Origin of the sequence: Vibrio amylolyticus (assembly GCF_023145695.1) — a bacterium.
Lineage (GTDB): Bacteria > Pseudomonadota > Gammaproteobacteria > Enterobacterales > Vibrionaceae > Vibrio > Vibrio amylolyticus.
Genome location: NZ_JAJHVV010000003.1, coordinates 57672 through 115342, shown reverse-complemented (window position 1 = coordinate 115342; position 57671 = coordinate 57672). Strand labels below are relative to the sequence as shown.

The window sequence follows — 57671 nt, the reverse complement described above, 5'->3', positions numbered from 1 at the left end:
CAGCTGTGGTCACGACGTGGGTCAACTTGCATGTAGGTCGTTTCAGGCATATGACAGGTGGTACATTGCGATGCTTCTGTGTCCGCCTGATGAAAGGTGTGTTTTTCTGGCGTATATTCCGAAGCAATATGGCATTGACTGCATACCGCCTTTTCATCAATTTTCAACTTAGCACTATGTGGATCATGACAATTGGTACACGTCACCCCTTTTTCAGCCATCTTAGATTGTAAAAATGAACCGTACACATAGTCTTCATCATAGATTTGGCCGTCATGATAATAAAGCTCTGGAGTAATGAGACTTAATCGGTACCTATCAAAGAAGGAACCTTTAATATGATCACCGGTTTCATTAAGTTGAGTACGTCGGCTATGACACTGAGCACAAGTCTGAATCTGATTCGTTCGATTCATCTCTTTCGGCTGTAATGTGGTTTGGTTCTCTTGATAAATCCACTCTGTCACCGCCGTTGAAAGATCGCGACTGAAACCATAATGAGTGGCGGCATTAAACGGCTTATCTGAGCGAGCATTAGCAGCGTTTAGTTTCGCTAAATCAATATGCTCACTTGCTGGACCATGGCAGGCCTCGCAGCCCACATTAATGTCAGACCACGTTGTGTTGTATGTATTACTTTCACTGTCGTAGTTCTTTTTCAGATTCGTGGAATGGCAATCAGCACACATGAAGTTCCAATTTTGCCCTGTATTCGTCCAGTAGAACTCATCAGTGACTGTCGTTTCAGGATAAAGATGAAACCACCTTTGCCCTCCTTCATCTTTGGTTCTTGAATCCCACGCAAATGGAATCAGTTGTACCCTGCCGTCGTCAAATTCCACCATATACTGTTGCAGAGGCTCAAAAGCGAACGTATAGCTAATTTTATAATCTTGGAATTGACCGTCTGGCCCTTGAATGTTGACCCAAAACTCATCTCCTTTTTGGAAAAATCGGTTGGGTTTTCCTTGGTGCTTGAAGGTATGATCATCAAAATCAGCCAACACAGAATCTTCGGTGGCGTGTTTCATCGCCATATCGTGATGCGAACCTTTCCAGGCGGTTACTTGATCTTGATGACAGTCGATACATGAATCACTGCCCACATAATTCGCTAGCGTTGTCACCCCCTTTGAAACAGAATGTTCACTGCCGTGCACATATGTTGCAAATAAAAAGAGTACTACAAGCGCTAATAACGCCTTAAAAGATTGAACCATCATTCGCTGAACCACACCCTTTCTTATGCTAAGACTCACCAATTCCTCATTCAAAGGTAGTTCCATTTTTTCTTACTAGACAGGTAATTAGGGGTATTAACGGTATTTTTGATACTCATATCAAACAAAGGGCTCAATCAAGCCCTTTGTCGATATAGCGTCCCGTTACTTATTGGGGTTTTCTTGAAGCTTTTCCATGACTTGATCTAGAGAAAAACTCGCCGCTTTTTGTCTGGGAGGGTACTCTTTAAATGTCATGAGGAACTCTCCCACATAAGCCTGAGCGGGAACAAACATATAGGCATGGTCAAGAAGCCAATCATAATAAGTGTTCGATGTGATATCTGCCGACTCATACGGGTCCATTCGTAGATTAAACAACTTAGGAAGACGCAATGTAACAAATGGTTCAGACCAAATTTCCATGGTTCCCGTTGCACGCTGCTCCATAAATACGGCTTTCCAATTGTTATAACGAAGCGCTGCTAAATCACCATCATCAGTAAAATAGAAGATCTCAGCACGACGGCTTGTTTGCTCTTCACCTGTCAGGTATGGCAAGAAGTTATAACCATCCAAATGCACTTTGAAAGTCTTATCTCCCGCTTTATGTCCCTTCAGTAACTTCTCTTTTATTTGGTCATCCCCAGCAGCTGCTAGGAAGGTTGGCATCCAATCCATATGGTGCATGATTTCATTAGAAACCACGCCCGCTTCAATTTTCCCAGGCCAGCGAACCATGGCAGGAACACGATATGCGCCCTCCCAGTTGGTATTTTTCTCACCTCGGAATGGCGTTGTCCCTGCGTCTGGCCATGAGTTCATGTGCGGACCATTATCGGTAGAGTAGAAAACAATGGTGTTGTCTTTAATGCCTAAATCATCCACTTTTTTCAGTAGCTCTCCAACATGATTGTCATGTTCGACCATTGCGTCTGCATAATAACTTATACCCGTTTTACCTAGGTTATCGTCTTTAACGTGGGTTCTAAAGTGCATGCGGGTGGCGTTCCACCAAACAAAGAAGGGTTTGTCCGCTTTGACTGCTCGGTCCATAAAATCCAAAGCAACTTCTAGGGTTTCTTCATCTACCGTTTCCATTCGTTTGCGTGTTAATGGGCCAGTATCTTCAATTTTTCCATCGGCAAAGGATTTAATGACTCCACGAGGGCCAAACTTCTTACGAAACTCAGGATCTTTAGGGTAATTCTCGTTCTCTGGCTCTTCTTCTGCGTTCAAGTGGTAAAGGTTACCGAAGAACTCATCGAACCCATGCGCCGTAGGTAAAAATTCATCTTTATCGCCAAGATGGTTTTTACCAAACTGTCCTGTCATATAGCCCATTGGTTTGAGTAGTTCAGCAATCGTCGCGTCTTCAGCCTGTAGCCCAATATCAGCCCCTGGAAGCCCCACTTTACTAAGCCCTGTTCTCAATACACTCTGCCCAGTAATAAAGGTTGAACGGCCTGCGGTACAAGACTGCTCGGCGTAATAATCGGTAAACATCATGCCTTCTTTTGCAATACTATCGATGTTTGGTGTTTTATAACCCATTAAACCAAACGTATAAGCACTAACATTAGACTGACCAATATCGTCTCCCCAAATCACCAATATATTGGGCTTGTCTGCGGCAAAGCTACTTCCCGCTACACCCAATAGAGCGGTAGCCAAAATAGCGAGCCGACGTTTTACGCCCTGTTTTGCTGTCATAAAAACCTCTTTATAAGTTATTCGCATCCTGCACTAAAACATATAGTTCAATTTTTAATCAGAATCGAAATTCTCTAAGGTATTAATGTTTTTATCTATTTAAATCTCATTATTGAATCCGTGCTCGTTTCTCACATTGCAGATTACTATGATCTAACTCACATTCCATTTAATACCCACCCAACAAAACACCCAATTAAAATGATAAAAATCAGTAATTTAAAACCCATCCATAACAAATGGTTATAGACACTATAAAAAGACAGCGTGCTAATTAGGGTCTAACATTTTACTAACGATGCGTGGTTGTAGCGCATTAATCACTAACAACAATTGGAGTCCTTATGACTACCCAAATCAATAAGCTCGCATTAGGCGCAACTTTGCTTGCCGCTTCTACTGCAGTTACCGCAGCTGACAAACCCAATATTCTTGCCATCTGGGGTGATGACATTGGCATTTTCAACATTGGCGCATACAACCACGGCATGATGGGTTACGAAACACCTAACATCGATCGTATTGCTAATGAAGGGGCAATCTTTACCGATCACTACGGTCAGCAATCGTGTACTGCGGGTCGTGCTGCATTCTTAACAGGCCAAGAACCTTTCCGTACTGGTCTACTAACGATCGGTATGCCAGGCTCTGACCACGGTATTCCAGACTGGGCTCCAACGATTGCTGACTTACTAAAAGAGCAAGGTTACATGACGGCTCAGTTTGGTAAGAACCACATGGGCGACCAAGATAAGCACCTTCCAACGGCGCACGGCTTTGATGAGTTCTTCGGTAACCTTTACCACTTGAACGCAGAAGAAGAGCCAGAAACATACTACTACCCTAAAGACCCAGAATTCCGCGCTAAATACGCTCCACGAGGTGTTATTAAGTCAACGGCAGATGGAAAAGTAGAAGATACTGGACCAATGACGCGTAAGCGTATGGAAACGGCAGATGAAGAGTTCCTAGAAGCCTCTCTAGATTTTATGGAGCGCGCTGTTAAAGCGGACAAACCATTCTTTGTTTGGCACAACACAACACGTATGCACGTTTGGACTCGTCTACAAGAGAAATACCAAGGCGTTTCAGGCGTTTCTATCTACGCTGATGGCATGATGGAGCACGATGACCATGTTGGTATTCTTCTTGATAAGCTTGACGATTTAGGTGTTGCTGACAACACGATTGTTATCTACTCAACGGATAACGGCGCAGAAACAGCAACATGGCCTGATGGCGGTGCAACATTCTTCCACGGTGAGAAAGGTACAACTTGGGAAGGCGGTTTCCGTGTACCTCAACTTGTTCGCTGGCCAGGTACGATTGACCCAGGCACTAAGATCAACGACATGATGAGCCACAAAGACTGGATCCCAACCCTACTTGCAGCAGCAGGCGATGACAAAGTTGTTGAGAAACTTAAGTCTGATAAAGGCGCACGTTACAACGGTAAAGACTGGCGTGTTCACCTAGATGGTTACAACTTCCTACCATTCTTCGAAGGCAAAGTTGAAGAAGGGCCTCGTAACGGTCTACTGTACTTCTCTGCAAACGCTGAGCTAGATGCTGTACGTACTGGTGATTTCAAAGTTCAGTTCGCACACATGGAAGGTAACATCGCTGATGGTGTTCGTTTCCAAACTAACTGGCCGTCAATCGTACACCTACGTGCTGACCCATTCGAAAAAGCACCACACGAATCTGGTATGTACATTCGTTGGATGGCAGACAACATGTGGCTATTCGTACCAGTAAGTAATGAAGTTCAGTCGTTCTTGACAACACTACCAGGCTACCCAATGCAACAAAGCCAAGTATTGAACCCAGGTAACTTCAACCAGAACGTATTAATGCTTCAAGGCAAGCTTCAACAGCTAGAGCAAGTACATCAAAAAGTAATGCAGTAATCCTTATTGAATTTATTTAATAAGTAACGCAAAAAAGCCGAGAGTAGCGATACTCTCGGCTTTCGTATTTTTGGTATAAGTTCTTTCTCAAATAGAAGCAAAAACTTAAGTCGAGAGACATTTAGCCAAAGACAGAGTAGTCAGTGTTTTACTAACTTGAACGCCCTTCCGAATGAGCAGGTAATTCTGGCTGCAGTTCACACCAGTTCGCCTTATAACCAGTGTAAATCTGAGCATCAACTTTCACGGGAATATCGGTATCAAATGTGGATATGGATAGCTCAATGTTTTCTAAAGGCTCGCCTTTTACCCTGAACCCTAAGCTAGAACCACAGTGAGAGCAGAACGTCCGCGTTGTACCATTTTCTGCCACATACTCTTTGAGTTGGCTCTTACCTGAAAGCCAAGTTAAATTGTTTACCCCTACAAGCGTGCCAAACGCCGCGCCATGGAACTTGCGGCACATAGAGCAATGACAGTTGGCGACTTTGTCACTAAACCCATCAACAGAAAAGCGGACTTCCCCGCACAAACATGAACCGTTGAATTTTGTACTCATCCTGAGTTTCCTTTTTCTTATGGCACTAAGTTTAGAAACGGCAATACACTTACCGTACTGAGAACGAAACCGCTAAGCGGTTGAAAAACCACACTGGAGTGGTTTGTTACGTGGCTCTAGGTGCGAACATTATGATTACCATACCCAACATAGCGACGGACACACCAACAACATCCCATAAACTTGGGCGAATACCGTCTACAACCCACAGCCACAAAATCGCCACAAAGATATAAACACCTCCATAAGCGGCATAAACCCGACCAGCTGCTGTAGGATGTAATGACAATAACCAAGCAAATAGAGCAAGACAGATAGCAGCAGGGACAAGAAGCCAAACAGATTTATCTTCTTTTAACCAAAGGTATGGCAAGTAACAACCTAATATTTCAAATACAGCGGTTACAAAGAACAGCCCGATTGTTTTTATTTCTAGCAACTGAATTTCCTATTTTGATTACAACCAAGTAGTCCTGCTAACGAGTGAAGAATAATGTGGCATACGGCTGTTCGATGTGAAACTGGCACACGTTTGCGAAGTAGAGTTAAGCGATTTATTAAGCAATACCTCGATAGTTTCTCGTCCCTCTCTCACTAGCTAAAACTCATTTTACATCAGTAATGTTATGTAACTAACTATGTGAACAAGGAGAATAGGCTTTGGGAAAACGCTTTAAAGCACTACTGCGCGCAAGCGCACGTCACCGCGGGTACGTATTCCAACGAATTTTGTTTGAACTGAGAGAGACCCAGTTTGATGGCGGCAACCACTTCACTCTCACTAGAAGTGTATTCATGCTCAAAAATCCAACCGCCACAGCCGTAACCCACCAGCGGTAAGTCTTCGGGTTCTATCTCTGGGTCTTCGGCTATTTCTAAAACCAGTGCGATCGATGTGGATGACAAATACCAACTCTGAATGCCCACTTTGCCTCGACCCACTATTTTTTCTCCAAACTCAATCTTTCCCTGTATCTCTTTCTCATCAATCTTGAGCATTCTTTTCATCCTTAATTCACTTTCGCCTTGATTCGCATCAACCATACGACTTTCGCATGAGTTGTCCAAAAGTATCCAACATTTTACGTCTACTTTTTAAAAAAATTTCATTTATTTTGATTGTCTTTTTATGCTTAATCTTTCGTGCTCTACACAAATCACTTCATTGAATGATTCTTAAATTCAACCTACAAATCAGATCAAGAGATACATTTGCCATTCTATTGTTTTGAACTCTAAATGCTCCCTATGTTTCCCTGACACCTATGACTATTGCTGAGACCCAAATTTAGTGATTTACTTGCGCCTCCTAAGTAATAGAGGTACAAAAATTAATGGACGACCCCTTTAGTCGACTGAACACTTCACCATGCTTTCACTCTTTGGAGGCATCAATATGTTAGAACTCTTTCTACAACCAGAAACCTGGGCTATTTTTGCAACACTATTCGCGCTCGAAGTCATTCTTGGCGTCGATAACGTCGTCTTTATTTCGATTCTTTGTGAACGTTTACCCGCATACCAACGAAAGTTAGCTCGAAACTTGGGTATCGGCCTTGCTGTGATGGCTCGAATTGTCTTGGTCTTTTCGATCTCTTGGTTAATGTCGCTTACTCAACCCTTGCTCACCATTGCATCCCTTTCATTTACAGGCCGAGATCTGATTATGATCCTAGGTGGTGCTTTCTTGTTAGGTAAAAGCTTGAAAGAGTTGTGGGGCTGGTTAATGCATACTGACGTCGGACATTCGACGCATGTCAGGTCAGGGCTAGCGGTGATTTTGCTTCAAATCGTCGCAGTTGATGCCGTGTTTTCGATGGACTCAGTGATCACAGCGGTAGGGTTAACAAACGATATTCCAATCATGGTCGCAGCTATTATCGCATCGGCTTTGGTCATGGTATTGACCGCTGAGAAAATCAACCATTTGGTCACAAAATTTCCAGGCTTTAAAACATTAGCGTTGCTGTTCTTGGTCTTGCTCGGTGGACTATTGATGGCAGAAGGCTTCGCTATACATGTGAATAAAGGCTACATCTACTTCGCTATGGCTTTTGGCTTAGCGTTAGAGCTTTGTCATGTGCAGCTAAAGAAAAAACAACGAATCAATATTGTTAAGATTCGTCCATTACAGGTTATTTAACACTCACCTAATACTCTTGTTCAAAGAGAGGAGTAAAAGCTCCTCTCTTTGATTACAACAACTGAAAACCAACGATATGAGACTCGCTTCAATCATCAGAATAAGACTAATTCATCTTGGTAAATTTGTGCGACATTAAATAACCTACAGTCAAATTAGGTATATAAAACTGCGTAGCACCGCCTGGGAGTTTATTTACACTAGACCTTGCTTCTAACTCTGTATTTCTTTTTGATTGAGCCCCTGAGTCTAATCGGTTCATCCCTTTGAACCCCCCAAACCACGCATAAACCGGAAATTTAAGTCTCACTTCCAATAAAAAATCAAGGGTGCTCCAATTTTCCTTGATAACCGATGTTAGTCTGCCCCATTCTCTTAGCGATACCCCATTTAATTGAGCAATTTTCATTTTCTGCTCTAGACCGGCATCGTGTTTAAATGACTCCACCGGCGACCACCAAGGAGAAAGGCCCGTGTCATCTGTGATCACCCCTGCTCCTAACGTTGGATAGGCATTAAATTTATAGATAGCCATGCCAGCAGGTAATAGCTCTCTTGTTGGATCACCAAATTTCAACTGAAACGCATCTCTAACGTAACCCGACCCCGTTGAAATAGACCCAACTTTGCTCCAATCCAAATCGTGATTTAAAATCATGAATTTACTCCATTAGTCATTACTTAGGGAGTAATACACTATCGCCCTAAATGAACCCAATAAATGAAATGATAGGTTTCAGGCTACTTTTTGTCTAAAAAAACCACGACATTCTGTTTGATTTTCAATCAATTTATTCAACTATCTATCATGTTCTTTCCGGTACCCAAGTAATAAAGAGCTTGCACAGATTTCAGCCGCTCGAAGATAAACAAACCTGAGTGAGTTATTCCATCCTATATCGAGATAAGCACATCAATACATTCCCTACCCTGAAAGTACTCATTTTTACAACAAGGCACGATTAAAAAAGACAATAAGGTATATACCTAATAAAGGCGCTGTCCAAAATGAAGACAAACTCATGACACTTAGAGAAATATTGAAAATAGATAATATCCGCTACTTCTTAATGTTCCGAAGCAGTTACTTTGCGCGTTTTTATTACCCTGTATTCACCCTACTCTACTTAGATTACGGCTTAACCCTATCTCAATTTGCCATGCTTAACGTCATTTGGGCTGCCACCATTGTTGTTGCTGAAGTGCCGTCCGGCGCATTTGCCGACACCCTAGGACGTAAAAAGCTCGTCATATTATCTTCCATCGTCATGTTTGTTGAAATTGGCATGATTGCGGTTGTTCCAACGGATGACCCCAACTTAATCTTCTTCGTATTTTTGATAAACCGAATATTAAGTGGTCTCGCAATGGCGTTGGCAAGCGGTGCCGATGAGGCACTCGCTTACGACACCTTAAAAGAGCGAGGTGAAGAAGAGCTTTGGCCGCGTGTCTTGCAGATCCAACTGCGTGTGACTTCAAGTGTGGGTATATTTGTCACTCTTGTAGGGGCCGCCATGTACGATGTTAACTTTATGGCTGGCATTTTTCATACTCTCGGATTATCAGCACCAGAAAGCACGAAAGATCTGATGCGCATTCCCGTTTATGCCACTCTATTTGTGGCGATGATCGCCATCTATTCCGCAATGAGTATGAAGGAAAAGAAAAAAGCATTACCGGATAATCAGACTACGTTGGCAACAACCATAGAAAGCCTTAAATTAACAACCAATACGGCAAAATGGGTGCTCGCTACACCTTATGTACTTTTCATATTGCTCTACTACAGCCTATTCGAACACACCTCGCGAATGTTCCTAACGATGAACAGCCAATACTATCTCGCCATTAATATTCCTATACTCTATTTCGGCTTTATTGGTGCAGGGATCAGTCTGCTTAAAATAATATTGGCGGGACAAAGCCGTAGATTAGCGGAAAGTATGGCCCCAAAAACATTCATAGCAGTCATGGGGATAGCAACGATAGCAACGTATTATTGGATCAGCTTGGGATGGTCTATCTACGGGGTAATACCTGCACTACTGCTAATTTTCATCATCATGACAATGAACATTTTCATTAGTTATCACCTTAATAAAAAGACCAAGTCACACAATAGAGCCACCGTTCTCAGCTTTAAGGGGCTGCTGTTTAATCTAGGGTACGGCTCAATTGGTATTTTATATGCTTACTACTATAAGTTGGTGTCTCAGAACTACACCACACAAGAAATAGAACAAAACATCGATTTCTTAGCCTCACTGTCTTCTTTTTTTTATTACTTCACATTGTTGTTCATTTCAATCAGCGCGCTGTTCTACTTCAAAAATAGAAAGGCGGTTGTTTGGGACGACACTTAGTCGAATCGAACAACAAGTAAAGCGAAGTGACCTTTATCAATCAAACCAACTGGTCTATGCTGAAATGACGTAAAAGTAATAGTTTATTTACAGCAAGTCAGATTTAAAGGAGTGCACTTTTGTCTAATTTCTGTATATTAGAGTTATTGCTCTAATATTGGTAATCAGGATGAAACGATACCCTATTCGACCACTCTTTGTGCTCTGCCTTAGCTTGGTTTCTGCCACCTCATATGGTGCAGCTATCACTTTCGATCAGGCATGGACAATTCTACAAGAGAACAACCACTCTCTTGCTGCGCAGCGATCTAATGTCGAAAGTTATCAGCATATGGAAAATGCAAAAGGAAACTTAAACCTTCCCTCAGTCACGCTTGGGGCAAATTACACTCGGCTTGATAACGATGTCACGGTGACAGGATCACAACTGGCAGAAGCAACTACCTTTCCCGCCCTTGGTGGTGCATCTGGAGCCTGGATGTCGGGTCTACTGCCTATTCTTGGCGGTGTTGAAACCACCATAACGGAAAAAGAAATTTTCACCTCTTCTATTCGAGCGGTTTGGCCCATTTTTACTGGCGGCCGAATCAGTGCAGCACAGCAAGCCGCTCAAGGGCAAACCGAACAAGCGAAAAGCCAATATGAAATGGAAACTCAAGCGCGCTATGAAGACTTGAGCAAATATTACTTTTCCGTCGTTCTGGCAACCGAGGTTCTGAATACACGAACGGCTGTAGAGAGAGGGTTAGCACAGCACCTCGATTTTGCTATCAAGCTTGAAGAACAGGGGCAAATTGCGAGAGTTGAACGCCTACAAGCAGAAGCGTCGTTTGATAAAGCGAAAGTCGATACCCGTAAAGCGCAAAGCAACTTGGATATCGCTCAATCGGCACTGAGCAAAATTCTGGCGCAAAATAGTGTGGTGACACCATCAGAAACGTTATTCATTAATAACACGCTTCCCCCTATGCAGGTGTTCATCGACCAAACCCTAGCGACCTACCCCGGTCTTGCGCTTCTTGATGCAAAAGAGAAGCAAGCGAGCAGCTTAATCAAAGCGGAAAAAGGGAAGTACTACCCTGAGGTATACTTATACGGTGACTACAGTCTGCATGAAGATGACACGCTCGCTAGCCAAATGAAGCCCGATTGGATGGTCGGTGTAGGTGTCAGCATTCCGCTGATTGAGTCATCAGGCCGCAGTGATACGGTTAAAGCCGCCAACAGCAAAGTACAGCAAGTTCGGTCACTAAAAGCACAAGCGCGCGAAGATCTATCGGTATTGGTACAAAAAACGTACCTAGAAGCACATCAATCTATTGACGAAGTGCTTGGGCTTGAATCGAGCATCAAGCTGGCCAAAGAGAATCTTAATCTTCGTGAAAAGGCCTTTAAGCAAGGGCTATCTACGTCACTTGAAGTGGTGGATGCGCAGCTCTATTTAGCCAGCATTCAAACTCAGCAATCGGCCGCTCGTTTTCACTACCTTGTCTCGTTAACCAAATTACTCGCGCTCACGAGCGAAATGAACAGCTACCCCCATTATCAATCCAATTCGTATGTCGTGGCTCACTCGGCTAAGACACAAGGATCACTATGAAGACTATTAAATCCATCAACACTCTCAAAACAATTATTGTCGCACTCATCGCTGTTGGATTTATCTCTTGGGTGGGGTTGAGCTTCTACAAAGCCTATCAGCCGCAACCTATCCGCTTACAAGGAATGATTGAAGCGCAGCAATACAGTATTTCGTCTAAAGTTCCTGGTCGCGTGGACGACGTACTGGTTCGTAAGGGTGACAGCGTGAAACCAGGTGATCTTATTTTCACTCTGCATAGCCCAGAAATCGAAGCGAAACTGGCTCAAGCCGTAGCAGGGGAAAAAGCGGCGGACGCACTGGCGACTGAAGCGAATAAAGGAGCGAGAGCACAACAGATTCAAGCATCTAAAGATCAATGGCTAAAAGCAAAAGCGGCGGCGGATCTTCTTGAGAAAACCTATCAACGAATCAATAACCTGTTTGACGACGGCGTGGTCGCCGAGCAACAGCGTGATGAAGTGAATACACAATGGCAAGCCGCTAAATACACCGAAAGCGCGGCTTATCAAATGTATCAAATGACCAAAGAAGGCGTGCGCGATGAAACCAAACTCGCTGCGACTGAAAAAGCGGTCATGGCAGCAGGCGCGGTGGCAGAAGTAGAAGCATACGCAGCCGATACTCAAATTAAGAGCTGGTTTGAAGGTGAAGTATCACAAGTATTGCTGCAAAGCGGTGAACTGGCTCCGCAAGGCTTCCCAGTAGTCACCGTGATCGATACTCAAGACGCTTGGGCCGTGCTCAATGTACGTGAGGATTATTTAAAGCAATTTGATAAGGGCACTCACTTTGACGCTTACCTACCTTCGCTCGACAAAACCATTACCTTTGCGGTAACGCACATTGCAGTGATGGGGGATTTTGCAACGTGGCGCTCAACCGATGCATCGCAAGGGTTCGATCTTCGTACCTTTGAAGTTGAAGCACGACCTGTTGATTCCGATATTCAACTTCGCATGGGCATGAGCCTTGTTGTTGAGATTTCAACGGATAACTAGGTAACCGGTCATGAGCGTTATACACAAGCAGTTACAGGGTCAGTTTCAGCATCAGCTCGATATCGTGAATCAAGATAAGTGGCTACTCTCATGCTTAACTTGGATTCCACTCGTATTAGCGCTGTCGATCTGGGGGATATTCTCAGCAGGCATTGCGCGTGACCTACCAATTGGCGTGGTCGACCTTTCTCATAGCTCATTATCTCAGAAGCTGATTCGTCAGTTTGATGCCTCATCAACACTCAGTGTTGATGAGACGTTTACTGATGTTTACCAAGCTAAACAGGCGTTAATTGAAAGCCGAGTCTACGCGTATGTCATCATTCCTCATGATTTTGATAAGGGGATCATGCAGCGCTCCCTTCCTCAAGTTTCCACCTTTTATAACAGCCAATATATCTTGGTTGGACGGTTAATTAGCTCTGCAGTGATGCAAACAATGGGCTATTTCAACGCCTCTATTGAAACGCTTCAGCAGCTTTCATCTGGCGATATGACCACCGTAGCGGCGATGGGAAAAGCCGTGCCAATTTCAACTCAAATAACCGCCCTATTTAATCGCAATACCAATTATGCGCAGTTTTTAGTCTCAGCCATTGTTCCTGCACTTTGGCAAGTGGTGATTGTGGTCAGTACAATTTTAATTCTTTCGGCTAACTATCGACGATATTCTCGATTAAGCGACTGGCTAGGGGCAAACCCTTTCACCACGTTGGTCAATACTCTTAAGGGGTATGTCGCTGTTTTTGCAGTGCAAGGTGCGATGTTTCTGGCATGGTTTTATTACTGGCTAAACTGGCCGCTTCAAGGTTCACTCATTCCAGTTCTTGTAGCTCAATTAGCCATGATTCTCGCCTGTATCTCTGTCGGGTGTCTGTTCTTTCTACTCACTTTAGATGCGACACGGGCAATGAGTTTTGCTGGTGCGTTTACAGCGCCAAGCTTTGCCTTTATGGGCGTCACCTTCCCAGCCACCGACATGAACGTTCTTGCTCAGTGGTGGCGTTCGCTTCTTCCTGTCAGCCACTATATCGAGGTTCAGATTTCGCAAGTAAGTTACGCACTGCCTGCGCTTGATTCATACCGATACTTAATACCCATGCTAGGGTATCTGGTGGTCGTGGTCGTATGCTTAGCTCTGATCAAAAAGCGTTGCCAACAAGAGGAATCCCTATGAGTTTTCTATCACTATTAAAACGTGAAATTCGCGATTTCTTTGCCAATAAAGCCGTGATACTGACAGTGTTTGGTGGTGTGATATTTTACTCTTTTCTCTACCCACTTCCCTATGCTCAGCAATCGCCACTTGAACAGAAAATTTCTGTGGTTAATTTGGACAACAGCGCCACCAGCTTAAAACTTGAAAGGATGGTAGATGCGACCGCGCAAGTCCGTATTGTCCAACGAGATCATACGATTGAGGCGGCGAAACAAGCTTTCATTGATGGCAAGGTGAGCGGAATATTAGTTATCCCTGAGTATTTTTATAAAGACTTGATGATGGGAAAAAGCCCAACGTTGGCCTTTGCAGGCGATGCCTCTTACTTTCTAGTGTATGGCACCATCGTTGAAGGGCTCGCTCAAACTGGGGCAACGCTGGGCGCGGAAGTCAAAGTTGCGCAATTACTCGCTCAAGGCGAGCCGATTCTTTCTGCCGAAAACCAGTACGCCAGTGTTAAGTCAAACGCCAAACCGACCTTTAACCCTCGTATGGGTTATGTAGACTACGTGGTGCCTGCGGTATTTGTGTTGATCCTACAACAAACACTCATCATGGCGGCAGGTTTATTGGTTGCTACCCAAAAAAGCATTTCTCGAAGCTGGACATTGACTTCACAGCTGATCACCTTATCAGTGCGCACCCTTATGTTAGTCACTATTTATGTGGTGATGAGCGCTTATTACTTTGGGGCCAGTTTTTCTTGGCACGGTATTAATACGGTGGCATCACCGATTGAGCTTTTTTCTCTACTTGTTCCCTTTCTCTTGTCCTCTTGCTTCATTGGCTTTGCCTTGAGGCTATGGGTTCCCCGACGTGAGTTGGTTGCGGTTACCGTTCTTATTAGCTCAATGCCGCTTATTTTCTTAGCTGGATTTATTTGGCCTCCTGAGATGATTCCACAGCCACTTCTTTGGCTAGCCTCTTTAGCACCTAGTACCTCAGCCATTGGTGGTTTTTTATCTCTCAACCAAATGGGGGCAAGCTGGCAACAAGTGTCTAGCCACTTTACTCAGCTCTGGCTACTGGTACTTGGCTGGGGAGCGGTTGTTGCGGTCACTCTTTTTTGCAGGTCATCCTTATTTAGAACAGTAAGTAAAGCACTCCCAAAGGGCTCTACTACATCCTCTTAAACCCCAGTTACTAATGAATTGACAACGTAATCACTGATTAAAATAAAAACCGAACCCATGGAAGGTTCGGTTTTATCGGGTAGTCATTTATCTAAACTTTAATGCTTGTCTATTTACGTTCTGGTTACTCTTCTGGGTAATCTTTCTTCGCCCCTTTTGGCGTAGCACTGACTGTCCAGTGCTCACTTGGATCAAACCCTTCATCGCAAAGATCTATGGTAAACCCCATTTCAGCCACTTCTTTGAGAGTGAGGTTATCAGCCATACGTGCGACTTCACCCATTCGATTATGCAACTCCATCACTTCCCCCTGAGCTAACTCTTCATTGCTGTAGACCTTATTAAGTATAGTGAAGAATCACTACCTCACCGATAATTTGCCTCAGTTTTTATCCTCCACTGAGTTATCCATTATTACAGCCAGATCACTCCCTATAGTGAATTAACAGACTCCTTACTTTGTCATTGCTTCGAAATAGCAATCCAAAACCGAGGAATCGGTAACCTACGCGCAAATTCCACATCGCTTGCCGTAATGAGTAAGCGACACATTAAGCAGGAAAACAACATGTACATGAAACTTACACCCTTGGTGTTAGCAGCGATTTTAGTGGGCTGTGGTTCAGACAGTGGTGACGATAATACGACGTCTCCAACAAACGCGACGCTAAACTTTTCCGTCATCAATCAACTTGATAACGAGCTCAACTCTTTTGACGTTAATTCTTACGCGCTTGATAACCACGCTAACCACGCTAACCACGATAAAGACCTATCCGATCTCGATAAGGTAAACATCGCGTTTAATTACGTTTTTCTAAAAAAAGTAGCATCACTACCAGGTGAAGTAGAAACTTGCGACCAAACAGGTCAATGCGAGCAGTACCATAATTACTTTGATGATCAGCAAAACGAGCTGCGCATGATTGAAGTTAAAGCGGCAAACGGTAGCGATGCTAGCCCTCTGTTTGACGGTATGATGGTGAAACCAGGCTATTACCAAATGTGCTTGTACATTAATGGCGAGAGCAAAAGCGGTGGGCAAGTTGAAACTGACGTGGATTCCCATGTCATCGAACACAACGGCAATGCCGATTTTCTTAGCAGCCCTTCACAAGGTTCATGCGCCGGTGCGAAGCCGCCAAAAGATGCTCGCCCATCAGGCCGCCTAGTCAGCCAAACTTTCCAAGTTCAACGCGGTGAAAATAACCTCGCATTCAAATTTGATTTAGAGAGTACCCTTAAATACAACAATAAGCATGGCTGGCGCTTCTTAGGCCAGAAAGATTTCGAGATCGTTCAGATTGACAGCAACTTCGGTCAGATTATCGGTTCAGTTGATATCGAATCAATCCAACAAGAGTGTAAGATGCAAGACGATTCGGCGCTTGAAGCGGTGTACCTCTACCCATATAACACACAACAACAGCAGATGTTAGGTTACCATAGCCACAGCGTTGGTGTTGAGGGTGAACAGCGTCCGCTTAACCATTCTATGGTTTCTACAACGTTCGCTGAAGGTATTGACGATCAAGTCGCCTACTTTGGCTTTAACAATGTAAAAGCCGGCACCTATGCTCTTGGCTATAGCTGCAGCGCTCAAAATGACAATGAAGATAACCAAGGTGCTTATTTTAACATTTACAGCACATTAGACTCTGTTCTAGTGAAGAAAGGGCAAGTTACCTACCCTGAGTTCGTTGCTAACTAGTCTCGCAACAACGTCGACATAAATACAGGTTTTCATTATCAAATCCCTTGACCAGATCAAGGGATTTTTTATTTGAACAATAAAGCAGTTATTGGGTATTTATGTCACACTGCAACACTGTCGCAATTGAAGTGAACACTTACGCTCAACCCACAATTATCGTTGACCAAAGAGATCGGATTTATGAATAAAGCTCTATTACTCATTCTTGCCTTCACCATAACCGGTTGTGCGACAAGTAACGATTACCCCAATCTTAATACGTTGTCTGAGTATGAAATTCCAATTCAAGTGGATGACCAAAAACAGGTCGAGAACTCAAAGACACTTGGCATTGCCTTTGGAGGCGGTGGCGTACGCGGTTTTGTTCATTTAGGTGTCATTAAGGCGCTTGAGGAAAGTGGGATTAAAGCCGATTTAGTCACAGGCTCATCTGCTGGCTCTATTGCGGCGAGCTTGTATGCTTCAGGACTGCCTTACAGCGAGATTGAAGCTATTGTTCATGATGTGAGTGAATATCAATTGGCTGATATCGTGATTTCACGTAAAGGTGTCGTTAATGGGCAAAAGTTAGCAAAATGGATAAATGAATCGGTACCACAAGAGAACTTAAATCAGATGCCGATTCCAATAGGCATTACCGCCACCGATCTCACCCATAAAGAGTCTGTGCTCATTCTCGATGGTAACCCGGGCGAAGCAGTACAAACATCCTCTTCCGTCCCCGCCGCTTTTGTTCCCGTAAAAAACAAAGGACGTTTATTAGTTGATGGCGCTCTACTTACCGTCGTCCCCGTCAATTATGCCCGAACGATGGGAGCAGATATTGTCATTGGTGTAGACATCCACTGTGATGCCGAACCCGACGTTAAGAACTCAAGACGACACGTTGCAATCAACACGCTTCGTATGCTGACCTGTAAATTGTCAGAGCCTGAAATGCAAAGTGCCGATGTGCTAATTCGTCCAGATTTTGAGCCTGAAAGCGAAATCAGCTTCGGTGATAAAGACGAAGCAATAGAAGCTGGTTATCAAGCAACGATAGAGAAACTCCCAGAAATATTGGCGCTGATAGGTTCAACCAATGACCATTATATCGAGTAATCACCTCGATAAAGCCGAAATCATAAAATCGAAAAAACGCAGTTAATTCCATTTAATTATTGTTTTAACTGCACTTTTATCAAAGAAGCAAAATCGTTACATTCTTAGAGACCGTTATTTTATATCGAGAAGTATTTCAACGGTTACACTTTTAATGTACCTCGCCCCTACGAATTCCTTTACGATCGCGCCCTAAATTTTCTAGCACGTCAACGTTGATTTATAAACGTTGTTGCTTATACCGTTTTAGCTGGTGTTTTAATGGAAAACCTCTCTTATTTGGTTGCTTTCAACCATCTCTCTTTTTCTATGGTGGCAGTGGTCATCATGGTATTACTTTCTCGTGCAATCGTCGCAAATACCAAGTACTCCGCCGTTCTAGTGATCGTTGTTCTTGGATTGCTAATGGGTACGCTATTTGTGAAAACAGGGTTAGCGCAGCCGGGACTTCAAGAATTCCCAGCGATCGTCTTGCTGAGCCAAACTACCGTTATCGCCTTAATCGCTACCTTCTTCGTTGGGGGCCAAGAGATCCGTAAATTGCTCTCAAAGCAGTTCGATAAAGCTGAAAGCTTAGTGGTCGGCGCAAAGCATGAAGCGTTTGTCGGAACGACGAGTACTCAACTTGTTTATATCATTCGTGCCTTCGTTCTATTGATGGGTATCGAAATGGCATCTGCTCTGCTAACAGGTCGCAGTTCAGGTCACCCTCTTGGTGAGTCATACCTAGCACTCTCTTACCTAAGCTTAGGTATTGCGCTGATTTTTATTGATAGCAAAGCCAAAATTTCTGATAAGCGTGCTTACCTATTTAAAGGCTTAGTTGAGATCTTAGTGATCATCGGTATTTTGATGATTTCGCTAAGGCTGTCGCACCTTGTTGCTAGCGTGATTGGTTTACCACAAATCTTCTTTGCAATGGTGGTCTCGTCTGGCCTAGGTATGGTAATGCCAAAGTGGAAAGCCGGCCCTACACTGAGCGCGCTACTGTTCGCGGGTATTCCTGTACTACTAACGGGCACTTTCTTGGTTGGCGGCTCTCACATGCTAGAGGCCTTTTCTATTCCTGGTTTACAAAGCGTGATCGTATATGGCTTTGCAGGACAAATGTTCTGGATGTTTGGTGGCTTGACCATTCTTATCTTCCTAGCAAAAGCGAACCACGTTCGTAATCTAGCACCGGGAATGGCTGGCGGTTTATCACACTCAGGGCTCACAGGCGCATGTACGGCAGGTGATTTTGGTGGGACAGCTTCAGCGCGTGCGCCGATTATGATTAACATTCCGTTTATCGGCCATATTTTCGTATTTACCATACTTGCCGCCAGTGCCGAGCGTGGCGTTCTATTGGTTGAATGGACATTACCACTGGTTTTACTCGGTTTAGGGTTTGTTTACCTCGCAAGCAAAAACCTTCGCCAAGCAAACGGTGAGGATGCAAAAGAAGTGAAAGGACTCATGCAGTTCTCGTTTGGCTGGCAAATCGTTGCGGTATTCGGCAGCTTCACTATATTGCATTTTTCAGGTATGCCAATTGAGCATGCTTCGATGGCAGCGGCGTCTGGCTTATCTCACTTTGGCCTGTTTGCAGCGACTCAAGGTGGTATGTTCGGGGAATCGGCAGCGAGTATGATTACCTTCATTTTCGCCACGCCATTCTTAGTTCATCCACTTGTATTTGGGCTATTTGGTAAAGCAACCGAAAACGGAGGTGAAATGTCAACCAAGGCTGTGATGTTCATCTTCGCTCTAGGTACACTAGGCGTCCTTTACTCTGCGTTATCAATCTAGTTTTTGATAACGTCATACCCAAATAGCCTCGGCGTGCATTCGCTAGACGCTATTTGGGTATATCAAACCGAATTCATTCGCGGTACCTCATTTTTGACAAGTACCTTTCATTTATCAACCCAACATTGATCTACCTACATTTAAGCAAGTTCTAAATCTATTAGTTTGAGTTATGTATTTATCTCATACGTATTCCTGTGGCTTTGAAAATGAGTAAGGGGTTAGATGTTTATAACGTTACACTTTGTAGTTACCACGCTTTTGGCCATTGTCTGTGCTCAATCAATGGGCCTCAATCAAAATGAATTCTCGGCGCTAGCGCTTTTGATACCCGCCCTTTGGGTGTTACCACAGAAAGGCATTAAAGGCCTATTTCTCGTCGCCGGCATGCTAGCCTATGGATTAACACTGCCACATCAATCAATCGCACTGTCCGTCACCCAATGGATTCTATTTCCCTTGCTGATGGTGATATTTTCTAGACGAAGCAGTAAAAGAGTTCGCTATATCACCGCATCAATCGTGTTAACCCTGCAAGCAGGCGTCATGGTCAGTCAGGCAATAGGGTCACTAGACGGGATGCCAATGATCACCGCGATCCAAATGTTGTCAGTTTGTCTGACGTGGTGGGCAGCAAAACACAAAAGCACATCGACCAAACAGAGCTGGTGGGCGCTTGGATTAATCGTTCCGCTTTGGTTTGCTGGGTTTTTTCACGCAATATTAGTCGCAATATCGATTACTGGTATTATTTCTTCATTGGAAAGCTTATCTCGCCTGAAAAAGTTCAATTGGAGTAAACTTATCTGCTGGACGGTGCCAACGGTCGGCTTTGCTGCCATCGTCGTTTCTCCAAATATTGAGGTTCCACACTCTGTGATTGTGGTTTGGATGTGCTTACTAGGCACAGCTTGGATGACCGATTATATTCTTCGCAGTATCGAGAAAGAACAAGACACTATTGGCTCTAAATAGACAACGGTTAACCTCTCTTACAGGCAGTGCAATACATAAACTTAGCTCTGCCCGCATAGAGAGTTAACCAACACTCTCGATTAACTACTACTGTTACGCAGTTTTGGGTCGTCACTTAGGTATTCAACAAATTCAACTTCAAACCCCGCTGGGTCGACAAAATAGATGTTTTTCCGATAAGGCTCTTCCGCCCCTTGCTTAGCTATTTCAAAACCCGCTTGAATAAGACGCTCGATCACCGCATCAATGTTATGAGTGACATAAGCAAAATGAGCTAAGCCAACTTGGTGTCCAGCCAAATCTCTATTCTCGCCTTCGCCGTGATCACTCAACGCGATGTATTGATACTCATCACCAAAATGCAGCCAATTACGTGGTTTTCCAGACCACTCTCCTTTCCCTTCATCACGAATAGACCAGTGAGGAAACGCAGCTTGGTAAAATTCCAACATTTTCGGAATATCGCTTACCACTAAATTTACATGTTCCAGTTGTATCATTTGTCTCTCCTTAACGTGTATTTATAATCAACGTTAATTATGCTAATACCTCAACATTAGTTGAGGTAAAGCATTTTGTTTAACTAATCTGAAATAATCTAAACGCGAAGTTCAAGATCAAAATCTCTCTGTCACATTTCATTAGTCTTTGATGTAGAGATCTTTAGAGTAGATACGCCCTTCCACGTTGTTCTTAGCAAATCCGCCCACACTCGGTCGAACTAAACGAGCCTGCATATAGTAGTAAATCGGGGCAATCGGCATGTCTTCCGCCAATAATTGTTCCGCTTGATCGTAGAACGCTTGGCGTTTTTTCTCATCGGTCGCCGAGAGTGCGTTGTCCATGGCTTGATCGTATTTTGAGTTGTTGTAGCGCGCAAAGTTCCCCGAAGAGTCTGAGCGAACAAGGCTTAAGAAAGTCGAGGCTTCATTGTAATCACCGCACCATGAGGCGCGCATCACATCAAAATCACCTTGTCTGCGCGACACGAGGTACGACTTCCATTCTTGATTTTCTAACTCAACTTTTGCATTCAAATTCGTCTTCAGCATCGAGGCGATCGCTACCGCAATCGACTTGTTTGATTCACTTGTGTTATAGAGCAATTTGAAATCTAACGGGTTATTTTCGTCGTATCCTGCTTCTTTAAGCAATTGCTCAGCCTTATTATCGCGCTGCTTTTGAGTCCATTGACTGTATTCAGGTTGCGTCGCCTCAAAACCAGCAGTGTATTGGTGAGCAAATGTATACGCCGGTAAATTACCCACCTGAGTCACACCATTGGTGATCACATCGCGCATGATGGAGTAAGAGACCGCTTGGCGAACTCGTACATCATCAAAAGGAGGCCGAGTGGTATTAAAGGCATAATAATAGGTGCACAGCAATGGAACCGCGGTATAAGCCGATTCATAATCTTGCTTCAGCTTTTGCGCCATATGGGTTGGCACATCAGAGGTAATATCCACTTCACCGGCCACATAGCGATTGATTGAAGCGTTTTGATTTTCAAATGGAATATAAGTGACCTGAGTAAGTTGAGTCTCGTCACTATTCCAGTAGTTTGAGCTCTTCTTTAGTTCAGTTCGTTCGTTAATGACCCATTTGTCGAGCAAAAATGCACCATTACCGACAAACTGCGTTGGATCACTCCATGGTTTATCGCTGTTTTCTACAGTTTCTTTGTGCACTGGCATCATCGAGGTGTGCCCTGTCATCGCGACAAAGTAAGGCACCTTGCTTTCTAGCTCAAAACGTAGCGTGTATTTGTCTAAAGCGGTAATGCCCAACGCGTCGAGAGGCTTTTTCCCTTCGGCAACATCGGCAATGTTTTTTATCTTACTGAGTTTCAGGTACCAAACATTCGGGGAGCCCAGTTTTGGGTCAACAGCGCGTCTTATCGCATAGACAAAATCATCCGCTGTGACGGGATCACCATTTGACCACTTAGCATTTTCACGCAGATGAAAATCAAACGTTTGGTTATCTTCGGTTTCCCATGACTTAGCCACACCGGGAATAATATTGCCATCAAGGTCTTGAATCACTAAACCTTCAAACAGATCACGTAAGATATGCATTTCAGGCAGACCTTCCGCTTTCGCTGGGTCTAGTGTTGCCGCCTCTGCATCGTTGGCTCTCACTAAGTGTTGCTCTGCTGCTAGTGAAGCCGTATCAAGTGCTTGGGCAGCAACAGACATTGATATAAACGGGGTAAGTAGAGTGGAAATAATTAATGCTGTCGAGTGTTTCTTAAATTCCATTTTTTTGTTCTCCTAGCCTATCTTTGTTAGTAAACCCATAAAAATGGGCCACCACTATTGACGGTTTTTAACCGTTCGGTTTATCTAATCAATATATGATACTACTTGATTAATCAGGAGATTAGGGTGAGTTTAATTCCAAGATCGGAAAGAGCTTCATTTTCAGTCGAGCCGTTACCATACGGACGCTCAGTACTGGGCGCACCACTGCTGTATTTTCCAGCTCAAGTGGAGAGCCAATCTCATGGTTTAATTTTGGCAGGAACCCATGGCGACGAAACGGCCTCTATTGCCGGGTTGTCTTGTGCATTAAGAAGTTTGCCCGCAAAAAACTTATGCCATGATGTGATCTTGTCAATCAACCCAGATGGCAATCAACTTGGTACAAGAGCCAATGCCAATCAAGTCGATCTCAATCGTGCCTTTCCCGCTCGTAATTGGTCTCAGAATGACACCGTCTATCGCTGGAGCTCACAAACCACCAATAGAGACGTAAGAGTTCGCACAGGTGACGTAGATAAGTTGGAGCCAGAAGTCGATGCATTGATCGCGTTAATCGAACTGCGCCAGCCTCAGTTTGTAGTCTCTTTTCATGAACCTCTGGGGTTAGTTGACGACCCTAGCCGCTCAAAACTTGCAACATGGCTTGGAGAACAGTTCAATTTAAGTGTGGTCGATGATGTGGGCTATAAAACACCCGGGTCGTTTGGTACTTGGTGCAGCGAAAAGCCGTTACCTTGTGTGACCGTCGAACTGCCAGCGGTATCGGTTGATTTAACGATTGAACAATACCTCTCCGCCTTTATTTCCGTATTAACGATGCAGGCTGATACCGTCAGTTAGTTTTCAACGACTCTAAATCGAATAAAGTACAAACTATTTTCTGTTGGATAGATCTTACGTAAGATCCATTTAAGCATAAACACAAATGGGAGATTCTCCGCTTTTGCATGAACTCGACTGAGTTGCTCAAATTCGACACTCTCGATACCAAGAATTTCAAGCTGACAAATCTTTCGACTATCTTCCAGAGTGAATGCTTCAACAATTTGGCCAGCAAAATAATGGCTTTCTGATTTATTGCGAATGGTTGCCGTCTTTTTTCCCGATAGAATCTGACGCTCCATCCTTGTGAAAAATGTGATTTTATCCATTGGACAGCACCTAATTAACGGTCTAAAAGGCGTTTAATACGTCAGAATGGTAACGAGTGATATCCAGTGTAACATTGTAGTCCTTCACCCACCCATCTAGCCTAGATTGTGCATCATTCAAACTCGTCATGGTGATAGTGTTGTCATCCAATTGCCAAAGCTGTCGGGATCCCTCATAGCTAAAATGAAGCGCTAACATGGCATCTTCATTCCCTTGCTCTGCCGCTGCTAATAGTTTTCTACTTTTACGGTAGATGAGATTGAGTGATTGTTTAAGATCCCAAACATAAGCGACTTCAACCATTTTAGGATGGGTTTTCAATCTAGTTAGCACAATAACCAAAGTGATTGCGCTCACCACCACGCCCAGAAGATTCCAATGAAAATGAGAGCCAGTTTCTGAAGGGAAGAAATGAATTAAGGTCTGAGATACGGCGAGACTCGACACTGCCAAGCTAGCAATGCAAGCCACAATGACGATGTTTAAACGGGAGCGATAAACTTTTTTATCGATAATCTGCAATTGCATGGTGAATCCGGAGTAGCTGTCAATATTTGTACTCGATAATACACTAAGACGTCCTTATATAATGAATGACTTTGTTACCAATTCTACCTAATTACAAAGAGGCCGTTACTTCGAAGCCACCATACTCCCAATCATTTTTTCACAATCTGCTAACGGCATATAACGAGGGACTGGGTAGTTCCACTGAGCTTCATGCAGTGACTGTTTTGCGAGTTCAGTAATGTCCTCTTCTAGTAATGCCTCAAAGTGATCGGGTAGGCCCAGTTTGGTTTGCAAAGATTTGATGTAATCGATGAAAGCCTGCGCTCTCACAGATTCACTCGCTCTAACGTCTGCCAATGTTATAGCATCAGATAACTGAGCCAATCGGTACTTAGCTTCTGACTTGGAATACTCCAGCACATGCGGAAGTGCAACCGCGTTCGCCAACCCATGGGGCGTTCCATATTTAGCACCAACGGCGTGTGCAATAGCATGGGCGTAGCCTAAACTCGCTTTGGTGAAGGCAAGCCCAGCATAATAAGAAGCCAGAGCCATTTTTTGTCTTGCCGTCGCATTTTGACCAAACTTCACCGCTTTCTCTAGATTCTCATCAATAAGCTTAATCGCAGCTAGAGAATAACGGTCAGTCTCTTTTGTCGCATTACACGATATGTAAGCTTCAACGGCATGAGTTAGCGCATCCATTCCAGTTTGAGCAGTAATATGGGCGGGCAGTGCCAGCATAAGAGTTGGATCTAATGCTGCAGCAATTGGCACTAATTTAGGATCCATTAAAGGTGTTTTTTGATGGGTTCTAGGGTCAGAAACAACCGCGGCGACGGTAACTTCTGATCCCGTTCCCGCCGTGGTGGGTAATACAAACAGCGGCGCAGGTGCTTTCCATACTCTAAGAAGCCCAACGAGTCGTTTAATGGGTTTATTGTTGGTCGCACTCGCGGCAATCACTTTGGCGCAATCAATAGGCGACCCACCACCGATGGCCACTACACCATCACACTTTTTAGTCTGGTATTGTGCTAATCCTTTCTCAACCTGAGTATAGGTAGGATCAGGTAACACTTCTGAGTAAACCTCACAGTGCACTCCGACTCGCTCAAATTCAAACATCAACCGCTTAACAAACCCAAGTTTTACAATACCCTCATCGGTCACAATCAACACTCGCGTGATCCCCATGATGGACACACTATGACAAAGTTGGTTTAACGCATCCTTACCAATAAACAGAGTTGGCTTTGATATAGGCAAGACTTTCGCCGCTATTTTCAGCCCTTTCATGTAGATCTTATGAAGTAGATAGTAGAGCCTTTGTTCCATTGTAAGTCTCTGTTTGATTATGTGATAACACTAGCCTAGGCAATACAACAACTTATCTCTACTCTAAACTGCATATTTTTCAATCTTAACTGAATTAAATGTTACTCTTCGACAAATGGCGAACAATGCATTGAACAATTAAAGAGCAGAGAAAAGGATAATATCCTGCTTAGATTTTCTATTTCAGTAAAAAAGCCTGCATATAAATTCATCAAAATAATAATAATTAGTCACAAATATTCCCATCAAACCACGCTTTAACGCCTATTAATCAATTTATCAACTCAAATCAATTCATTTTTTCTCCAAAATAACAAAACAAACGCTAGCTCAAATAAACAGACAAAAGTGTTGCGAGCATGTTTCAAAACGGAATAATGCTCAATGTTACCTAGATGTAACAAATAACACTCTTATAAATATAAAAACTATATACATACACTCGGTTATAACCTGAAGAGTTATAACCAACGATATTCAGACAGGAAAAATGATGCACAAAAAACTAATGCTGGCCCTAGCAGGCATGACAGCAACCGGAAGTGCTACCGCCTCCGGACTCGATGAAAAAATTAACGAAGTCGTCGCACCAATCGTCAACCCATTTGTAGGAATGATCTTCTCAACTATTCCTTTCCCTTTTACAGACGTGCAGGTGCCTTGGATTGTATTGTGGTTAGTCGTAGCCGCGATCTTCTTTACCGTTTATCTCGGTTTCATCAACGTTCGTGGTTTTAAACACGCACTAGAACTGGTTTCAGGTAAATTTAGCAACCCAAAAGCGAAAGAAGATGGTGAGGTCTCTCACTTTCAAGCTCTCACAACAGCCCTTTCTGGTACAGTTGGTCTTGGTAACATTGCGGGGGTAGCGGTCGCTGTCTCTATTGGTGGCGCCGGTGCGACATTTTGGATGATCTTGGCGGGCCTGTTAGGTATGTCGAGCAAATTCGTAGAATGTGCACTTGGTGTGAAATACCGTAACACTAACCCAGACGGCACCGTTTCTGGCGGTCCAATGTACTATCTAAGTAAAGGTTTAGCTAACCGTGGTAACGCTGCTCTTGGTCGTACTCTGGCGGTACTGTTCTCAGTATTTGCTATTGGTGGTGCGTTAGGTGGCGGTAACATGTTCCAAGCAAACCAAGCGTTTAAGCAAGTGGTTGGTGTAACCGGTGGTGATGCTTCTTTCCTAGCGGATAAGGGTTGGCTATTTGGTATCATCCTTGCCGTTATCGTTGGTATCGTTATTATTGGTGGTATTAAGTCAATCGCAAAAGTAACCGAGAAAGTAGTTCCATTCATGGCGGCTATTTACGTTGGTGCAGCGCTTGTGATTCTAGCAATGAACTACGATCGTATTGATGATGCATTCGGTGCTATTTTCCATGGCGCGTTTACTGGTGAAGGTATTGCTGGTGGTGTGATTGGTGTCCTTATTCAAGGTTTCAAACGTGCCGCGTTTTCGAACGAAGCGGGTGTTGGTTCAGCCGCGATTGCTCACGCAGCCGTTAAAACAAAAGAACCGATGTCAGAGGGCTTTGTTTCTCTACTAGAACCGTTCATTGATACGGTTGTGATCTGTACCATGACAGCGCTTGTTATCATTATTACAGGTTACCTCGATAACGATTCAGGTCTAGCGGGTGTTGAATTAACATCAGCAGCGTTCGGTAGCTCTATCAGCTGGTTCCCGTACATTCTTGCCATCGCTGTTGTGTTATTTGCTTTCTCTACCATGATCTCTTGGTCTTACTATGGTCTAAAAGCGTGGACATACTTATTTGGTGAGAGTAAAACAGCTGAAATCATCTTCAAAGTTAAGTTCTGTGTGTTCGTTGTAATCGGTTCTGCGATGAACCTTGGCCCTGTCATCGACTTCTCGGATGCGATGATCTTCTCAATGGCATTGGTGAACATTGTCGGTCTTTACATTCTTGTGCCTGAAGTGAAACGAGACTTAGCGGATTACCTAGCACGTCATAAAGCAGGTAAGGTTTACAATGTAACTGAAACTGCTAAACAGTCTTCTTAATACATAAAACGAGACACAATTGAAAACAGCAGGCTAAACACCTGCTGTTTTTTTATTGTCAGCCTACACTGAACGTAGATGAATAGCTGATTAAGGTTCGTTGATGGGATACGAAGAAGACTATTTTAAAGCACCCAATGGCTTACCAGAACGAGAAATCCGCGCTCTTTTTTCCGAGCTGAGTAATCTTGTTTTGTGGGAAGAAGAAAACGAAAATACCCAAGCTGACGCCATAAACGTATTACGTCATATCTCTCAATATGAACGCTACCAATCTCAAGCAGAAAAATGGCACACTCTGTTCGCTCACGACTACAAAGCAACCTGTTTTTGGTGGGAGGAAGATTGGCGCTATAGCCAAGGTTGGCCTCTTATTGAACCATTATTAGCTCAATTTCAATAGCCATAACCTCTACTTTTACTGCTAATGATGTGATGAAAGAGCCACAGTTTGAGAAGCGTAAAGCCGACTATCCTACTCATTTACGTAATGAGTTTAGCGTGAAACAAAGCGGATTTTGACTGTGTAGAAAAGACAAAATAGTGGCTCGCTTATAAAGAACCACTATTTAATATAGGGCGTTCTAGGGTTATACCTAAAATTATCCGACTGATTCTAGTTGAAACCGCATTGCGGATTGCTTCAGTTTCAAATACTTTGCTTTAAGCACTCCTTGCTCAAGGTTTTCATCACCAAAAAAGAGACCATCCGCGTCTTTCAACAATGCGTAATCCTGCTCTAGCACTTGAATAATAAAATCCGCTTTTTTAAGCGTATAGGGTGTACATGACTGCCCATGAACATCATCCAGTAAATCTAAAATGTTTGAGCGAAATGACTCTATTAGCTGTAATTTTTGTAACTCTTCGTCACTATTAAGCGCTTTTTTCCAAACATTAATAATATCGACATGCCTATTTATAACAACGGGCATCGCCCCTAACTCTGTTAGCTTCAACAACTTCCGTTGATACGCCTCTACCGCACAGGTTTTTTCCAGTCGATATAATTCGAACTGCTGCTCTTCGCTCATCCCCTGTTTATTCTTAAGCAGATAGTCAAAAAAGAAGCGAGTTTCAAATCGCTCAATACCATGAAACAAAGGGGTCTCAAGGCCATTACTATTAAAGTGTGTCAACGGATCAAATTGATACATGTACCCGAAATCAAATAAGCGCACTTCATCATCGGTATTACACAAAATGTTACCAGGACAGAAGTCCCACTCAAACAAACCACTAAGCTCCAGATTTATGATCGCCTCAAAAACTTGCTCGAATACATCTCGATTCAAATGCTCAATGGGGTCCCCATTTATCCATGGAGAGAGGATAATACCATCTCGGTACGAAGCGAATTGAGTATCGACGATATAGCGAAACGCTCGCGGCTTGCTAACCTTCAATATCGATAGATCACGTCGTCTTTGAACCTCATTTAAAAACGAAGTTTGCCCATCGACATTCTTAACAAGACTCTCTGCTCGGCGGCATTTTAACGTCCAATCTCGGTCCTCAATACGAATATGATAAACCACCGCAGTTAAACCCGATTCATAAGCCCTTATGACATAAAGGGAGTTCGACGTTGTCGCTTTTAACTGCTCCAAAGTTAGTGGGATTAGCTCTAGGTTACCAACGACAATATTATCATTAGATTTTTCAAATGCTAACTGACTAGCACGACGCTGCTGTTCCAAATTCACAAATATGGTCCACTTCCATTATTGATCTTGTCAATATATCGAGACCCAGCAACTACATACCGTGACGACCTTTAAGCTTTAAGTGAACAAAGCTCATATCTACTTTGTAAAATCATCTCGATGATTATCTAACCAACGCATCAATTTTTCCGTATGCTCTTGCATTTGATTCAACTCTTCATCTTGCCAATTCGAGAATAGGTGTGAGATGTCAGGCATTAACGAGGCCATTGTCTCCTCACATAACCTAAGCCCTTGACTTGTGATCTTCAAATAACGACGTCGTTTATCCTCAATATCTGAAATCGATTCCAATAGATTTTTTTCAAGCAATACCGAGATTATTTTAGTAATCCCAGGCTGGTTCATCTCCATGACTCGCGCAAGATCCGTCACTGTCCAGCTTCGATCAGGCTTATGGGTAAAGTGATTCAACACGCCAAACTGCGAGGGATTCAGCGGCAAAGATGAAAACAGTGCGGCTTCTCTGGTCGCCATTAACTGCCGAACAATTCCAAGCTGAACAATCAACTTCGCTTCTGTCTGTTTTCTTATATTCACGACCTATTTCTCCTAAAGAGTCATTCGCTAGGCAAATGAACACTTGCCAAATCATTCCTTGGAATATAATATACATTCCAAGGAATCTAAATGGTTTTTTCATTTTTCTAAGGAGAGCATCATGAATCGTCGTAATTTCATAAAAATAGTCGGGCTTGGAGCAGGAGCCGCGGCACTCAGTAGCGCTGTGATCATTAATAATGGTCGTTCAAACTCAAGCGACAACTTTGGCTGGAATGGACCGGACTCAAGCGAAACCGATATTCGAATGCAGGTACTCTCTTACGCGATTCTTTGCCCAAACGCACACAATATTCAGCCTTGGGTTGTCAAAATGACGGGAGCAAACCGCTTCGATTTATTGGTTGATCCTGATCGTTTACTTCCCGAAACCGACCCTATTCATCGTCAGATACACATAAGCCAAGGAACATTTTTGGAAACCCTAGCGATTGCCGCATCGGGGTTAGGTTATGAAGCCAAAATTGACTATTTTCCGCAAGGTATGTACAGCAACACAGAATTAGTCGACAAACCAGTGGCATCGATTGAGCTAATTAAAAGTGACAAAATCACCCCAGACCCACTGTTTGCTTTTTTACTAACTCGACACTCTAATAAGCGTGAATATGGCAATTATTCACTCAGCCCTGCAGAAATGGCTAACTTACAAACATTTGCGGTTGAACAATGTAGTTACCCACTCACAATAACAAGCTCGAGTGAAGACAAGTTAAAATTTGAAAAAATACTCACCGAAGCGATGCAAATAGAAGTAAATGACCGTGGGCGAAGTCACGAAACCATTGCTTTATTTCGCTTTGACCAAGACGAAGTGAACAAATATCGAGATGGATTTGGCGTTTCACAAGCGGGGCTTACTGGAATTAAAAAACTCATGGTTGAAAACTTCGTCCTTTCAAGAGAAAAAACAGAGCAAGACTCAACCGAATTCGATCAACAAGCCGTTATCATGGCTCAAAAAACGGTTTCCACCACAGAAACCTTTGGTTGGATAAGCAGCAAGGGCAATAGCCGCCTTGATCAAGTAATTGTCGGAAGAGACTATTGTAGGCTCAACCTCAAAACCACAGCAATGGGGCTGGCACAGCACCCTATGAGCCAGGTGTTACAAGAGTATTCAGACATGCTTCCGCTACAGGCTGAATTTAAGCAAGCTTTCGGTATCGATGAGAGCAAAACGGTTCAGATGCTATTTCGGTTAGGTAAAGCGGAAAAAACGCCGCACGGACCAAGACGATTGGTTTCAGAACTAGTGAAGAGCTAGAACCAACGGATGAGCTAATAGACAAAAACGGCCACGAACTTTCCGTGGCCGTTTTACTTATACTTTCTAATGAAGGTTTCCAATTAGTGGCGCGTGAACGTCAATGTTTCTTCACTGCCTGATTCAACAATTCTTAATGACAACACATCGCCAGATACCGTAGCAAAAACTTGGTTGTTGGCATTCCCGACAAAATCCGAGAGCCCTGTATCGCCATTTAAATCCGTACCAGAATCAGGGAACGATATGGTCATCTCATTAGTTTGAGCGTTCACCACATAACTGCCCCATTCAACCCCATTGTCTTCATCAGGGTTTTGAGCCGTGCTTAAATCCCTATCCACTTCTGCGTGTACATATGTGCCATCAGATAAGAAAGTAAACATCAACAGCTCATTTTCATTGGTTCCCGAAATGAGCCAAGTACCGACTATTCCATTGTCTACAAGCTTAGCGAACGTAATGGTATCCGTAGCAACAACTGATCCATTTTCATAGTCAGTCACATTAAACGTTAGTGTTTGGTCATTATTACTAAAGGTGAACTTAATGGTTCCACCATCTTGTGAGTTTGCGGTTGCCGAAGTAATGACATCGGTTAATCCAATATCACCATTCTCATCAAAATAAGTGGTTTCACTAAAGAACTCATCAAGTGAGTTAACCTCATACGTCCCCCACTCCATTCCGTTAAGCTCATTAGGGTTTTCAGCGTTTTGTAGATCGGTATCTATTTCTGCATGCGCATACGTACCATCAGCAAAGAATGTGAACATTAATAATTCATTTTCATTCGCACTTGAAACTAGCCAAGTGCCAACAAATTTACCAAATGTGATACCTGCCCCCTGAAGAGTCGACTCAAAATGAGCCAAAGCAGCCGCCTCACTAATCAAGGAGATGGTTGTTGTGTCTTGTCCACCTTGAGCGATCACAGAGAGTACCGTTGTATCACTTTCAAAAACGGAACTGGACACGTCAAAGTCAATGTCTGTCGTTGCAGCATCTTTTACGTCATCAGATATCGTAATTCCGTTGCTCGGGTCGCCATCGGTATCTAATGTTTGAAGGAAACGAATAATATTAACAACCTGATCATCTTCTGGGTCATTGCTGTTTGCAATATCCAAAGGGGTGACAACACCTGAGGCTAGAACGGGAGGGAAAGTAATTGAGCCAATCGAAAAGGTAACAGTCTCCCCTTCTTCATACAGGTAGTTACCATTTGAGTCTGTCACACCAGAAAGCGTTTCTGTCGCATAGTTAATGTTCGCAACAGCTGCATCGATAAACTGGCCAGTTTGTGCGGTTGCTGAGGTACTAGATGAGCTGCCATTACAGCCAACTAGTAGCAACGAACTCCCTAAACCTAATATTAAACCTAAAAGAACTTTATTCATTTTTCTATCCTTAAGCTAACTAACTTGACTATCAAAATAAGAATAGAAGCAGGTTGCATTTACACAAATTCTTAGAAGGAGTCCAACAAACTGATACTTTCTCCAGTTGATTTTTGTAAAATACATGCAATCAATGAGATAAGATCAAAATCACCTGATTTTTTCATTGATATGGTTTCCTCGCCGTGAACCCTATAATTAGACTAGAATATTTATTGATAGATTAAACAATGAGATATCCAGTGTTGAGTTATGGATAGAACAGTTGATAGTTTCTTGCTATTTTTGCAATGGCACTCACAGATTCAAAATCCAGATACGCTCCAAAGTACATTTTCTAACGCCTAATTCGTTGTATTACATTTTATTAAGTAACGTAATTACAATTAGATAGGTAGGCTATCCCCTAATTTTTATTTATTTTTCTTTAATACCTCGCGACTCCCCGCTGTCAATACGAATCATTACACTGTCAGGTCGCCAATACTCCAGTTCACAATCCATCACTTGATCGTCTTGTTTGTAGTTCACTCGGCAGATTTTCAGCACAGGTTGGCCTTCGGAAAGGTTGAGCGCTTTAGCCACATGCAGCGGCGCAGAGGTAGGGATCACATCAAATCGCGAGCGAAGCGTCTCATACCCATACTTTGATTGATAAAGACCCGTCAATGATTGAGTCAGGTTCTCTTCAAGAATATTAGGGAACAATTCGCTAATCAGGCAGTTTTCAACGTACAACACCACCCGCCCATCAATAAAGCGCAGGCGTTCAAACACATAAACAGACGTTATTTTGTCGATAGACAGCGCATCGGAATATTCTCCACTGGCTAACTCGCTTCGAACGTTTAACAGTTGTGTTTCAGCAATTCGGTTTTGATCTTGAATCATGCGATGAAAGTGACAGCGAGACAGCGGGTTGTATCGTATTCGTTCAGACGAAACAAACCACCCTCGGCGCTCTTCTCGATAAATAAGTCCCTCGGTTTCTAAAGAAGTCAGGGCGTCTTTAATGGTAATGCGCGTTGTGGAAAACAGTTCACTCATCTCTCGTTCTGACGGTAACTTTTGCCCCGAGTTAAGGACTTTACTTTGTATCTGCTGCCGAATACTGGTTTTGATCTTGGAGAGCTGGGTTTTTACTTTTAAGGCATGAGTTTGAGTCGTCAAATAAGGCATTACTGACCTAGTCCATTAGTTTTCGGTTCATTAGTTATAGATTGCTGTAGCTATCGAGTTCTTAATTATCAAGAGATACGTTAGAACAAGGAGGTAACAGTTTAATGACACCGATTGGTCCACTTACATGAAACCAAACTGTCATAGAAGCTCAATAAAAACGTCTTTTTAACTGACATAATCTGTAACATTTGCTCCCTAGTATACAAAGCGAACTTACTGACCTAGTCCAGAGGGATAGCGACAATGAACAAAACGTTGACCACTGCTACATTAGCAGCCGCTCTTACTACATCCGTACTTTGTACACCTGCCTTTGCAAAAAAGATGGATGTGGAACAACTCATCGAAGCCGCGAAGAAAGAAGGGGCGGTATACAGCGTGGGTATGCCTGATAGTTGGGCAAACTGGAAAGATACTTGGAAAGACATAAAAACCAATTACGGATTAACACACCAAGATACCGATATGAGTTCAGCGCAAGAGATCGCTAAGTTTGATGCTGAACGCAAGAACGCTACAGCTGATATCGGTGATGTGGGCTTTGCATTTGCTCGTGTCGCAGTTCAAAAAGGGGTAACACAGCCTTATAAACCAACAACATGGAACGACATTCCTGATTGGGCGAAAGACAAAGATGGCCACTGGGCACTCGCTTACACGGGCACTATCTCTTTTATCTCTAACAATAACCTTGTTAAGAATGCCCCAACCTCTTGGGATGACATCTTAAAGGGCGATTATAAAGTAACCGTTGGTAATGTAGGTGTCGCAGCACAAGCAAACAACGCGGTTCTGGCGGCCGCATTTGCTAATGGCGGAAGTGAAGCCGACTTAGACCCAGCAATAGAGTTCTTTGCGAAACTGGCAAAGCAAGGTCGTTTATCATTCACAAACCCAAGTATTGCTAACTTAGAAAAAGGTGAAGTGGAAGTGGCTATCTTGTGGGACTTCAACGCACTTAACTATCGTGACCAAATCAACCGTGACCGCTTTACGGTTAACATTCCACAAGATGGCTCTGTAATTTCAGGCTACACCACCATCATCAATAAGTTCGCTAAAAACCCGAACGCGGCAAAACTCGCGCGTGAGCACATCTTTAGTGACAAAGGGCAAATCAACCTAGCGGAAGGTTATGCGCGCCCTATCCGTACTTCGGTCACTTTGCCAGAATCTGTTCAAGCGAAACTTATCGCTAATGACCAATACGGCAATGTTCACCCTGTCACAGATTTCAAAGCGTGGGAAAAATCGGCACGTAGATTACCTCGTCAATGGCAAGAAAACGTTCTAATCCACCAGCAGTAAGAGGTCTCTATGAGCAATAAGGTTATCCTTGTTGTTCTAGATGGACTGAATTATCAAGTAGCCCGTGAATGCATGGGCTACTTGAACGGTTTAATAGAACAACAAAAAGCAACGCTTTACCCATTGCAATGCGAACTCCCTTCGTTATCAAGGCCATTGTATGAGTGTATACTGACGGGTGTTCCACCTGTTATCAGCGGCATTGTTAATAACGGTGTCTCGCGGTTATCGAATCAAGAGTCAGTCTTTAGCCTAGCGAGATCTCAAGGTCGAATCACCGCCGCAGCGGCCTATCACTGGGTCAGTGAACTCTATAACCGCACGCCGTTTGAAGCCGTTCGCGATCGCTATACAGAAGATGAAACACTCAATATTCAGCACGGACGCTTCTATCACTGGGATCACTACCCAGATGAAGCGCTTTTTCTGGATGCCGAATCATTAAGACTGAATCATCACCCTGATTTTCTGCTCATTCACCCGATGAACATCGACGACATGGGACATAAATTCGGTCTTAATTCTAAAGAATATCGAAATTGTGCACGAGCGGCCGATTCATACCTTTCTAACTATATCGAGGCTTGGATTGATGATGGGTACCAAATCATCATCACAGCTGATCACGGCATGAATAACGATTTATCTCACGGTGGGATATTACCTGAGGAGCGCGAGGTTCCTTTGTTTGTCATTGGTAATCAATTCTCTCATCAGCCAACCGCCATTAAACAGACTGAACTTTGCGGTGTGTGCTGTGAGCTGCTGGGGTTAGAGCACTTCAAACCTTACTCTTCGGAAGTACTAGCATTATGAGCGAATCAGCTTCAACGAACCTACCAGAAATTGGCGCTTCACAGTTAAATGCCCATAAAGGCCAAAAAAATCATCGATGGAACAAGCTTAAACCCGCCTTGTGGCTTGTCCCTTTCATGTTGTTTTTCTATCTATTTCAGATAGCGCCGATGCTTTGGGTTCTGATCAACAGCTTTCTTTATGATGGCGTATTCAGCTTAGAGAACTACCTTGATGTCTTTGACTCAAGCTTCATGATGCAAGCATTTCGAAATAGTATTTGGCTCTCTATTTGGTCAAGTGTCTTTGGTTTAGCCATTGCCGCTATTCTTGTCTCCTCACTTAGGCGAGTAAACACCAAACTCCGCGATGGCGTCATCGCATTTACCAATATGAGCAGTAACTTTGCAGGCGTTCCGTTGGCGTTTGCCTTCATTATTATTTTAGGGGTTAATGGCGCGGTTACGCTGCTGCTCAAGAAGTATGGAATCATCGATGACTTTAACCTTTATGGGCAATGGGGCTTACTTGCCATTTATATCTACTTTCAAATCCCTCTCGGCGTACTGCTGCTTTACCCCGCTTTCGACGCGTTGAGTGATGATTGGCAAGCCGCATCTGCCTTGCTCGGCGCTAAGACTTGGCAGTATTGGACACAAATTGCCTTACCTGTGCTCTCACCTGCGCTATTGGGAACCTTAATTATTCTGATCGCCAATGCCATGGGGGCGTACGCCAGCGTTTATGCATTAACGGGTGGTAACTACAACGTCATCACAATTCGCATCGCGAGCTTGGTTTCTGGCGACCTGTTCCTTGAACCAAATTTAGCGGCCGCTATCTCGGTCATCTTAATTGGGATATTGGCGTTCATTACCATTATCAATCAGTGGCTACTCTCTAGGAGCTACCATGCAAACAAATAGCACCCATCCCCTCAACGATAAATCAGCGCTCTACCATAAGAGCATCGTTTATTCGATTGTTGGCATTATGCTCATCCCCATTTTGGCAACGTTAGTCTATTCGTTGTCATCTACTTGGGGAGCAACCATTTTACCCGATGGATTCACCTTGGATTGGTACATTCAACTGGTCACAGACCCTCGCTTTATCGCCGCTTTCGGTCGCTCACTGGTGGTCTGTGTTGCTGCATTGGCACTCAGTGTTGCCCTTATTCTGCCAACTATTTTTGTCGTGTTTTACTATTTTCCAAAGCTCGATAAATTAATGAACGTGCTCATTCTCTTACCCTTTGCCGTGCCTCCTGTGGTGTCATCGGTTGGCCTTTTGCAGTTATATGCCGATAGCAGTATTCCTATTGTTGGGACGCCGTGGATTCTCATCGGAACCTATTTCACCATTGCTTTACCATTTATGTACCGAGCCATTGCGAATAGTTTCGATGCCATCAACCTCAATGACCTGATGGATGCGGCTCACCTACTTGGCGCGAGCACCACTCAAGCCTTTTTCTACATCATCATTCCAAATCTTAAGAAAGGGTTACTTGCATCGTTATTTCTCTCTTTCTCATTCTTATTGGGTGAGTTTGTCTTCGCCAATATGTTGGTGGGCACACGCTTTGAAACACTACAAATCTATCTCTACAACATGCGGCAAACCAGTGGTCACTTCACCTCAGCGTTAGTGATGACTTACTTCTCTTTCATTTTCTTACTGACATGGCTCGCAAGCCGTTTGAGCAGATCCAATAACGAGGCAAAATCATGAGCTATGTTGACGTTAAACACCTGACAAAACGATTTGGTGCTAATACCGTTTTTGAAAACATCGACTTTAACATCGAGAAAGGTGAATTCATTACTCTGCTTGGCCCTAGTGGTTGTGGGAAATCAACCCTGTTGCGCAGCTTAGCAGGGCTTAACCCAACGGAAAGCGGAGAAATTTGGGTGGCTGGGCAAGATATTACCCACACAGCTCCACAGAAACGTGGAATTGGTATGGTATTTCAGTCCTATGCATTGTTTCCCAATATGACAGTGGAAAACAACATCGCGTTTGGCCTAAAAATGAATCGCCAGTCTAAGGGAGAAATAAGTAGAGAGGTCGCAAAAGTCATCGAACTCGTCGCGTTATCAGGCAAAGAGAAGCAATACCCCCATCAACTCTCCGGCGGTCAACGTCAACGAGTGGCACTGGCGAGGGCATTAGTCGTAAGGCCACGAATTCTTCTTCTTGATGAGCCTTTGTCTGCCCTGGATGCGAAGATAAGAAAACACTTAAGACAACAAATTCGAGATATTCAAAAAGAGCTGAACTTAACCACGGTTTTTGTCACCCATGATCAGGAAGAAGCGATGATCATGTCCGACCGAATTTTCTTAATGAACCAAGGCCAGATTGTCCAACAAGGTGCGCCTGAGTCCATCTATACACAACCTGTCAACGAATTTGTCGCAGGTTTTATGGGCCACTACAACCTCATTGATTCCGAGACAGCCAAAAGCTTATTTGATCTTGATGTGGCCTCTAAAGTGGCAATTCGCCCTGAATCAATTTATGTCAAAGAAGAAGGTCGACACTACGAGTCACACATTTCTGCGCCACAGATCGCAACGGTTAAAAATCACCAATTACTCGGCAACGTTATTCGTTATCAGGTTGGCATTAACGGTTGTGATTTGACGGTAGACTTATTGAATCGCTCCTCAGAACGACTAATGGCAGGTGGCAGCCAATTGGAGCTGCTTTTCAACCTCAACGAAATCCAAGCTGTTAGCGCTTAATTTTGCCAAAAATAAACATCTGAAATTTAGAATTACTTATAAGGATCTAACCATGTCTCAGCCACTCTATGTTTTCGATATGGATGAAACGCTGTTTGCCGCCGACTGTTCAATGCTATGGAATGCATTTCTAGTCGAAGAAGGGATTGCGACTTCTGAGTCATTTCTTGAAGAAGACAAACGTTTAATGGCACTTTATTCGGCGGGGAAGATGGATATGAAGGACTACTTAACCTTTGCCATGTCTCCTTTAAGTCAGGTTGATATACAGGAAGTTAAGCCATTGGTTAAGCGCTGCATTAGCGAAAAAATTATGCCTTATTTTTATCCGCAAGCTCAAACTCTGCTTGCGCAGCTTAAGCGCGATAATATTGATACCGTGATTATTTCTGCCACAGTGAACTTTATCGTCGCAGAGGTAGCAAACCACATAGGTATTGATACTGCAATGGGTATCGACTTAGTGATTAAGGAGAACCGATACACGGCTACGATTGAGGGTATTCCAACCTACCGAGAGGGGAAAGTGGCGCGATTAGAGCAGTGGTTAAATCAGCAAGAAAAACCATACGATTCGATTCACTTTTACACCGACTCAATCAACGATTTACCTTTGTGTGAACGGGCTGACTTTGCATACTTGGTTAACCCTTGTGAAAGGCTTGCCCAAGTTTCTGAACGCCCACGTTGGCAAACCTTGAATTGGACACTTTAATCATCCCTGATTAGCGCGCAGCTAACTGCTTACGGTATGCTCTGGGAGAAACACCGAAATAGCGCTTAAAACGGTGGCTAAATGCATAGGGATCTTTATAGCCGAGTCGCTGGGCAATCATAGTAATACTCCACTCTTGGTGGTGGAGTAACTCGGCGGCTTTTTCCATTCGTAAGTGAATCAGCCGCTCTTGAGGCGTTTGACCAAAGAGAGATTTCGACAATCGATTAAGCTGCTCTTCACTTAAAAAGCATTGCTGAGAGATCTTTTTCACGCTCCATGAAAGATGCAGCTGTGACTCAATCAAGTTCCAAACACTTCGAACTCGCATCGAGGAATTGGACGGCGAAACTTCTACTTTATTAAGCAGTCTCGAAATCTCACTGCTCAGCAGTTTTCGATAGCTCGCACGACCCGAAATTTCATGATGAAGTAAGCTCATCAAAGACCATACCTGCTCACAATGATGAAACTGAACTACCCGCTGGCCACTTTCAATGATTGAGTGCCATTTATCACTCGGTGAAAGTAATAACCAAACCATCTTCCATTTATTACTATTCTCGCCCAATTCAAAACGAAATGGCATATCCGCTGGCAAAATCACCAGAGAGTTTGCAGGGATCGTCTGACGCTGATCCGCAAGGGTTAACAAACCCTCACCTTTTAGAGTAAAAAGTAAGGTATGAACCGCAACGGACTCTCTTTCGACAATGTAACCATCAACTAGATCCGCCATCCCAGCCATAAAAAAGCCCATGGATTCAAACTCTGGAATCTCAGTTAAACCAAGGAAACGCTCACGACACTCATCAGAAAGAAACACTTGGTCTTGCCACTGCGTTTTTATGTGATCTTGATCGATGACGGATTCAAACAGGTTTTGCTTACTTTCTAACATGTTTTCTTTCTCTTTAGAGCTGTATATTCCTCACTCAGAAAGAGGAATAATTATGAACCATACTACGACTAACCTAAACCACTCTACTTCGTTACCAAGCAACATGCTATCTACTATGGCAAAGCTTGCGTTCCCTGTAGCAATACAAAGTGCACTTGTGGCAGTACTGTCACTTGCTGATGTATTAATGGTCAGTGATCTTGGTATGGAAGCAACGGCGTCTGTGGGAATCGCCTCAAAATGGCTGTTCGTTGCTATCATGATCGCAGCGGGTGTTGGCTCTGCAAATGGTATTCTAGTTGCACAGTATTGGGGGCGAAGCGATAAGTCGTCGGCGAAAACCGTGACTGTCATGGCACTCAAATATGGCGCTAAGCTAATATTGCCAGCAACCATCTTGATCACGCTATTCTCAAGCTCGATCATGCTGCTTCAAACGACAGATACCAAAGTGATTGAACTTGGATCGCAATACCTTTGGTACGCGCTGCCTGTTTTATTGCTCACTCATGTCATCATCGTAATTGAATCGAGCCTAAGATCGAGCGGCGATGCCATGCTCCCTTTATTATTGGCCGCGATTACTATCGCTCTTAATATCGCACTGAACTATGTGCTGATTAATGGTGTGATGATCACAGACAGCTTTGGTATTCCTGCAATGGGCGTCGCAGGTGCGGCGTTAGCGACCAGTATTTCTAGAGCGCTGCAAGTTGTACTGTTTGCGGTCATCTTATATCGACGTCGTCACTGGCTATTTTCCGCCACCGCCCTAGAGTGTGGTGAGAGGCTAATGCGATCATTTAAAGCGCTGGCTGTTCCGACCATGTACAACGCCGTTTTGTGGGCAATGGGCACATTAAGTTACCAAATGATCTTTGGTCACATGGGTACGACTGAGCTTGCGGTATTCAGTATGATCGGGCCATTTGAGCTACTTTGTTACTCCGCTTTTTTTGGCATATCGACGGCTTGTTCTGTCTTGCTTGGTCAAAGCCTTGGGCGTGATGACTTTGAACAAGCAATCGCGATGACACTTTTTTTTATTAAGTTCGTGCTTGCGCTTGGCGTGTCCGTCAGCTTGGCAATCGTCTTAGGTAAAGAACATGTGATTCATTGGTTGAATTTAGACGACCCTGCACTTTATGCACTCGCTTCTCCTGCTCTTGGGTTGTTTGCGATGATCATCTGGCTCCGTATGCTAAATATGGTCATCATTAACGGTATTTTAAGAGCCGGTGGTGAGAATAAGTTCTGCCTAAGAATGGACTTTGTTTCGATGTGGATGGTGGGGATTCCGCTGACTACCATTGGAGCGTTTGTCTTTAACCTGCCCTTTGCTTATGTATTTGCACTCATGCTAGTAGAAGAGGTGGTGAAATTCGCACTCTGTTTCCACCGTTATTTACAACGTACTTGGGTTAATAATTTAACGATTAGTGCATAGAGCATCCACTTTCTTAGCAATTGTCTTCCTCCTTAAATGGAAACAAAAAGAGCGACTCGATTGAGTCGCTCTTTTGCTATTTCAGAACACGGTAGATAATCAATACGCTCTACAGTTAAGCAATATTGTTACCTCAATGTGCTGTTCTTATATCGTCAGTGCCGAATAAGCCACACCGATAAAGCCTAGGCTCGATAGAATCAATACCGCTTTATTCGCCATCACACCGCCATTCTCAGCCGCTTTACCAAACATACCGAATACAAGTGGGTGTACTAGGAATGTCATTGCGAATGTAAAGGTAATAAGACTCGCTGCTGTTGCGCCAAACATACCTTCTTGAACCGCTGCGAACAGACCGAAGTGTGAAAGGCCAGAGGCAGCTGACATTGACGCATGCTCTAGAGACATACCCGCTAAGCTTAAGACAGTAAAGCTACCGAATACCGCCATGATCTGCCAGCCCATAGAGAACTGCATTAAGCCTTTGACTTCTGTTGCTTCACAACCGTTCGCGTTACGCAGGTTTTTCAGTGATAAAGCAACAAATGCTGCGCCCGCAATAATGAGAGGGATTGTCCATTCCACCATGAGTGCATCTTTTTCAGCACTTGCCGCTAGAATCGTAAATACAAAGATGTGGCCTGCAAATGGAATATTAATCATGATTGGTGCACGAGATGACGCCGTTTTACCAAAGTCACCCGCTGTACATGCGCCCGTCAAACCTGAGTGAGAAAGACCACCAGCCATACCTGGCGCTAAGTTACGTAAGTGGTTTGCTTTACCGACAAAGATAAGTAGCGCTAGACCACCGAACATCCAAAAGATTTGACCAGAGAAGCCGTAGATAATGACATTGCTTAGACCTGGAATAGCAAACGCTTCAATCATGTGAGAACCACCGACTAAGAAGCTACCTGCAAGAACCAGAGGGATACCAGCAAACAGTAAAGCATTCATTGTTGGACCTAACTTCCACTTTGGCATCAACATGCCAAGACCAGAAGAAAGAATCATCGCGAAGAAAATCTGCGGAAGACCGATGAACTGAGCAACGATGTTTGAAATCCATAGAGAGGCATTAAGCACAACAATAAGCGCGACCATCTCAACAAGACCTTTACGCAGATACTGCTGCTTATTAGTGATCGTTGCTTTGTTATCGATAAATATGAATGCGATAGCTAAAGAGATGTACGACAGCAGCAAGAACGACTCACCCAATGGGAAAGTGTCACCACGTCCAGAGATAAGCACATCAGCCGTTTGAATACCAATTAGCAGTAAGAACGCACGAACAATGAACGTTAATTGAGTGCTTGAGGTACCAACAATCACTTCTTTAGCTGACGCAATAAAATAGCCTTCATCGTCGAACTTTTGTTTCGAAAGTAGACGCTTTATCTCTTGCCCACCAACAAAAAATGAGGCGATTAATGCGATAACGGTTGTCTGACTCATTAGAACAACAACTGGAAACTCACCTAGACCCGGTGCAGCCATACCACTTTTAACCAGTAACGCACCCAATCCAAGGCCAAACACAACGATCACTAACAATGATGAGTATTTAGTGCCAGCAACAATGGTACGCGAAACCAGTACCATAATCGTCAATGCGACTAGCGCAAGGAAGTAATGGTTTACAGCAGATAGAACGGAAATATGTTCCATTAGAACTCCAAAAATAAAACGATACAAACAACTCACGTGAACCCTATGTGCCTCCAGTGCACTGCATTCCTTTTCTTACGCTAAGGTTCACTGTGAATTCAATTAATAATTACGCCACATTCGCAGGGGCGATATCTTCAACCACCGGGCTAACAGCGTCGTTGAATAATGTGCGAAGGCCTTTCAAAACTTCTTGTCTAGAAACCACGCCCACATACTTACCTTTGTTTAATACGGGTAAAATCTGAGGCTTGCTCACTTTGATTGTTTTTGCACGCTCTTCAACAGACAGTGTTGTCAGTTGAGTGGCATAGCCCATCGCACTTGTTGGGTAGAGCTGATCTTTATCAAGTGCTAGGTATTCCATTACATCTGTAAGACGATCTTCGATATCCATAGTCACGAGATCGGTTTTCATCAAATCACCAACCTTTACGCTGTTTTCTGGAATGTAGTCTTGGCACCACATTTCAACCATCACATCATGAGCTGATAAGAAACCCACTAAGTCGCCCTTTGCATCACAAACAGGTGCACCATTAATGGTGTTTCTCGACAGCAAATCGATTGCCGTTGATAGATTCATATCGACATTCAAGCTAACAGCCTGTGTATTTACAATGTCTCTTACAGTAAGCAAAGCACTCATAACATTCTCCTAAATTAAACCAACACCGTTTATAACTCGTTAATAATTATTGAATTAACAGTCTCTGGTGAGCTGCTGAGGAGAATGTTACTCAGCTTATTTGAATTAGTAAAATTTATTTTAATCATTATCAGTATCAAATTAATTGATACATAAGTCAACGCTACGCAATCTAACTAGCAAGAAAAATTAATATCAAAAATACTGAATTGAAGATCTAAACGGTTGAGATTTGGAGGATTAATATGTAACAAATCCTTAGGTTACCAACTAAAGAAAAATTGATACAATGAAGGCTGTTAATATATAAATTTGATTCACCAACTGATTAATTACTGCACACTTCGTTGTGTGCACCCTACATAATGTAGGTGAAAGGAGTATGAGTGCGATATTCGTTGAAACAATTAGCAGTATTTGATGCTGTCGCTGAGCTAGGTAGTGTCAGCCAAGCAGCAGAAAGACTTTCTGTAACCCAGTCTGCTGCCAGTATGTCTCTAAGTCAGTTAGAAAAGTTATTAGGTCGCGACTTATTTGTGCGCCAAGGCAAAGATATGCGATTAAGCCACTGGGGCAATTGGTTGCGTCCAAAAGCTAAGCGCCTATTACAAGATGCAGAACAAATAGAGATTGGTTTTTATGACCAACACCTATTTAGTGGCAGCATAAACATAGGGGCTAGCCAAACGCCGGCTGAACACTTAGTACCAGAACTCATCAGTAAACTTGATAGTGACTTCCCAGAGATAAGAACGGAAGTAGAAGTTCGCAGTACCAACCGAGTTATTCAAGGTGTCCTCAATTATCAGTATGATATTGGTATTATTGAAGGCCGCTGTGATGATAATCGCACCCATCAAGAAGAATGGTGCCGTGATCACCTTGTGGTTGTAAGCTCTTCCCATCACCCTTACACAAAACACAAACGGGTCAGCCTTTCTCAGCTTGAGCAAGCTCAGTGGGTTTTACGAGAAGGCGGCGCAGGTACGCGTGAGATCTTTGAAAGTGCGATGGTACCTTTAATCCCTGACTTAGACGTATGGCGAGAGCACTCTTATGTTCCCGTTATTCGTTCACTGGTTGCCAACGGTCAATACCTTTCATGCCTGCCTTATCTCGATGTCGCTCCAAACATCGAACGTGGAGAGTTATCTGCTCTTAATGTGCCAGAGTTGAAAATGGACCGTGCCATCTCGTTCATTTGGCGTGCTGATGTCGGTGATCATCCGCTGCTAGAGTGCCTTAAGCGCGAAGCGCATCGTATGATGAAAAACCGTAAAATAATCGATAACTAAACTAAGCACATCATTTAGCGGTAACTTTTCGCTTAGTGAGTTCAATCGATAATATCAACCAGAGTTAAGCCCAGCCTTAGTTCTGGTTGTTTCTTTTTGTTGGCCTTACTTCTACTATCAACTTACGTTAAGACCAACATCAAATTATTTGTTCCATTGAATCGTTATTAACAATCATCCTCCCATACTGCTCTTCATAAAAATAACTGATTCTTAGATTCAATCGAAACATTCAAAATGACAGACCGATAGTTTTGGTGAGTTTTGAGCCATGCACTCGAGACCTCAGTGATATTTTGATTAAGGTCAGGTTAAATTTTCAGCACTTCTATTAACCTGTAATCAGCAGTAAAAATAAACACCGTTAATGAAAATACACTAATGTTAGAGGTAACAAAGCAAGCTAAGTAGTGATATTGATGTAAGTGTTGGAGTCAGTATTGGAATAGAAACTAAATAGCCTACGACCCGCTTGAATCATGGCACTGCTCTCGTATCTAGGAATACTCATAAAGGAGGTAGGTATGACACAATTTAGCAATATTCTTTTTGTAGATCAGGGACTAAACTGTAGTAGTGACTCTCTCGGTCAGTCCATCAAACTTTCTACGCACAATAACGCTGATTTACAGGCACTGATCGTTTGTCCTTCTCTTCCTGAAAACATGTCAGATTACGCCGATACTTACGAACAATCATTATGTGATGGTCTACGTACTCGTATCTGTGACGTAATTTCAAAAAACAACCTTGATAAAAACCCAAATAACTTTCCAATAACGCTCGATAGCGGCGACAAACCCGTTGTTCGTATTATTCGTCATGTACAAAATCAGGAGATTGACCTTGTAATAAAGGAAGCGGAACCAATCGAAGAGAGCAGTAAAGGCTTTAAAGCTATCGATATGATGCTCCTGCGCCAGTGCCCTTCCCCTGTTTGGTTAAGCCGTCCAAACACCAAACCGATGACGAAGCGAAGAGTCGCTGTTGCGATCGATCCAGACATTTCAACATTGGAGCAAAAGAAGCTCTCTTTAAAACTATTGGACGTCGCCAGATCGATTGCCGATAGCAGTGATAGTCGGCTACACATCGTCACTTGCTGGGTGTACCAACTGCAACATTACTTGGACAACCAATCATGGATAAAAATGTCAGACGACGAACTCAATCAAAACATTGAACAGGCACGTTTAGATCATCTTGCAAAATTAAACGCGTTAATTGCAGAGTCTTCTATTGGAGGTGAAAATATCGTACATCACCTTCATGGAGTTGCAGACACCGAGATCCCAAGCTGCGTTCTCGATCTGGGGATTGATGTGTTGGTCATGGGAACCATTGCACGAACCGGGATTCCTGGTGTTGTGATTGGCAATACTGCCGAAAATATTCTACAACACGTTAGCTGCTCTTTAGTCGCACTCAAGCCTAATGAGTTTGTTTCTCCGATTCGATAAACGGCTTATTCTCAATTACAAAAAGGCGTGCGCAATGTCGAGTACGAAACACCTTGAAGAAAGGGGATATTTTTGAATTTTAGATAGCAAAAAGCCGCTCATAAAGAGCGGCTTTTTTAAGGGGCGGAGACCCCAGCCACATCCCGGCACACACGTCGCCTGCTGCGGCTGCTCCCTTCCAGGCCTGACCGAGTTCACAAGTTAGTGTTGCGGGAGGACCAAGGCCTCCATAGATTCTTTTTCTTAGTATTACCTAAGAGCGAGATGGATTATCAGCCATAGCCGATGGCATTGCAAGTCGTATGTGCGTTATTTGCTTTACATCAGAACCAAGTGTTTAGGCTTTAACCAGTTTGTGTAGAAGTGACTCTTTTTCTTACTCTGGATTACTCAACACATACCTGCTTTTCTTAAGTTGCCTATTGATGCCCAAACATAAACTCGCCTTGGCAGACGTTACTGTGCTTATTGCGATACATTTTCTTATCGGCATCGTCCATCGCGCTTTCCAACGACATAAAGCGTTTTCTTGGAGAAGAGACACCGATAGCGAGATAAACATCAAGGTTCAAGCTCTGTTGTAAGTTATGGTAATTTACTTTCGTTAGTTGGTTAATCGTTGCGGTTAGGTGTTTTTCTTGAATAACCCCAACCAATATAAATTCATCCCCGCCGATTCGGTAACAGCTACCACGCCAAACTTTGCGAATTTGATGAGAAACTTGGCGTAAGACATCATCTCCAACCTCATGCCCATAAGTATCATTAATTATTTTAAAGTCATTAATATCCAAATAGATAAGCGTCAGATTAGCCCCAACACCAGCCCGATAGCGTCGATGCAATGCTCTACGGTTCTTTAATCGCGTTAAATTATCGGTGGTTGATTGAACGTGTAAATACATACTCACTATCACCATAAAAGCGATAACAAGTGTAAATAGCCATTGAGCCCTTTGAGCAAACCTTTTTTCCGCTAACAGAATTGAACGCCAATCTGGCTGAAGGTCATATTTGGCTTGAATTTTCTTTATATCGATCATTTGAATCGCTTGGTTAAAAAACGGGACTAGCTTCTCACCCAACTCATTTTTTGGAAAAGCGAATGCGATATTGGCGGTGTAAAAGTCCCCTATTAATGCGTCTTTTTCTATTGGTAATAAATGCTTGCTCTTACGTAACTCGCGATTGAAGTTCGTCTCATTCATCACGATATAGTCAACTTCCCCTTTAAGTAGACCGTTTAGCTTCTCTTCCCGGCTGTTATAAAAGGTAAACTCCTTATTCGGTAAGAGCTGACTAAATAATTCGTGTATAAACCCTTTTTTGATAACCCCAATCCTTTCGACAACCAATTCTGAGACGTTACGATAGACGTTCTCTTTATAGCCCTCTCTTTTAAGTAAAATCGCGTCAGACTGATAGTGCACATCAGAAAAATTCATCAATGCTTTTCGTCTTTCAGAAATAGCGAGTGGCGCCAATATATCAATTTTTTTATTGAGAAGGTCGTCATACATACTTTCCCAACTTTCCTCTTGGGTACTGACTATCTCACAATTAAACATCAGTATTTCACAGCTGCGTTTAACGAGTTCTACACCAATCCCGTGAACATGATTCTGAGTTGTATAAAATGCATAAGGGCTGACATTTTGTAATTTGATTTTCAATGTTCGCGTTAAGTTAAGATCACTTTCAATAATCGATTGTCTTAAGGCTTGAGTCCTTATTTCGAGTTGGTATTTTTCGATGGACTCTCTTAATTGTTTTTGAAATTCAGCAGAGTGAATAAATGATACGAAGCGAGCAAGCAAAACACTATTCTTGCCCGTAGGGGTGATAATCGAGACAGGTTGTATCGAGAGATAATCATTTAACAACTGTGCACCAAAGCCTTTCAAGAGCAGTGGCTTTAGTTGATTGATTGCATCTATAACCCCTTCGACTTGACGAGATTCCAGTAGCTGAACGGCATGATCGTGCCCGTTATATAAAATGATCTCTATTTCTGGATAATTTATAGAAATCAAATCAGAGTAGACTGTTCCCTCTGGAACACCGAGTCGTTTAACCTTCGCTAGATCCAGATTTTGGTAGCTATACAGATAGGTATATTCAATATTGGTGGGTTGCGAGAAATCGAAACGCCTAGAGCGCTCCTCTGTATAAGTTATGTTAGCAGCAAAATCACTATTCCCGTTTTCAATCGAATTCAAGATAGCCTCAAAATTTGGCTGTTGTACGTAATCAAACTTCAAGCCAAAGTTTTCACCAATGGCATCAAACAATACTCTTGTAATGATGTCATCAGCTTCTGTAGACACTGTAAAGTGGGGACGATTCTCAAATGCAGTGACAGAACCACTAACTGAACTCAGTATAATTATGAACATTAGAACAGTCCGAGTTCGAAATTGCTTTTTCATCTCTCTGCCATAATCCGTACGCATAACTGAAACATATAGATTTTCTATATATATGCAATGCGAACAAACATAAAATATGCACTCGATCTAATAGATTGTGCTTTTTAGTCGACCTACAACTGTTCCGATTCTTCAAAGCTACGCAGCATGTAGTCCGTCATCCACGCCGTCGCAAGTAAACATATCCAAACAACAAAGACAGGTTTTGGTACTTCAACCACCGGGGATATCATCAAGGCAGCAAAGCCAACGCTAGGTAGCGACCAACAAAGAAGCTTAGTCCACTTAAAGTTATTGAGTCGATGTAGTGTTTCAATTGAAGCAATCATGCCTGTAATGCAAAGAGAGATTAGAACAGCAAATGGTGATCCTGCGATCCACAAAGGAAGAATAAACAACAACGGCCACCAACTGTGTTTATCAGAACGTCGCCAGTGATTTGCTGACCACCAGACAACAATAATTGATATGATTTGAACGAGAGTAAGCATCGCACTGCCATCTAGCTTCCCTGAAGACTGAGTGAGCATGATACCCACTTGCAACGCAATAACGATCAGTGAGGTGGTGAGAATAACGGTTATGCTGCTTCGTCTTGAAAAAATGACCATCAGTAGTGGGACTAACATCCAAAGACTGACGGAAAGCGAGAATGGCTGACTCGATAATGTCATCCCATAAGCCGTCATTGCTCCGAGCAAGGTTAAACCAGCGACACCACCTTGAGGGAGAATCCAAAGTGCGGGTATAACCAAAGCGATCAACGGCACTTCACCATCACTTATACTAAGGGCACGGGCACAAACTGCGGCCAATAATGTTGTAATCAAGAACTGAAATGTAGAAAATATCATGCTCTCTCCTTATACCAATCCGTGGTATTTAACTCTAGGATAACCTCAGTATGGACCAATTCTCAGTACAAATCTTTGCAGTAATTCACCAAATTCCACAAGGAAAAGTAACAAGTTATGGTGTTGTCGCAAAGTTAGCAGGTTACCCCGGCTACGCGAGGCAAGTGGGAAGAGTCTTGTCGAATTTACCGAGAGACACTCAGCTTCCTTGGCATAGAGTAGTTAACAGCCAAGGCCAAATATCTCTTCAAGGAGAATCATTACAACGGCAAAAAGAGAGGTTATTAGTGGAAGGGATTGAAGTCAGTGGGAAGGGAAAAATCAGATTAAAGCTCTATCAGTGGCAACCTTAAATGATAAGAGGCAGCCACTAAAAGTGCTAAGATAGCGATAATAGTTTTACTTATTACCTACGCTAATTAAACGCATATCAACGTTCTTAGTTTCGTTTTGGTCGGTAATCACTGAGTAGTTAGTATCAGTAATAAAGCGTAACTTTCCATCAACTTCAATTTTTGCACTTACACTATAACGATGGTTCTCTTTAATTTTATTGGTGTCATAAGCAAGGTCAAAATTAAACGGTACTTGAGCACCGTTGCTCTCAAAGCGATGTTTTGCAATCACAACTGATGGAGCATCAGCTAAAGAGATATCTTGTAGTGTCACGGTAACAAGTGCATTCTCAGGCAATGCAATACGTTCGCGATAGGCTACTGTTCCAGTAATCGAATCCACATGACTCATGCCTGCTTGTTGATCTGAAGACTGGCAACCTACTAAAATTGCGCCAAAAACAACCGACATGATAAGTAATAGTGCCTTTTTCATAACGTCTCTCTTAAAATAGTAAAATCAAAGCAATTGTATGACCAGTTTGATAACCTGTCATCCATATCTTCAATAAGCTGACAGTATTTTGACTTAGTTAAAAAACCGTCAACCTATGCTAAATGTTTAGTATAGAAAATGTATAAGGTCAAAAGAGATGAGTAACGCCTTAAAAGAGCTACTTAGCCTGCTTAAATTGGAAAAACTAGAAGAAGGACTTTTTCGCGGTCAGAGTGAAAACCTAGGGCTACCCCAAGTTTATGGTGGTCAGGTGATTGGCCAAGCACTTTCTGCATCTCGATATACCGTTGAAGCTGATAGAACCGTGCACTCTTTTCACAGCTATTTCCTCTACCCCGGCGATCCTGAAAAGCCGATTATTTATGATGTCGAAAATCTACGCGATGGTAAGAGCTTTAGCACAAGACGTGTCAAAGCGATTCAAAACGGACGACCAATTTTTTACCTGACCGCCTCTTACCATGGCGATGCACCGGGATTTGAACACCAAAATACAATGCCAGATGTCCCGGGGCCCGAGAACTTTCGCTCCGAGTCTGAGTTAGCAGCCAGCGTTGCTCACATGCTGCCAGAAAAGCTAAAGAAAATATTCTGTGGCGATAAAGCGATTGAAATGCGCCCAGTTAAAGTGGTTAACCCATTAAACCCGCAAAAGGAAGAACCAAAACAATACCTGTGGATGCGAGCCAATGGTGACATGCCAGACAGCCAACTTATTCATCAATACCTATTAGGGTATGCGTCTGATTGGGGCTTTCTCGTTACGGCTCTGCATCCACATGAAGTCTCATTGATGACACCAAACTTCCAAGTCGCGACAATTGACCACTCTATCTGGTTCCACCGTCCATTTAAAATGGATGAGTGGCTTCTCTATGTTATCGATAGCCCAACCGCGAGTAATACACGTGGTTTGGTTCGCGGAGAGATTTACAACAGCCAAGGCGACTTAGTGGCGAGTGCAATGCAAGAAGGAGTGATGCGCTTTACTAAGTAGAGATCGGCTCACCCTACACCACTTTCAGCCCTATCGACTTCTTTCGTTAGGGCTTTTTAGCCAACGACGATAAATATTTTAAATTGGCAGAGCCGTTGTATATTTTAAAGGCTCCATCGCAAACGTTGAAGTAACATTTGAAATACCATCAACACTGTTGACTAGCTTCTTATAAAACTCATCAAAACACTTCATATCCTTGACCAGTACTTTCAACATATAGTCATATTCGCCTGCCATACGATAAAACTCCATGACCTCAGGGAATTCGCTCGCGGTTTCTACAAAATGACTGTACCACTCATGAGAGTGATCGCTCGTTTTCACCATGACAAATGCTGTAAATGATAAACCTAAGCTTTCTGGATTAAGTAGCGCGACGCGCTTTTCGATAACTCCTGCTTCTTCCAGTTTTTTGAGTCGCTTCCAACAAGGTGTAGAGGTCAGATTCACAGACTCTGCCAAGTCATTGAGAGAGATCGTCCCGTCAAGTTGAAGCTGCCTCAATAAGCGCTTGTCAATATCATCAACTTTCATTCTTCTTAGATTCCAAATAAGAGAAAATAATTCTCTTATTGTCGTTATATACAGATAAATTAGCAAAGTTTTTCTCCTAATTTATAGTTAAATTATCAGCATAATAAATTTAAGGAGTGACCTTATGTGTACTGACCATAACTGGATTAACAACGCGATTCGTAAAATTGAAGCGGACTTTCAACGCTCGGCTGATACCCATTTAATTAAACTTGAACTGCCAAGTATCGAAGGCATCGACGTTTATCTTAAAGACGAAAGTACACACCCAACGGGCTCTTTAAAGCACCGTCTAGCTCGCTCTCTGTTCTTATACGCTCTTTGTAACGGTAAAGTTGGCCCTACAACAACGATTATCGAATCGTCTTCTGGCAGTACTGCCGTTTCAGAAGCGTACTTCGCTCGTCTACTAGGCTTGCCATTTATTGCCGTGATGCCAAAAACAACCGCGACTAAGAAGATCGAGCAAATTGAATTGTATGGTGGTAAAGCTCACCTTGTTGATCGCTCTGACCAAATTTATGCTGAGTCTTATCGTCTAGCAGAAGAGCTTGATGGTCACTATATGGATCAGTTTACGTACGCAGAACGCGCAACTGATTGGCGTGGTAACAACAATATTGCGAACTCTATCTTTAGTCAGATGGAGCTAGAAGACCACCCCGTTCCAGACTGGATCGTTATGAGCCCCGGTACAGGCGGGACTTCTGCAACTATTGGCCGCTTTATCCGCTACCAACAACACAACACGAAGCTATTAGTCGTTGACCCTGAAAATTCCGTATTCCACGACTTCTATAAAACAGGCGATGTAAACCTAACGGGAGATTGTGGCAGTAAGATTGAAGGTATTGGTCGCCCAAGAGTAGAACCAAGCTTCATCCCTGGGGTCGTTGATGAAATGCGCACCATCCCAGATGCCGCAAGTGTTGCCACTGCGCATTGGTTAGAAAAGGTCTTAGGTCGTAAAGCGGGCGCGTCCACAGGTACGAACCTATATGGCGTACTACAACTTGCGAGTGAAATGAAAAAACGTGGCGAAACAGGATCTATCGTGACACTTCTTTGTGACAGTGGCGAACGTTACCTAGACACTTACTACAATACAGAATGGGTTAAAGAGAACATCGGTGATCTCACACCATACCTCGATAAGCTAGAGACATTTTCCGCAACAGGGCACATTGAATAGCGGCCTCGCTGTGAGTTGTTAAACAGCGAATCATTGAACAGAGTCAAATAATAAAAAACCGCTATGAATAATAGCGGTTTTTTTAATTCAACTTTTGATTAAGTTAATTAATCTAGCTTGGCGCCTACAGTTTATGTCGTCCCAGTAAAGAGTGGGATAATGTTGTGCCATCAACTAACTCTAACTCCCCACCAACGGGCACACCGTGAGCGATACGGCTTGCTGCCACATCATGCTCACGACACAAATCAGCAATGTATTGCGCCGTTGCTTCCCCTTCTACCGTCGGGTTTGTTGCCAAAATAACTTCGGTAACATCCCCTTGGCGAAGACGAAAATCAAGCATATCTAAGCCAATATCACTTGGCCCAATACCATCAAGCGGCGACAAGTGCCCCATCAATACAAAGTATCGACCAGAAAACTGTCCAGTGGCTTCCACCGCTGCTATATCAGCAGGGCTTTCAACGACACAAAGCTGCCCATTAGACTGACGCTTAGGGTTACTGCAAATATGACAAACCTCTTCTTCTGTAAAGGTTCGACACTCTGTGCAGTGACCAATTTCTGTCATCGCTTGGCTAAGTGCTTCGGCAAGCTGTAAACCGCCTTTTCTATCGCGCTGTAACAAATGAAAGGCCATACGCTGAGCCGACTTGGGGCCAACCCCAGGTAGACAACGTAAGGCCTCCATCAAATGCTCCAGCATATGACTGGTACGCATCTATAATTCGCTTACTTTGTTTTCAAAAAGCTAATTGAAATAAGCTCACGCTTTAAAATGGCATTTTCATACCTGGTGGTAATTGCATACCGCCAGTTACGCTTGCCATTTTTTCTTTTTGAGTCTCTTCCACACGACGAGCTGCATCGTTAAATGCGGCTGCGATAAGATCTTCAAGCATCTCTTTGTCGTCTTCCATTAGGCTCTCGTCAATCTCAACACGACGAGTGCTGTGGCTACCAGTAATAGTCACTTTAACAAGGCCAGCACCAGCTTCACCGGTGACTTCCATATTTGCGATTTCTTCTTGAAGCTTTTGCATGCGCTCTTGCATTTGCTGGGCTTGCTTCATCATATTGCCCATACCGCCTTTACCAAACATTTGCGTCTCTCTGGTTATTGGGTGTTTCGTTATTTATGGGGTTAATGATGTTTAAAATCAACCCCTCGGATTCTAAAAAATATGACAAGAATAAGGGCTGTTCGCTCTTACTTTTCTCGTCATTTAAATTCGGTTTAGATCGGTCTAACACTGTCTCTATCTAAATTCGCTGCAAATCGATTCTCTATGAACTGAATATTCTTATCCGCTTCTAAACTATCGAATGCTTGCTGCAATTTTGCTTGGTAGAGCTTCTCACGTAACTCTAGTGGCGTCTCTCCACTTTCACCAATATTGACCACTAATTGACATGGGTTTTCTAACGCGCGCTCTAGTGCGAGCTGCAACTCCTGACAAGCTCTATCTGTATTGAGGTGCGCTTGAGAACTGCGTAACGTTAAATTCACCGTCTCACCCTGCTGTGAGTATGCAGAATTAAGAGCCAACTGCTCAACAAGCTTTGCGGTTTCCAACTTTTCAATCAAGGCCGCCCATTCATCCTGCTCGATAGACTCAGTTAATAGCCGCTCCGTCATTTCTGGCGTTTTAATATGCTCTAACGCTGCTTTGATTTCGGACGGTTTTAATCCACTGCTCTGCTTTTTAACTACCGGCTTGGTTGCCTTCCACTGATAAGGCTCGTCACCGCTTTCTTGCGGTTGTGTACCATTTTCAATCAATGAGGCATGTGAACTTAGCGACACCGGCGCTGTTCCTGAGTGTTTTTTCGCTACACGGTCAAGAACAGATTCTGATTTTGCTGATGTCGCGCTAGGCTTTTTTGGGCGTGAGTCTGCACCTTGCTGCTGGTGAGAAGGTTCTTGCTGTTGTGCCGATTGAGGCTGCTGCGCTAATTTAGGCGCCTGCTGAGCAGAACTATCACGCGTCGATTTTAATCCTTGACGCTGTGAACGCAATTGATGGCGTAAACCACTCAACGGTGCTGTTACTTTCGGCTGTGAGTCGGGTACCGGATTGACTGAACTCACTTGTTGCTGAGCGCCTAATTGAGAGCGAGAAGCATCTGAATGCCCTTGTGGTGCCTGATCTTGATAACCGTAAGGCGCTTCTTCAGCAGAGGGCTCTTCACGAGAGATCTGTTCATATTGGGCATACGAATCATTTTCGACAACTTGGTTTCCTCGAGGGCTTGCTGATTGAAGTCCTTGAGGCGACTGTGGTGCCTGTTGAGTCTGTGGTGCCGTTACAGATTGTTGTGGCGCTGTAGGGTGTGGTGTAGCAATAGGTTGAGGCGCAGCTTGCCTTACCTCTGCAGGTCTATTATTTGATGGTACTGACGAGGGTGATTTTGCGTTACCAACATTAGGCAACGTTGTAGGCTCAGCACTTGTATTCACATCGGTTGAAATACGGTTCGAGCCTGATACCGATGCAGGGCGAAACGCTAACATTCGTAATACAATCATCTCTAAACCCATACGCGCACTTGGAGCTTGAGGTAAATCGCTACGGCCTTTGAGTACTATTTGGTAATAGAGCTGAATATCTTGTGGTGATAATGTTTGAGCTAGCCATTCAATCTTTTCAGCGTCAGGTTGCTCTTTGTCTAATGTTGCTGGCAGTGCTTGATACATCGCTAATCGATGCAGTTGGGTCGCTAATTGCTCTAACAGACCATCCCACTCAACCCCATTTTCAGCAAGCTGCTCTATACATGCCATCGCCACTTTAGGTTGCTTTTGGCTGATAGATTCTAACAGGTGAATAGCGTGATCCGTGTCTAGTGTACCCAGCATATGAGCCACGAGAGAAGAGGAAACGTCACCATTGCCCAACGCGATCGCCTGATCAGTCAAACTTAGCGCATCACGCATACTGCCATCAGCTGCGTGTGAAATCATACCTAAAGCTCTTGCTTCTGAAGAGATGCTTTCTTGAGCTAAGATATGATCAAGCTGCCCGTGTATCGTATCAACACTGATTGGCTTTAAATGAAACTGCAAACAACGCGATAAAATGGTCACAGGCAGTTTTTGTGGATCCGTTGTGGCGAGAATAAACTTCACATACTCAGGTGGCTCTTCCAGCGTTTTAAGCAGAGCATTAAAGCTATGGCGTGAGAGCATGTGAACTTCATCGATAAGATAAATCTTAAAGCGCCCACGAGCAGGTTTATACTGAACGTTATCGAGAAGATCACGAGTATCTTCAACCTTAGTACGCGAGGCTGCATCAATTTCAAGTAGGTCGACAAAACGCCCTTCATCAATCTCACGACATGTATCACACTCACCACAAGGCGTTGCGGTAATACCCGTTTCACAGTTCAGCCCCTTGGCAAACAAGCGACCAATCGTGGTTTTACCCACACCACGAGTACCACTTAACAAGTAAGCATGGTGTAAACGATTTTGTGCTAACGCATTTTCTAATGCCGTTAATACATGGGACTGGCCAACAACTTCATTAAACTTCGTCGGACGCCATTTTCGTGCTAAAGCAAGATAACTCATTAACTCTTCCAAATAACTCGCTCAGTTCTATTCATCAACTGGGCAAAACAACCAGATTAGTGACCGTCGAATTCACAAATGCTGTAAACATCTAGGTTCAAGTCAGCTAAACGCTTATCGCCGCCAATTTCTGGTAAGTTAATCACAAACGCAGCGTGCTCAACTGAACCACCTAAACGACGAATCAAAAGTGTTGTCGCTTCAATCGTTCCGCCCGTAGCAAGTAAATCATCAACCATTAGCACTTTATCGCCTTCAACAATCGCATCGGTGTGGATCTCAAGCGTATCGGTACCGTACTCAAGCTCATAAGATTGAGCAATGGTCGCGCGAGGCAGTTTTCCTGGCTTACGAA

54 protein-coding genes and 1 other RNA gene (2 of these 55 cut by a window edge) are annotated in these 57671 nt (G+C 43.4%); 27 read left to right on the top strand and 28 right to left on the bottom strand.

All coding sequences use genetic code 11. The features are described from left to right. Both KP803_RS05655 and KP803_RS05650 read right to left on the bottom strand, forming a co-directional pair. Positions 1–1223, bottom strand: partial view of a cytochrome c3 family protein gene (locus KP803_RS05655; RefSeq protein ID WP_427916926.1) — the 5' portion only. Its footprint begins 1099 nt before the window's first position; the window shows 1223 of its 2322 coding nt (coding positions 1–1223); it begins with the start codon at positions 1221–1223; the stop codon falls past the left edge of the window. A 162-nt stretch (positions 1224–1385) separates the two neighbouring features. Then, positions 1386–2933: an arylsulfatase gene (locus KP803_RS05650; RefSeq protein ID WP_248007869.1), complete on the bottom strand. Its 1548-nt coding sequence runs from the start codon at positions 2931–2933 to the stop codon at positions 1386–1388. Between the two features lie 344 nt (positions 2934–3277). Between KP803_RS05650 and KP803_RS05645 the strand changes: the two genes are divergently transcribed. Next, on the top strand, positions 3278–4843 hold the full coding sequence (locus KP803_RS05645; protein WP_248007868.1) for an arylsulfatase: 1566 nt from the start codon (positions 3278–3280) through the stop codon (positions 4841–4843). Positions 4844–4994: 151 nt separating this feature from the next. On the opposite strand, the gene KP803_RS05640 is transcribed toward KP803_RS05645, so the two are convergent. The 3 genes from KP803_RS05640 to KP803_RS05630 all read right to left on the bottom strand — a co-directional run bounded on the left by KP803_RS05640 (position 4995) and on the right by KP803_RS05630 (position 6401). After that, positions 4995–5402 (bottom strand): GFA family protein, encoded by a 408-nt coding sequence (locus KP803_RS05640; protein ID WP_248007867.1) that lies wholly within the window; start codon positions 5400–5402, stop codon positions 4995–4997. 106 nt (positions 5403–5508) lie between these two features. Further along, on the bottom strand, positions 5509–5841 hold the full coding sequence (locus KP803_RS05635; protein ID WP_248007866.1) for a YnfA family protein: 333 nt from the start codon (positions 5839–5841) through the stop codon (positions 5509–5511). A 242-nt stretch (positions 5842–6083) separates the two neighbouring features. Then, complete coding sequence (locus tag KP803_RS05630; protein ID WP_248007865.1) at positions 6084–6401, bottom strand: hypothetical protein; 318 nt, start codon at positions 6399–6401, stop codon at positions 6084–6086. A 397-nt stretch (positions 6402–6798) separates the two neighbouring features. On the opposite strand from KP803_RS05630, the gene KP803_RS05625 reads away from it, so the two are divergent. Then, complete coding sequence (locus tag KP803_RS05625; RefSeq protein ID WP_248007864.1) at positions 6799–7545, top strand: TerC family protein; 747 nt, start codon at positions 6799–6801, stop codon at positions 7543–7545. Positions 7546–7651: 106 nt separating this feature from the next. Here KP803_RS05625 and KP803_RS05620 read toward each other — a convergent pair whose 3' ends face one another. Further along, positions 7652–8203 carry a hypothetical protein gene (locus KP803_RS05620; RefSeq protein ID WP_248007863.1) on the bottom strand — a complete coding sequence of 184 codons (552 nt, stop codon included), beginning with the start codon at positions 8201–8203 and terminating at the stop codon, positions 7652–7654. Between the two features lie 364 nt (positions 8204–8567). Between KP803_RS05620 and KP803_RS05615 the strand changes: the two genes are divergently transcribed. The 5 genes from KP803_RS05615 to KP803_RS05595 all read left to right on the top strand — a co-directional run bounded on the left by KP803_RS05615 (position 8568) and on the right by KP803_RS05595 (position 14861). Beyond that, a complete protein-coding gene (locus KP803_RS05615; RefSeq protein WP_248007862.1) occupies positions 8568–9908 on the top strand; it encodes an MFS transporter in 1341 nt (446 codons plus the stop codon). A gap of 169 nt (positions 9909–10077) precedes the next feature. Then, on the top strand, positions 10078–11508 hold the full coding sequence (locus KP803_RS05610; RefSeq protein WP_248007861.1) for a TolC family protein: 1431 nt from the start codon (positions 10078–10080) through the stop codon (positions 11506–11508). Further along, the gene (locus tag KP803_RS05605; RefSeq protein WP_282437200.1) at positions 11505–12509 is read left to right on the top strand and encodes an HlyD family secretion protein; all 1005 of its coding nucleotides are present in this window, start codon (positions 11505–11507) and stop codon (positions 12507–12509) included. Before KP803_RS05610 ends, KP803_RS05605 begins: the two co-directional genes overlap by 4 nt. A 10-nt stretch (positions 12510–12519) precedes the next feature. Further along, positions 12520–13686: an ABC transporter permease gene (locus KP803_RS05600; protein WP_248007860.1), complete on the top strand. Its 1167-nt coding sequence runs from the start codon at positions 12520–12522 to the stop codon at positions 13684–13686. Continuing rightward, a complete protein-coding gene (locus KP803_RS05595; protein WP_248007859.1) occupies positions 13683–14861 on the top strand; it encodes an ABC transporter permease in 1179 nt (392 codons plus the stop codon). The genes KP803_RS05600 and KP803_RS05595 overlap by 4 nt, the downstream gene beginning before the upstream one ends. 124 nt (positions 14862–14985) lie before the next feature. Here KP803_RS05595 and KP803_RS05590 read toward each other — a convergent pair whose 3' ends face one another. Further along, positions 14986–15162 carry a hypothetical protein gene (locus tag KP803_RS05590; RefSeq protein ID WP_248007858.1) on the bottom strand — a complete coding sequence of 59 codons (177 nt, stop codon included), beginning with the start codon at positions 15160–15162 and terminating at the stop codon, positions 14986–14988. Between the two features lie 267 nt (positions 15163–15429). Here KP803_RS05590 and KP803_RS05585 point away from each other — a divergent pair, with 267 nt between their 5' ends. The 4 genes from KP803_RS05585 to KP803_RS05570 all read left to right on the top strand — a co-directional run bounded on the left by KP803_RS05585 (position 15430) and on the right by KP803_RS05570 (position 20442). Then, positions 15430–16572, top strand: coding sequence for a hypothetical protein (locus KP803_RS05585; protein WP_248007857.1), 1143 nt, complete (start codon positions 15430–15432; stop codon positions 16570–16572). Positions 16573–16755: 183 nt separating this feature from the next. Continuing rightward, entirely contained in the window at positions 16756–17676 is a 921-nt protein-coding gene (locus KP803_RS05580) for a patatin-like phospholipase family protein (RefSeq protein ID WP_248007856.1), read from the top strand. Between the two features lie 261 nt (positions 17677–17937). Then, complete coding sequence (locus KP803_RS05575) at positions 17938–19467, top strand: hypothetical protein (protein ID WP_248007855.1); 1530 nt, start codon at positions 17938–17940, stop codon at positions 19465–19467. Positions 19468–19692: 225 nt separating this feature from the next. Further along, positions 19693–20442: a VP0952 family biofilm-associated protein gene (locus KP803_RS05570; RefSeq protein WP_248007854.1), complete on the top strand. Its 750-nt coding sequence runs from the start codon at positions 19693–19695 to the stop codon at positions 20440–20442. An 80-nt stretch (positions 20443–20522) separates the two neighbouring features. On the opposite strand, the gene KP803_RS05565 is transcribed toward KP803_RS05570, so the two are convergent. Together KP803_RS05565 and KP803_RS05560 are read right to left on the bottom strand one after the other, a co-directional pair. Then, positions 20523–20942, bottom strand: coding sequence for a VOC family protein (locus tag KP803_RS05565; protein ID WP_248007853.1), 420 nt, complete (start codon positions 20940–20942; stop codon positions 20523–20525). A 141-nt stretch (positions 20943–21083) separates the two neighbouring features. Then, positions 21084–22706: a peptide ABC transporter substrate-binding protein gene (locus KP803_RS05560; protein WP_248007852.1), complete on the bottom strand. Its 1623-nt coding sequence runs from the start codon at positions 22704–22706 to the stop codon at positions 21084–21086. A 126-nt stretch (positions 22707–22832) separates the two neighbouring features. On the opposite strand from KP803_RS05560, the gene mpaA reads away from it, so the two are divergent. Next, positions 22833–23549 (top strand): murein tripeptide amidase MpaA, encoded by a 717-nt coding sequence (mpaA, locus tag KP803_RS05555; protein ID WP_248007851.1) that lies wholly within the window; start codon positions 22833–22835, stop codon positions 23547–23549. On the opposite strand, the gene yqfB is transcribed toward mpaA, so the two are convergent. The 3 genes from yqfB to KP803_RS05540 form a co-directional block, all read right to left on the bottom strand. Further along, the gene (yqfB, locus tag KP803_RS05550) at positions 23546–23860 is read right to left on the bottom strand and encodes a N(4)-acetylcytidine aminohydrolase (RefSeq protein WP_248007850.1); all 315 of its coding nucleotides are present in this window, start codon (positions 23858–23860) and stop codon (positions 23546–23548) included. The two genes, mpaA and yqfB, sit on opposite strands and share 4 nt — an antisense overlap. Before the next feature lie 22 nt (positions 23861–23882). Next, on the bottom strand, positions 23883–24389 hold the full coding sequence (locus KP803_RS05545) for a DUF3087 domain-containing protein (RefSeq protein WP_248007849.1): 507 nt from the start codon (positions 24387–24389) through the stop codon (positions 23883–23885). 105 nt (positions 24390–24494) lie between these two features. After that, positions 24495–25709 (bottom strand): iron-containing alcohol dehydrogenase, encoded by a 1215-nt coding sequence (locus KP803_RS05540; RefSeq protein ID WP_248007848.1) that lies wholly within the window; start codon positions 25707–25709, stop codon positions 24495–24497. A 493-nt stretch (positions 25710–26202) separates the two neighbouring features. Here KP803_RS05540 and KP803_RS05535 point away from each other — a divergent pair, with 493 nt between their 5' ends. Both KP803_RS05535 and KP803_RS05530 read left to right on the top strand, forming a co-directional pair. Next, positions 26203–27741, top strand: a complete 1539-nt coding sequence (locus KP803_RS05535; protein ID WP_248007847.1) for an alanine/glycine:cation symporter family protein — start codon at positions 26203–26205, stop codon at positions 27739–27741. Between the two features lie 103 nt (positions 27742–27844). Beyond that, positions 27845–28144: a hypothetical protein gene (locus KP803_RS05530; RefSeq protein ID WP_248007846.1), complete on the top strand. Its 300-nt coding sequence runs from the start codon at positions 27845–27847 to the stop codon at positions 28142–28144. A gap of 199 nt (positions 28145–28343) precedes the next feature. Here KP803_RS05530 and KP803_RS05525 read toward each other — a convergent pair whose 3' ends face one another. Next, positions 28344–29447 carry a hypothetical protein gene (locus KP803_RS05525; RefSeq protein ID WP_248007845.1) on the bottom strand — a complete coding sequence of 368 codons (1104 nt, stop codon included), beginning with the start codon at positions 29445–29447 and terminating at the stop codon, positions 28344–28346. A 99-nt stretch (positions 29448–29546) separates the two neighbouring features. After that, the gene (locus tag KP803_RS05520) at positions 29547–30008 is read right to left on the bottom strand and encodes a MarR family winged helix-turn-helix transcriptional regulator (RefSeq protein WP_248007844.1); all 462 of its coding nucleotides are present in this window, start codon (positions 30006–30008) and stop codon (positions 29547–29549) included. A 121-nt stretch (positions 30009–30129) separates the two neighbouring features. Here KP803_RS05520 and KP803_RS05515 point away from each other — a divergent pair, with 121 nt between their 5' ends. Continuing rightward, entirely contained in the window at positions 30130–31296 is a 1167-nt protein-coding gene (locus tag KP803_RS05515; RefSeq protein WP_248007843.1) for an Acg family FMN-binding oxidoreductase, read from the top strand. A gap of 83 nt (positions 31297–31379) precedes the next feature. Here the strand turns inward: KP803_RS05515 and KP803_RS05510 are convergent, their stop codons facing one another. Both KP803_RS05510 and KP803_RS05505 read right to left on the bottom strand, forming a co-directional pair. Continuing rightward, positions 31380–32696: a hypothetical protein gene (locus KP803_RS05510; protein ID WP_248007842.1), complete on the bottom strand. Its 1317-nt coding sequence runs from the start codon at positions 32694–32696 to the stop codon at positions 31380–31382. Positions 32697–33113: 417 nt separating this feature from the next. Beyond that, positions 33114–33875 (bottom strand): UTRA domain-containing protein, encoded by a 762-nt coding sequence (locus KP803_RS05505; protein WP_248007841.1) that lies wholly within the window; start codon positions 33873–33875, stop codon positions 33114–33116. A 246-nt stretch (positions 33876–34121) separates the two neighbouring features. Between KP803_RS05505 and KP803_RS05500 the strand changes: the two genes are divergently transcribed. Genes KP803_RS05500 through KP803_RS05475 form a run of 6 tightly spaced genes read left to right on the top strand, consistent with a single transcriptional unit; the run spans position 34122 to position 39446 of the window. Beyond that, a complete protein-coding gene (locus KP803_RS05500) occupies positions 34122–35186 on the top strand; it encodes an ABC transporter substrate-binding protein (protein WP_248007840.1) in 1065 nt (354 codons plus the stop codon). 9 nt (positions 35187–35195) lie between these two features. Next, the gene (locus tag KP803_RS05495; RefSeq protein ID WP_248007839.1) at positions 35196–36002 is read left to right on the top strand and encodes an alkaline phosphatase family protein; all 807 of its coding nucleotides are present in this window, start codon (positions 35196–35198) and stop codon (positions 36000–36002) included. A gap of 29 nt (positions 36003–36031) precedes the next feature. Then, entirely contained in the window at positions 36032–36907 is an 876-nt protein-coding gene (locus KP803_RS05490) for an ABC transporter permease (protein ID WP_345791546.1), read from the top strand. Further along, positions 36894–37715 carry an ABC transporter permease gene (locus KP803_RS05485; RefSeq protein ID WP_248007837.1) on the top strand — a complete coding sequence of 274 codons (822 nt, stop codon included), beginning with the start codon at positions 36894–36896 and terminating at the stop codon, positions 37713–37715. Before KP803_RS05490 ends, KP803_RS05485 begins: the two co-directional genes overlap by 14 nt. Beyond that, on the top strand, positions 37712–38731 hold the full coding sequence (locus tag KP803_RS05480) for an ABC transporter ATP-binding protein (protein ID WP_248007836.1): 1020 nt from the start codon (positions 37712–37714) through the stop codon (positions 38729–38731). Before KP803_RS05485 ends, KP803_RS05480 begins: the two co-directional genes overlap by 4 nt. Positions 38732–38783: 52 nt before the next feature. Beyond that, entirely contained in the window at positions 38784–39446 is a 663-nt protein-coding gene (locus KP803_RS05475) for an HAD family hydrolase (protein ID WP_248007835.1), read from the top strand. A 10-nt stretch (positions 39447–39456) separates the two neighbouring features. Here KP803_RS05475 and KP803_RS05470 read toward each other — a convergent pair whose 3' ends face one another. Further along, entirely contained in the window at positions 39457–40347 is an 891-nt protein-coding gene (locus tag KP803_RS05470; protein ID WP_248007834.1) for an AraC family transcriptional regulator, read from the bottom strand. A gap of 52 nt (positions 40348–40399) precedes the next feature. On the opposite strand from KP803_RS05470, the gene KP803_RS05465 reads away from it, so the two are divergent. Beyond that, positions 40400–41794, top strand: coding sequence for an MATE family efflux transporter (locus KP803_RS05465; protein ID WP_248007833.1), 1395 nt, complete (start codon positions 40400–40402; stop codon positions 41792–41794). A gap of 147 nt (positions 41795–41941) precedes the next feature. Here KP803_RS05465 and KP803_RS05460 read toward each other — a convergent pair whose 3' ends face one another. Next, positions 41942–43471, bottom strand: a complete 1530-nt coding sequence (locus KP803_RS05460; protein WP_248007832.1) for a hypothetical protein — start codon at positions 43469–43471, stop codon at positions 41942–41944. A 109-nt stretch (positions 43472–43580) separates the two neighbouring features. Beyond that, entirely contained in the window at positions 43581–44120 is a 540-nt protein-coding gene (locus KP803_RS05455; RefSeq protein WP_248007831.1) for a CBS domain-containing protein, read from the bottom strand. A 386-nt stretch (positions 44121–44506) separates the two neighbouring features. Here KP803_RS05455 and KP803_RS05450 point away from each other — a divergent pair, with 386 nt between their 5' ends. After that, positions 44507–45415 (top strand): LysR substrate-binding domain-containing protein, encoded by a 909-nt coding sequence (locus tag KP803_RS05450; RefSeq protein WP_248007830.1) that lies wholly within the window; start codon positions 44507–44509, stop codon positions 45413–45415. A 524-nt stretch (positions 45416–45939) separates the two neighbouring features. Next, positions 45940–46875 (top strand): universal stress protein, encoded by a 936-nt coding sequence (locus KP803_RS05445; protein ID WP_248007829.1) that lies wholly within the window; start codon positions 45940–45942, stop codon positions 46873–46875. Between the two features lie 127 nt (positions 46876–47002). On the opposite strand, the gene ffs is transcribed toward KP803_RS05445, so the two are convergent. The 3 genes from ffs to KP803_RS05430 all read right to left on the bottom strand — a co-directional run bounded on the left by ffs (position 47003) and on the right by KP803_RS05430 (position 50158). Further along, positions 47003–47099, bottom strand: an RNA gene (gene ffs / locus KP803_RS05440) — signal recognition particle sRNA small type. Between the two features lie 195 nt (positions 47100–47294). Then, positions 47295–49271 carry a GGDEF domain-containing protein gene (locus KP803_RS05435; protein ID WP_248007828.1) on the bottom strand — a complete coding sequence of 659 codons (1977 nt, stop codon included), beginning with the start codon at positions 49269–49271 and terminating at the stop codon, positions 47295–47297. Positions 49272–49417: 146 nt separating this feature from the next. Continuing rightward, a complete protein-coding gene (locus KP803_RS05430) occupies positions 49418–50158 on the bottom strand; it encodes a VP0952 family biofilm-associated protein (protein ID WP_248007827.1) in 741 nt (246 codons plus the stop codon). A gap of 50 nt (positions 50159–50208) precedes the next feature. On the opposite strand from KP803_RS05430, the gene KP803_RS05425 reads away from it, so the two are divergent. Next, positions 50209–50511, top strand: a complete 303-nt coding sequence (locus KP803_RS05425) for an MGMT family protein (RefSeq protein WP_248007826.1) — start codon at positions 50209–50211, stop codon at positions 50509–50511. A 46-nt stretch (positions 50512–50557) separates the two neighbouring features. Here KP803_RS05425 and KP803_RS05420 read toward each other — a convergent pair whose 3' ends face one another. After that, positions 50558–50989, bottom strand: coding sequence for a YbaY family lipoprotein (locus KP803_RS05420; protein ID WP_248007825.1), 432 nt, complete (start codon positions 50987–50989; stop codon positions 50558–50560). 157 nt (positions 50990–51146) lie between these two features. On the opposite strand from KP803_RS05420, the gene tesB reads away from it, so the two are divergent. Continuing rightward, the gene (tesB, locus tag KP803_RS05415) at positions 51147–52007 is read left to right on the top strand and encodes an acyl-CoA thioesterase II (protein ID WP_248007824.1); all 861 of its coding nucleotides are present in this window, start codon (positions 51147–51149) and stop codon (positions 52005–52007) included. Positions 52008–52085: 78 nt separating this feature from the next. Here the strand turns inward: tesB and KP803_RS05410 are convergent, their stop codons facing one another. Then, on the bottom strand, positions 52086–52544 hold the full coding sequence (locus KP803_RS05410) for an Lrp/AsnC family transcriptional regulator (protein WP_248007823.1): 459 nt from the start codon (positions 52542–52544) through the stop codon (positions 52086–52088). A 124-nt stretch (positions 52545–52668) separates the two neighbouring features. Between KP803_RS05410 and KP803_RS05405 the strand changes: the two genes are divergently transcribed. Beyond that, entirely contained in the window at positions 52669–53736 is a 1068-nt protein-coding gene (locus tag KP803_RS05405; protein WP_248007822.1) for a PLP-dependent cysteine synthase family protein, read from the top strand. Positions 53737–53860: 124 nt separating this feature from the next. On the opposite strand, the gene recR is transcribed toward KP803_RS05405, so the two are convergent. The 4 genes from recR to apt form a co-directional block, all read right to left on the bottom strand. Next, positions 53861–54460 carry a recombination mediator RecR gene (recR, locus tag KP803_RS05400; RefSeq protein ID WP_248007821.1) on the bottom strand — a complete coding sequence of 200 codons (600 nt, stop codon included), beginning with the start codon at positions 54458–54460 and terminating at the stop codon, positions 53861–53863. A gap of 52 nt (positions 54461–54512) precedes the next feature. After that, complete coding sequence (locus KP803_RS05395; RefSeq protein ID WP_248007820.1) at positions 54513–54842, bottom strand: YbaB/EbfC family nucleoid-associated protein; 330 nt, start codon at positions 54840–54842, stop codon at positions 54513–54515. 134 nt (positions 54843–54976) lie between these two features. Continuing rightward, positions 54977–57316, bottom strand: a complete 2340-nt coding sequence (dnaX, locus tag KP803_RS05390) for a DNA polymerase III subunit gamma/tau (RefSeq protein ID WP_248007819.1) — start codon at positions 57314–57316, stop codon at positions 54977–54979. Between the two features lie 56 nt (positions 57317–57372). Beyond that, positions 57373–57671, bottom strand: the 3' portion of a protein-coding gene (gene apt / locus KP803_RS05385; protein WP_248007818.1) for an adenine phosphoribosyltransferase. It continues 247 nt past the right edge of the window; the window shows 299 of its 546 coding nt (coding positions 248–546); the start codon falls outside the window, past its right edge; it ends in the stop codon at positions 57373–57375.

Excerpts from the sequence above, each read along its gene's own strand:
- KP803_RS05580 (WP_248007856.1), top strand. The coding sequence starts at position 16,756 with ATGAATAAAGCTCTATTACTCATTCTTGCCTTCACCATAACCGGTTGT.
- KP803_RS05585 (WP_248007857.1), top strand. The coding sequence starts at position 15,430 with ATGTACATGAAACTTACACCCTTGGTGTTAGCAGCGATTTTAGTGGGC.
- KP803_RS05505 (WP_248007841.1), bottom strand. The coding sequence starts at position 33,875 with ATGCCTTATTTGACGACTCAAACTCATGCCTTAAAAGTAAAAACCCAG.
- KP803_RS05570 (WP_248007854.1), top strand. The coding sequence starts at position 19,693 with ATGTTTATAACGTTACACTTTGTAGTTACCACGCTTTTGGCCATTGTC.
- KP803_RS05410 (WP_248007823.1), bottom strand. The coding sequence starts at position 52,544 with ATGAAAGTTGATGATATTGACAAGCGCTTATTGAGGCAGCTTCAACTT.
- KP803_RS05605 (WP_282437200.1), top strand. The coding sequence starts at position 11,505 with ATGAAGACTATTAAATCCATCAACACTCTCAAAACAATTATTGTCGCA.
- KP803_RS05460 (WP_248007832.1), bottom strand. The coding sequence starts at position 43,471 with ATGGAACATATTTCCGTTCTATCTGCTGTAAACCATTACTTCCTTGCG.
- KP803_RS05530 (WP_248007846.1), top strand. The coding sequence starts at position 27,845 with ATGGGATACGAAGAAGACTATTTTAAAGCACCCAATGGCTTACCAGAA.
- KP803_RS05535 (WP_248007847.1), top strand. The coding sequence starts at position 26,203 with ATGCACAAAAAACTAATGCTGGCCCTAGCAGGCATGACAGCAACCGGA.
- KP803_RS05545 (WP_248007849.1), bottom strand. The coding sequence starts at position 24,389 with ATGCAATTGCAGATTATCGATAAAAAAGTTTATCGCTCCCGTTTAAAC.
- KP803_RS05540 (WP_248007848.1), bottom strand. The coding sequence starts at position 25,709 with ATGGAACAAAGGCTCTACTATCTACTTCATAAGATCTACATGAAAGGG.
- KP803_RS05575 (WP_248007855.1), top strand. The coding sequence starts at position 17,938 with ATGGAAAACCTCTCTTATTTGGTTGCTTTCAACCATCTCTCTTTTTCT.
- KP803_RS05590 (WP_248007858.1), bottom strand. The coding sequence starts at position 15,162 with ATGGAGTTGCATAATCGAATGGGTGAAGTCGCACGTATGGCTGATAAC.
- KP803_RS05480 (WP_248007836.1), top strand. The coding sequence starts at position 37,712 with ATGAGCTATGTTGACGTTAAACACCTGACAAAACGATTTGGTGCTAAT.
- yqfB (WP_248007850.1), bottom strand. The coding sequence starts at position 23,860 with ATGGATAAAATCACATTTTTCACAAGGATGGAGCGTCAGATTCTATCG.
- KP803_RS05615 (WP_248007862.1), top strand. The coding sequence starts at position 8,568 with ATGACACTTAGAGAAATATTGAAAATAGATAATATCCGCTACTTCTTA.
- KP803_RS05640 (WP_248007867.1), bottom strand. The coding sequence starts at position 5,402 with ATGAGTACAAAATTCAACGGTTCATGTTTGTGCGGGGAAGTCCGCTTT.
- KP803_RS05475 (WP_248007835.1), top strand. The coding sequence starts at position 38,784 with ATGTCTCAGCCACTCTATGTTTTCGATATGGATGAAACGCTGTTTGCC.
- dnaX (WP_248007819.1), bottom strand. The coding sequence starts at position 57,316 with ATGAGTTATCTTGCTTTAGCACGAAAATGGCGTCCGACGAAGTTTAAT.
- KP803_RS05510 (WP_248007842.1), bottom strand. The coding sequence starts at position 32,696 with ATGAATAAAGTTCTTTTAGGTTTAATATTAGGTTTAGGGAGTTCGTTG.
- KP803_RS05595 (WP_248007859.1), top strand. The coding sequence starts at position 13,683 with ATGAGTTTTCTATCACTATTAAAACGTGAAATTCGCGATTTCTTTGCC.
- recR (WP_248007821.1), bottom strand. The coding sequence starts at position 54,460 with ATGCGTACCAGTCATATGCTGGAGCATTTGATGGAGGCCTTACGTTGT.
- KP803_RS05405 (WP_248007822.1), top strand. The coding sequence starts at position 52,669 with ATGTGTACTGACCATAACTGGATTAACAACGCGATTCGTAAAATTGAA.
- tesB (WP_248007824.1), top strand. The coding sequence starts at position 51,147 with ATGAGTAACGCCTTAAAAGAGCTACTTAGCCTGCTTAAATTGGAAAAA.
- KP803_RS05625 (WP_248007864.1), top strand. The coding sequence starts at position 6,799 with ATGTTAGAACTCTTTCTACAACCAGAAACCTGGGCTATTTTTGCAACA.
- KP803_RS05425 (WP_248007826.1), top strand. The coding sequence starts at position 50,209 with ATGGACCAATTCTCAGTACAAATCTTTGCAGTAATTCACCAAATTCCA.
- KP803_RS05610 (WP_248007861.1), top strand. The coding sequence starts at position 10,078 with ATGAAACGATACCCTATTCGACCACTCTTTGTGCTCTGCCTTAGCTTG.
- KP803_RS05395 (WP_248007820.1), bottom strand. The coding sequence starts at position 54,842 with ATGTTTGGTAAAGGCGGTATGGGCAATATGATGAAGCAAGCCCAGCAA.
- KP803_RS05470 (WP_248007834.1), bottom strand. The coding sequence starts at position 40,347 with ATGTTAGAAAGTAAGCAAAACCTGTTTGAATCCGTCATCGATCAAGAT.
- KP803_RS05650 (WP_248007869.1), bottom strand. The coding sequence starts at position 2,933 with ATGACAGCAAAACAGGGCGTAAAACGTCGGCTCGCTATTTTGGCTACC.
- KP803_RS05645 (WP_248007868.1), top strand. The coding sequence starts at position 3,278 with ATGACTACCCAAATCAATAAGCTCGCATTAGGCGCAACTTTGCTTGCC.
- KP803_RS05430 (WP_248007827.1), bottom strand. The coding sequence starts at position 50,158 with ATGATATTTTCTACATTTCAGTTCTTGATTACAACATTATTGGCCGCA.
- KP803_RS05485 (WP_248007837.1), top strand. The coding sequence starts at position 36,894 with ATGCAAACAAATAGCACCCATCCCCTCAACGATAAATCAGCGCTCTAC.
- KP803_RS05565 (WP_248007853.1), bottom strand. The coding sequence starts at position 20,942 with ATGATACAACTGGAACATGTAAATTTAGTGGTAAGCGATATTCCGAAA.
- KP803_RS05435 (WP_248007828.1), bottom strand. The coding sequence starts at position 49,271 with ATGTTCATAATTATACTGAGTTCAGTTAGTGGTTCTGTCACTGCATTT.
- KP803_RS05495 (WP_248007839.1), top strand. The coding sequence starts at position 35,196 with ATGAGCAATAAGGTTATCCTTGTTGTTCTAGATGGACTGAATTATCAA.
- KP803_RS05500 (WP_248007840.1), top strand. The coding sequence starts at position 34,122 with ATGAACAAAACGTTGACCACTGCTACATTAGCAGCCGCTCTTACTACA.
- KP803_RS05515 (WP_248007843.1), top strand. The coding sequence starts at position 30,130 with ATGAATCGTCGTAATTTCATAAAAATAGTCGGGCTTGGAGCAGGAGCC.
- KP803_RS05630 (WP_248007865.1), bottom strand. The coding sequence starts at position 6,401 with ATGCTCAAGATTGATGAGAAAGAGATACAGGGAAAGATTGAGTTTGGA.
- KP803_RS05560 (WP_248007852.1), bottom strand. The coding sequence starts at position 22,706 with ATGGAATTTAAGAAACACTCGACAGCATTAATTATTTCCACTCTACTT.
- KP803_RS05465 (WP_248007833.1), top strand. The coding sequence starts at position 40,400 with ATGAACCATACTACGACTAACCTAAACCACTCTACTTCGTTACCAAGC.
- KP803_RS05455 (WP_248007831.1), bottom strand. The coding sequence starts at position 44,120 with ATGAGTGCTTTGCTTACTGTAAGAGACATTGTAAATACACAGGCTGTT.
- KP803_RS05445 (WP_248007829.1), top strand. The coding sequence starts at position 45,940 with ATGACACAATTTAGCAATATTCTTTTTGTAGATCAGGGACTAAACTGT.
- KP803_RS05600 (WP_248007860.1), top strand. The coding sequence starts at position 12,520 with ATGAGCGTTATACACAAGCAGTTACAGGGTCAGTTTCAGCATCAGCTC.
- KP803_RS05620 (WP_248007863.1), bottom strand. The coding sequence starts at position 8,203 with ATGATTTTAAATCACGATTTGGATTGGAGCAAAGTTGGGTCTATTTCA.
- KP803_RS05420 (WP_248007825.1), bottom strand. The coding sequence starts at position 50,989 with ATGAAAAAGGCACTATTACTTATCATGTCGGTTGTTTTTGGCGCAATT.